The sequence below is a fragment of the Corynebacterium aurimucosum genome, assembly GCF_030408555.1.
Lineage (GTDB): Bacteria > Actinomycetota > Actinomycetes > Mycobacteriales > Mycobacteriaceae > Corynebacterium > Corynebacterium aurimucosum.
This window is the reverse complement of record NZ_CP047048.1, coordinates 566,355-624,025: the sequence shown is the minus strand read 5'-3', so window position 1 is coordinate 624,025 and position 57,671 is coordinate 566,355. Positions and strand designations below refer to the sequence as shown.

The window sequence follows — 57,671 nt, the reverse complement described above, 5'->3', positions numbered from 1 at the left end:
GTGACCAAGCGTGGCCTAGACCCGCTGGCGAAGATTGTGTCCTGGTCCATCGCGGGCGTGGACCCGACGCGCATGGGCATCGGTCCGGTGGCTGCAGTGCCGAAGGCGCTTGAGAAGGCCGGCCTGGAGTTGCAGGATATTGACCTCATCGAATCAAACGAGGCCTTCGCCGCCCAAGCCATCGCCGTGCAGGACCAGCTGGGCTTCGACCCGGCCAAGACGAATATCTATGGCGGTGCCGTCGCGCACGGCCACCCGGTTGGCGCGACGGGCATCATCCTGCTGACCAAGCTAGCTTATGCGCTGCGCCGCGAAAGCAAGCGCTATGGCCTGGTCACCATGTGCATCGGCGGCGGTCAGGGAATCGCCATGATTATTGAGAATGGAGCGAAGTAAATGAGCATCACCAAGGTAGCCGTCATCGGAGCAGGTTCTATGGGATCCGGCATTGCGGCACTGTGTGCGTCGGCCGGCATGGACGTCGTGCTGCTGGACCAGAACGCGGAGGGCGCCCAGCGAGGCGTCGAGATCCAGCTCAAGCGCAAGGGTTTCCACCTGCCGGAATTTGCCGAGCGCGTGCGCGCCAGCGATGACTACGCCCTGCTGGAGGACCGCGAGTGGATCATCGAGGCCATCTTCGAAGACCTCGGCGCCAAGCATTCGCTCTATCAGGCCATTGAGCCTCATTTGTCTGCGGATGCTCTGTTGAGCTCGAATACCTCTACCCTGCCACTGGCGTCGCTCCTGGAGGGCGTGCCGGAAGCCCGCCGCGACAAGTTCGCCATCACACACTTCTTCAACCCACCGAAGGTCATGCGCCTGGTAGAGCTCATCGCTTCCGGCTCCACGGAGGCTGCTCTGCGAACGACCATCGAGCAAACCCTGGGCAAGATTGCGCTTGAGTGCCGCGATACGCCGGGCTTCATTGCCAACCGCGTGGGCTGTTACTGGATGGCCGCCGGCGTGGCCCGCGCCCGCGAGTTCGACGTGAGCTACGAGCTTGCGGACGCTGCCTTCGGCCGCGCCTTCGGCATCCCCCGCACCGGTATTTTCGGGCTGCTCGACTACATCGGTCTCCAGCTGGTCAAGCCCATTTGGAAGTCTTTGGAGACGGCCTTGCCGGCAGGTGATCCGCTGCTTGACGTCCCCCTTGGTGATGACTCCTTCATCGAAGGTCTCGTTTCTCGGGGGCTGACCGGCCGCACTGGTGAGGGTGGCTTCTATCGCGGCCGTGACGAGGTCATCAACTCCTCTTACGAGTACGTGCCCCGTACTCAACCCTCCGATCCTGTCGTGGGCCTCAAGGATCCGCGCGAGGTCATGGACACTGACTCCCCCGGCGGCCGTTTTGCCCGCGCGGTCTTCCTCGACACGCTGGCCTACTGCTGCGAAGTAGCTCCCTCCATCGCGGACCACGTGGGCCTCATCGACGAGGGACTGACCTTAGGCTTCGGCTGGAAGAAGGGCATCTTCGCGCTTGCCGACGCCATCGGTATCGACCACGTCGCCTCCGCTTATGGTGCAGACGTTCCTGAATTGGTCTCCGCTGCTGCTCAGGCGGGTGGCTTTTATGGCGAGGGCTCAGTGCTGTCCTCGACGGGTTCTCGTCAGGAGCTCGCGCCGCGCGAGGGCGTCGTAACGCTGTCTTCTCTTGATACTGAGACCATCGTTTCTCTGGAGGCGGGCGCAGTCCACGCGGTATCTACCTCAGCTGGGCGCATCGGCATCATCGACCTGCACACGCCGATGAATTCCTTGCCTGCCCCTGCCCTTGAAGTTATCTGCGCCGCCCTCGACGCTGTGCCCTCTTCCAACCTTGTCGCTCTGGTCATTGCTAACGACAAGCCGGTCTTCTGCGCGGGGGCGGACCTCGCGTCCATTGCGGCTGCGGGTGAATCGGGTTCCGCGTCGCGCGTCGAATCTTTGATCGCGGATGGCTCCAAGACCCTGCGTGCGCTCAAGTTCGCCCCGGTTCCCGTGGTGGCGGCTGTGCGGGGTGTTGCCTTGGGCGGTGGCTTTGAAACTGCACTGGCCTGCGACCGCATTGTTGCTCATGCTGATACGCGCCTCGGTTTCCCGGAGCGCACGGTGGGTCTCTACCCAGGCTGGACGGGCACGATCTCTTCGCTGGAGCGGCTCAAGGCGGCCGGTGTCGAAGACTATCACCAGAAGGCCTTCGACTTCATCGCCTCGGCGCGCAACTTCTCTTCTGCTTTCGAGGCACAGAAGGCTGGTTTCTTGGCTTCGGATGACGTCGTGCTCATGTCCTTCGACCACGTCCTCGCTCACGCTTTGCTCGAGGCCGCGGACCTGGCTGCCTCCTACACCCCGCCTGCAGACGCTTCTATCGAGATGTACTCCGGCTCCCCCGCCTTGGACCATGACTGGCCCATCGAGGGCACCACCGAGAACGACCACGTTATCGTGGCCAAGCTCGCCGAGATGTATACCGCCCCTACTTCCTCCAACTCCGCCTCGGCTTCGCTGAGCTTCACCGAGTTCTGTGAGCGCGAAGTGGAATTCGACGTACCGCTGGTCCTCCTCCCAGCCAACGTGGAGCGCGCCAAACACATGGCCGCAACCCGCAAGCCCCTCAACAACTAGCCCCGGCCGCTTCTATTTCCCAACCCCGCTCCCTTTTTCGGAGTGGGGTTTCTCCTTGTTCGTTGCGACCTGGACCGGCAATTGACAGGCAGGTTTAAGCTGGTCACTTGCAAGTTTGAGCTGGTCATTCTGTGTACAGCTCAAACTTGCACATGGTTCCACTTAAAAGGCATTAGTCACATGGTTTACTTGCCCGTTACCTTGTGAGTGTCCCCGATAATGGGGATAGTCGCTGGTCCCGGTATGGCTTACCTGCCCTGTAGTTTCCATAATCCGGGGGGTGTTGCCGCCGGGTGCCAGGACTTTCGATGACAGCTGATAGGGACACGGCCAGTTTTAAACTAGGTCTCTTTGTAACGTGGGTGCTTGCAACGAAGGTCATGACACCAGCGACTGGAACAACGCCATACCCATCTCGTTTTCTAGGAGCTCATCATGTCTCCGGAGCATTCCATCGACATATTCCTTGGGTTAGACGTCGGCAAATCTGAACACCACGCCTGCGCCTTAGACCGTGATGGCAACAAGGTCTTCGACAAACCGTTGCCTCAACTCGAATCCGAACTAGCAGGCGTTTTTCACCAGCTTCAGAAGCTTGGCACCGTGCTCGTGATCGTCGACCAACCCAACACCATCGGCGCACTACCGATTGCTGTAGCCCGGGACTGCGGTTGCGAAGTCGGATACCTGCCAGGTCTTGCGATGCGCAAAGCTGCAGATCTCTATCCGGGACGTGCAAAACAGACAAACGCGACGCATTCATCATCGCCGACACCGCCCGCACAATGCCCCACACGCTACGTGCCGTCGACCGCAATGATGAGGTACTCTCCGCCCTAAAGATGCTGTCCGGCTTCGATGATGACATCGCCCGCGATTGCACTCGCACTGTCAATCGGCTTCGCAGTGTCCTCACCCAGATCTACCCCAGCCTGGAACGAGTTTTTGCTGGTAGCACCCTGACTCGCACGCCGATCCTGGAATTATTGATCCATTACAAGGGACCGCAGGGGCTAAAAAGAGCCGGATACCAACGAGTGTTGAACTGGATGATCAAGCGCACACGTAAAGACCCCACCCCGCTGGTAGACGACATTTTTACAGCGCTGAAAGCTCAAACAGTCACCGTGCCTGGAAGCGATGCCGCCGAGTTAGTAATTCCTCAACTGGCTGCAAACATCCAGGCCCTCAAAGAGCAACGAAACACCATTGCTGAGCAGGTTGAAGAGATGCTCGCTGATTTCCCTCTTTGTGAGGTCTTGATGAGTATGCCCGGAGTCGGCATCAAGACCGCAGCGCAGATCCTTCTTGCGATCTGAGGTTACCCTCGTTTAGTGGACACCCTATTTGTACGGATCTTGTGTCCGTAAGAGAGGATGTTCATTGTGAGTCAACAGCGCAAGAAGTACACGCCGGAGTACCGGCGTGAGGCCGCGAACCTGGTAATCGAGTCAGAGCGCCCAATTGCCCATGTGGCTAAGGAAATCGGTGTTTCCGCCGGGCTTTTAGGCCGGTGGGTCAAACTCGAGCGTGAACGCCGAGGAGCCTCGGATGGGATGAGTGAGGCTGATCTTCGTGCTGAGAATGCTCGTCTGCGCCGTGAGTTGGCGGAAGCCAAGATGGATAACGAGTTTTTGTCAAAAGCGACAGCCTTCTTCGCTTTGAGGCAACGCGAGCAGAAAAGTTCGAACTAATGCAGCAGGAGAAGGCGAACTACAGCATCAAGCGCATGGCACGACTATTAAAAGTATCTCGGTCTGGATACTACAAATGGGCCCATGTGCAGCAGAAACGACTATCCGGAAAGGATGATCGGGCAGCATTTTACGATGATGTTGACCGTAAGATTCATCAGATTTGGAAAGACTCCGATGAGGTTTATGGTGCTCCGCGGATCACCGCAGAGCTTGCCGAGCGCTACCACATTTCGCTTAACCGTAAGACTGTGGCGAAGCGGATGCGCATGATGGGCATTGAAGGGATTTCACCGCGTGCCTTTGTCCCGGTGACTACAATCCAAGCCAAGCGTAAGTCGAGTCTTCCTGACCTGGTCAAGCGCATGTTTGATACTGGTGAGCTCAACCGAGTGTGGATGTCAGATATTACCTACCTTCGCACCGGTGAGGGCTGGTTGTACTTGTGCGCGGTCCGCGATGGTCATTCCCGCAGAGTGCTGGGCTGGGCTATGGATAGCGTGCAAGACACACACCTGGTCGAACGGGCCCTGCGGATGGCGCATACACTGCGCGGTGATGTTCCTGATGGGCTGGTGTTTCACGCTGACCGCGGAACGCAATTTACCAGTGAGAAGCTCTGGGAGGTCTGCAGCAGACTGGGCATTGCTCAGTCTGTGGGGCGTACTGGTGTGTGCTTCGATAACGCGATGGCTGAGTCGTTCTGGTCGACGCTAAAGACTGAATTCTACGACCGTAAGCGATGGCCTACCCGTGATGCTGCACGCAAGGCCGTTGCCTACTGGATTGAAGTCGTCTACAACCGTCGGCGCCGGCACTCTGCACTCGGAATGGTCAGCCCCGTCGACTTCGAGAACCACACCGGCGCAATCAACAGCAGAAAAGAAATAGCTGCCTAACCACTAGGTAGCTCCACTACGTGTCCACGATTTGCGGGCAACCCCAGATCGGTGATGGCTCCGACTTCGCTAGTGCTGGCCACTTAGCTGCTTATGCTGGAATAGCACCCGTGACTAGACGATCCGGTTCGTCGATCAGAGGTGAATTCCCGGCACGGTCAGGCAATAAACGACTGAAAAACGCCTTGTTCTACTCCGCATTCGCAGTTATCCGCAGCCACGAACCGTCACGGCGGTATTACGAACGCAAACGCGCTGAAGGAAAACGCCACAACGCAGCAGTCATCTGCCTGGCACGACGCCGATGCAATGTCATCTACGCGATGCTGAAAAACAAGGAGTTCTTCCGCGAAATCCCGCCACGCCCCGTCGCCGCATAAAGCCCCAAAGACGAAGCCGACCAGCACACGCTGGCCGGCTCCTAGGCACGCCTAAGAAACTACTCCCAAGACTGTGCTCGTCAACATCGGTCTGGCACTTGACAAAAACATAGGGACACCCCCCAACACCACCCCACCCCAAAGTTCAATACATTGAATTTGGTGATTCATTGAACTGAACACTATTCTTGGCTGCCATGAGTATTAGCGTCCAGAACTTGAGCGTGAGCTACGGCGCGAACACCGCGATTCGGAACATCAGCTTCACCCTCGACTCCCCCGGCATGCACGGCATCATCGGCCCCAACGGCTCAGGCAAATCCACCCTCATGAAGGCGATGCTCCAGATCCTGGACAAACACAACGTCCACGGCACAGGCCCCACCGGCGCCCCTGCCGGCTACCCCGTCACCCTCGACGGCAAGGCCCCCGCCGAGCAGCGCCGCGCAATCGCTTATATCGAGCAGCGCTCTGACCTCGACCGCAACTTCCCCACCAGCGTCTTCGACACCGTCCTGATGGGCACTTACCCGCGCCTGGGTCTTTTCCACCGCCCCGGCAAGGCCGAACGCGAAGCAGCCACCCAGGCTCTCAAGGACGTCGACATGTGGGACTTTCGCCACCGCCACATCAGCGAACTCTCGGGCGGACAGTTCCAGCGCGTCCTCTTTGCCCGCGCCATCGTCCAGGACGCGGAGTACATCTTCCTGGACGAGCCCTTCGTCGGCATCGACGTCCCCAGCGAGAAGACGATCGTGACCCTGCTGCGGCAGATGGCGGACGCGGGCAAGCACGTCGTCGTCGTGCACCACGACATGAACACGGTGCGCGGCTACTACAACGACCTCATCGTCCTCAACGGCGAGCTCGTCGCGGCGGGTCCCACCGAGGAGGTCTTCGTCCCCGACGTGCTGCAGAAGGCCTTCGGCGCGCTCGTCATCCGCGAGCCGTCAGCACCAGCCCACCCCACGCCACGGCAGGCAGCCCTCCAGGAGGAGACAGCATGATCGCGGAGTTCCTCGACTCACTACTCAGCCACGGCTACCTGCAAAAAGCGCTGATCACCTCGGTGATCGTGGGCGTGGCCTGCGGCATCGTCGGCAGCTTCATCGTGCTGCGCGGCATGGCCCTGATCGGCGACGCCATCTCGCACGCCGTACTACCGGGGGTCGCGGCCTCCTACCTGCTCGGCACGAACCTCTTCCTCGGGGCGGTGGTCGCGGGTCTACTCGCCACACTGGCGATCGGGCTGATCAGCGAACGCTCCACTGTGAAGAACGATTCGGCGATCGGCATCGTCTTTTCCACCTTCTTCGCGATCGGCGTGCTGCTCATGGCGAAAGCGCAGACGGCGACGGATCTGACGGAGATCCTCTTCGGCAACGTCCTGACCGTTCAGGACGCCGACCGCAACCTCTCGATCGGTATTGCCGCTGCCGTGCTGATTCTCACGCTGGTCTTTTACAAGGAGCTCAAGCTCAGCACCTTCGACCCCGTCATGGCGCAGTCGGCTGGCGTGCCCGTGCGGGCAATCCACTACGGGCTGATGGTGGTGCTCACGCTGGTGACGGTCATTTCCCTGCAGACGGTGGGCGTGATCCTGGTGGTCTCCCTGCTGATTACTCCGGCGTCGGCGGCGTACCTGCTGACGAACCGGCTGGGAGTGATGATCGGGCTTTCAGTGGCGATCTCGGCGCTCAGCTCCGTAGTGGGGCTGTTCCTGAGCTATAGCTACAACGTGTCCTCCGGCGTGACGATCGTGCTGACCGCCAGCGCGCTGTTCCTGCTGGCTTTCCTCTTCGCGCCAGGCAAGGGACTGATTGCTCGCTCGCTGGGCAATAAGCCACTGGCCGCGCTGTTGGCCCTCCTGGTGGGCGGTGCCCTCGTGTTCGGGGCCGTGACCTTCTCGACGGAGGAGAAGGCAGACGGTGAGCAGCTGAACGTCGTCACCACCTTCACGCTGCTGGCGGACCTGGTGGAGGAGATCGGCGGCGAGGCGGTGGACGTCCATAACCTCGTGCCGACCGGCACGGACCCGCACGACTACGACCCCCTGCCCGCGGACCTGGATGCGACGAGCGACGCCGACCTGCTGTTCTACAACGGGCTGAACCTCGAGGGCGGTGAGCACGGCTGGCTCGCGAAACTGAAAAACACCGCGGGCCTGGACGATTCCCAGATGGTCGAGGCCACCAAGGGCGTGGAACCGAAGTACCTCAAGGACGAAAAGGGCAATCAGGAGATCAACCCGCACGCCTTCCTGGACCCGACCGTCGGCATCGCGATGGCCGAGAACGTGACCGCGGCGCTGGCCGAGGCCCTGCCCGAGCGTGCCGAGCACATCGAGGAGAAGGGGGCGGAGTACAAGGCCATGCTGGAGAGCATCGACGCCGACTACCGCGAGCAGATCGGTGCGCTGCCGAAGGAGGATCGTGTGCTCGTGGCCAGTGAACATGCCTTCCAATACATGGTCGACACCTACGGCATGGAGCAGCTGTATATCTGGCAGATCGACACGGATGAAAACGGCTCCCCCGCGCAGATCGGACACCTCGTGCGCCAGCTGAAGGACAAGCGCCCGAAGCACCTGTTCGTGGAGTCGAACGTGGATACGCGCCCCATGAAGACCGTCTCGAAGGAGGCCGGGATTCCGATCTTCGACGAGCCACTGCACTCCGATGAGCTCGGCAAGCCGGGCACGGTCGCGGGAACCTACGAGGATTTCCTGCGCAGCAACTTGAAGACCATGATCGCGGGGCTGAAGCGCTAAAACGCGAATGCTCGAGGCCCACATGCGTTGGGCTTCCCCGGTCGCATTCCCCCCCCCCAAGTAAACCATCTAGGCGTTTACAAACGGTTCGTTTTCCCCCAAACAAACCTTTTCACTAATGCCTTCTGAATGAAACCATCTGGCAGCGCCCTCGTGCTGACAAGGAGGCTCGCTAGGCTGAACGAGGTTGCACGGTGTTTAACGCACCGCGCACCTCGTTAAGAACCTGTTCTCGGTTCTGGAGAAGATCCCGTGGTGAATAGCGCAGCACGATGTATCCGAGATTCTGAAGGTATTTCTCTCTTTGCCGCTCAGCCCGTATCACCGCTTCGGTAGATTTTCCGTAGGTCGCTCCGTCGTACTTCACAGCGCCGTCTATTTCCATGATGACTTTGCCGTTGAGAAGCAAGTCCGGCCGATACCCACCCTGAAGCTCTGGCTGAACCACGAGATTCTTTCCCAGACCTTCCACAATTAACATGCCGCGCGCATAGGACTCATAGGGAGATTCGGCGAGGGCGGTAGCATGCATAACCACTTTCCTAGCCTGAGCAGCACCTTTTACACGGCCCATTGCCGTGATCATTGACCGTAAATCGTCAATGCTAACGAGTCGTTTGCGCAAAGCGGAGTCGACAGCCATCAGCCCTTCCTCAAACGTCGCAAGCCGTGCGACGTCGATGCAGGTGCGCGCAACCGACGTGCACCGAAGCCCGAAGCGCTCCATAATGTCTGAGGTTGGCAGCCACATTTTTCGGTACATCACCTTGCTATCCCATTGCCGTCGCGGCGGGACTGTTTTGGATTGCCGTGCTAGAACAACCTGTGCGTCCCGAGACGACAGCGTCCACAAGCCCAACAGTTTGGCCGCAGATCTTTCCACGAGAACTGACCGATGAGCGCTACGCCCGAAGGCAACGATGTCAAAGAGATGGCGTTGGTAGTAAGGAAGAGCTGAATAGTACTCGCTGTTTATCGCGTAACGCGAGGTGAGGCGAATAAGTTCACCTGAAGCAAGTTGTTTCCACACAGGGTGGTTGTTCGAAAGGGGTCGTAGGTAAATGAGGTGTGAATCGTCAATCATGCTTCCATCATCATGGCTTCCAGCCCTCAAAAGCTACGGTCGATTCCCCGTCTGTGGATAACTACAACTCATCCATCGAATTGGCTGATCCTTCAACAAAGTAATCCACAAGGTTCCACTCACAAGGCTTCACTCAGAAGTCTCTAGTCAAAAGGCCCGTTTGCACCCAAGTAAACCTTCTAACAGCACAAAGAAGGTTCGTTTGCCCCCAAACAAACCTTCTCACTAATGCCTTCTGAGCAGAACCATCTTCGACCGCTCACGACGGTTCCAACAGAGGCCTCCCCACCAGGACTCGAACCTAGAATGACCGCGATAGTGGGAAAAGATGGGCACGGTGGAATATGGGGCCACTTCGAAACGCTACTTGTAGGCCGAGAAACCGGTAATCTTCTTGCCCATAATCAGGGATTGCACGGTATCGGTTCCTTCGTAGGTGTGCATGGCCTCGATGTCGGCGAAGTGGCGCGCGATGTCGTTTTCTAGCAGGATGCCGACTCCGCCGAGCATGTCGCGGGCATCAGCGGCAATTCGACGAGCAGCGCGGGTGTTGTGGAGCTTCGCCGCCGAGGCCTGCTCCGGGGCCAAGGTCCCCGCGGTTTCGCGCAAAGAGACCTCACGGCAGGTCAGCATCATTTGGCTCAAGTCAAGCACCATATTGGCCAAGCGCTGCTGAATAATCTGCGCTTTCGCCAGCTCGCGACCAAACTGCACGCGCTCCAGCACATACGAGCGGGCAATCTCGTAGCAGGCCACCGCGGAGCCCAGCGCCATCCAGGACACACCAATGCGGGTAGCGGTGAGAACGCGAGACACATCCTTGAAGCTGCGGCAGCCCGGCAGTTGGTTGGCGGCGGGGATGCGGCAGTCGGTCAACGTAATGTGTGCCTGGTGGATAGCACGAAGAGACAGCTTGCCTTCGATAACGGAAGCCGAGTAGCCGGGTGCGTCCTGCGGGACGATGAAACCGCCAACATTGCCGTCCTCCATGCGCGCATAAATGATCGTGATTCCGCCGGAAGCGCCGTTGCCGATCCACTTCTTCTCGCCATTAAGCACCCATTCATCGCCGTCGCGCACCGCGGTGGTCTCCAAAGCAATTGAGTCCGAACCGTGAGCCGGTTCCGTCAGCCCGAAGGCACCAAGCAAAGAGCACGAAGCCATCTGCGGCAAATACAAGGCCTGCTGTTCCGGAGAACCCAACATCGAAATTGAGCGCATGGCCAGCCCAGCCTGCACCGCAATCACCGTGCCCATCGAGGCATCCGCGCGCGTGACCTCCATGAGTGCCAGGCCAGCACCAAGCGTGGACATCTGTTCATGGCCTTCCACCGCCAGGCCATCCGTCATCACGTCCAAGTCGCCCAAGCGCTGAACCAAGTCCAGTGGGTACTCCGCAGCCTGCCAGTGCTGGTTGATCACCGGGGCGGAGTACTCACGAAACTGCGCTGCACGCTTCCACCCCGCAGCATCGGACTCAGAGAGGCTGTCAAAAACACCCAAGAAATCAGTGGTGGACTCAAAGAGGTTGTGAGACATGGTGAGTTCTCCAATAAACAGGCAATACGAATGGCTATTAGCCCTAATTGTGACCTGACCCTCCATTGGCTGTCAAGTGCCTCACACATAACGTGACACGACCACACACAACGCGGCACGACCACGCACAACGCGGCACGACCACGCAAGGACAGTCACCAGACAAACCAGCCCCCAACCGTCCCCCACACCCCACATCGCAGGTACACTAACCACCATTAGCTCATTGAGGAGGACGCCCACCATGGCCAACCAGAGACGCCGCGACCAAATCGCCGCCGCCGCACTCGACCTCTTTGACCAGCGCGGCTACCACGCCACCGGCATGGAGGACATCGCCAAGGCCGTCGGCATGCGCGCCTCCAGCCTGTACAACCACTACTCCTCCAAACAGGAGCTCCTCGCTGAAGTCACCATCACCGCCATGGAGGATCTCCTCCGCGCCAACGCCGCCTGCCTCGCCGGGCTCAGCGATCCCCGCGACAAGCTCGTCGCCACCATGAAAGCCCATGTCATCTACCATGCCACCCATGCTCGGCGCGTCCGCGTGGTCAACAACGAGCTCACTAACCTCGAAGAGCCCCACAAGTCCGTCGTCCTGCAGCTGCGCCGCGACTATGTCGCGCGCTGGATGGCCGTGGTCAACGAGGGTGACTTCCATGCGGAGAACCTCAAAATCGCCTGCTGGGCGCTCATCGATATGGGCATCGGTGTGGCCCAATGGTTTAGCCCCGACGGTGATTACACCGCCGAGGCTTTAGGAGAGATGTACGGCCAGTTCGCCCTGCGCCAACTTACCTAGGGCGCGCAGCCAATCTGCTGCTCTTCCTCGCGCCCATCCGGGTACTGCACGCGCACGCGAGAGTAAACCTCGGCATGGTAGCCGCACGCCACGCGCTTGTCGACGACCACCTTGACGCGATCCTCATTGAATGTGCCTTCCGCGCAATTGGGGTCGCAGTCGTTCTCAATCGCCACGCCCTCTGCCTCTGCGGAGTCGGCCCCCCAGCGCTGCCAGTCTAATTCGTTGACCAGGTAATTATTGTCAGCGCACGCTAGCGAGATGCGGTCCGGGCCCTCCAGGCCTGTGACGGAGACGCAGTCCAAGATCGCGGTGGCATCGATGGTGGTTTCCACGTCCGGGCCTACGAGGCCGACCACGCGCACCAGTTGGCCGGTCGCAGGCAAGACGGAGAAGGAGACGCGGTCAGAATCGCGAATCACGGTGACCAGCTGGTCCTCGCCTTCGCCCTCAACAGTGCCGACCTCATTGCCTTCCGCATCCGCCAGCATGTCATAAGCAATCTTCTGCTGCTCGCTACTCAGGCCCGGCTGGAGCAGCAGCTCCAGCGCGCCTAGCGCGCGATTCGGGGCGGAATCCGCCAGCTTCTCCAACCCAGCGCGATCGGTCGCAACGACGAGGTCTTCTGGGTTGATGGAGGGCTGCGGATCAAAGCCCGGGACCTCTCCCTGCGAGGAGACCTCCACGGCACCGCCGGCATCCACCGCATATTCGGTGATCGCGGTGGCATCGCCGAGGGTATCGACGCGCTTCATGTATTCCTTCGCGGTCACGCCTTTATCCACGGCATCGGGCTGGGTGGCCGCAGCTTCGCCGGCCTGCGTCAGAATCTCTGCGGCCGAGGCCACGGGCTCCGAGTTATTGAGCAACGGGAAGGCGCCACCGATGAGCGCAAGCACCGCGACGGAAGCCGCCGCGATAGTCCACGTGGACCGACCCTTCGTAATCTGTGCGAGGGTGTCTTCGGAGCGGGCGAGGGATGCGTCGTCAAGCGCGGTGTCGGGAACAGGATTGGCGGCGCGGAGTTTGTCGAGAGAGTTAGGCATCGGTTTCTCCTGTGAGTTCGGATAGGTGGGTACGCGCGCGGTGCAGTCGAACGCGCACGTTATTGCGGGAAATGCCGAGGACCTCGGCGATATCGGGGTGGTCGAGGCCCTCCCACGCATGGAGGGTGAGGATTTCGCGCTCGGCATGCGGCAACTGCATCAACGCGCGAGTGATGTCGAGATTGGCATCGACTGCGTCATAACCGGCATAGGATTCCAGCTCATGGTCGTCGAGGTTCTCCGTCTCCCGCCGGGTGCGGTAGAACTCCCGCATCACATTGCGGGCGATGCCGTAGAGCCACGGCAGCGGCGTGCCGCGTAAAGAGTCGAAGCCAGCCCACGCTCGCTCAAACACATCAGCCGCCAGCTCTTCCGCGTGACTCGGTGGGACGCGGCGGCGCAAATAGGCCAGCACCGCCGGGTAATGCTCGCGAAACAGGCGGGAGAATTCCCGCTTACGCGAACCAGGCAAGGTAAGGACAGACACTAAATAACTCCATATTGTTCGTGGGCTCACTGAGTATGTTGCATCAGACAGCCGAGCGTTACAGAAAAGCGCTGAAATGGTTTACTAGTAGAGCTATGGAACCACTCGAGCTCTCCGCCCTGATGGGCACGCAGTCGCGCACCTACGGCACGCGCAAGATCACCAAGGACATGATCTCAGCACCCGTGCACGTGGCTATTGCGCTGTGGGATGAGCGCTGGGATTCCGCCGAGAACGGCACGATTGATGGCTGGGTCATCGCCGTTAACACCAAGAAAACGCGCTTCGTGCGCAAGGGCCAGATTCGGAAGGGCGATATCGTTGAGGTAGCCGTCCGCGAATTGGAGAAGGCCACGAAAAGTATTCGAGGGCGCAAATGGATCGTCACTGGGCGCCGGCAAGCGGCACTTCGCGCCGCCCTGGAGGAACGCGGCTATACCGTGACGGGGAGTTTTGCGGAGGAGAATAGGGCGTCGAAAAGCGCTAGCTCCGTGCGACGCAAGCAGGCCGGGATCACCGCGCGCCGCGCGAAGAAAGAAGGCGAGGCCCCACGCAAGAAGCAGGTCGTCAAGGTGGAAACGCCGGAGGCGCACTGGTGGCCGAACTTCTCGACAGCCTCCTCGTGGCCCATAGACGCCACCGTGCGCATCGCCACGGATGCCTCCTCGGACACGGTGTTTAAGGGCTCCATGTGCTTCGTGGCCAGCAATGGTGACTACCGGTTGCGCACGCGCAAGACGACGGCCAGCACCGATGAGCTTGAGCTCGAATCCCTCACCCTGGCGTTGAAATACCTGCTCAAAGTCGGGGCAACCAAGGCGATCATCGAGTCAGACTCCGTCGCTGCATTAGAAGCGGTGGAACAGATTCGGCAGAAGGGCTCGAAGGCGATGCGCTCGCGCGGGGTGTGGCGGGGGCTGTCTTCCGGCTCGCGCTCGCGCTTCCAGCAAGCGTGGAATGACGTGGAGGGAGTCTGCGCGGTGACCATCCGTCGGGTGATGGGGCATGCGGGTGACCCGTTGAACCGCGCAGCGGACCAAATTGCATACATGGGCCTGCGGGCGATTGCGCATCCGATGAAGCAATCACGGGCAACGCTGAAAGAAGGCATCCGGAAGACGCTGGCCAAGCTCTAATTCGGGGTTCGGTGTACTAGTGGCCTAGTGTGAATCGCATGAGCAATCCCTTTGACTCCAACCCTTTCGAGGAGCCGGCCAAGCCAATCAACGGCCGCGGGGCTAATCCCTTCGCGGAGCCCGCGCGCGAATCCTACGCGGCGCCTTCTGCGAATCCTTCTGCAGAGCGTTTCGCGGATCCGGCCGCGGAGCCTTCTGCTGAACCTTTCACTGAGCCTGAGCGCGCCTACGCACCGGCGCCGATGCAGGACTATTCCCTTGAACAGCACGCACCGGGCGGCACGATCCACAGCTTCTCCCTGTTCAAAGGGCTTTTGAGTCTGTTTTCGGTCCTCGTAGGCTTCACCGGAATTACTGATGGCGATGTAGCCATGGGCATCGGCTTCGCCTTGCCTGGAACGTGGTACTTCCTCAAGTCGCTGCAGCAGAAGGCCAACCCGACCACTCCGCAAAAGCGCCACTGGTTTGTCATTTGGATGATTGCCATCGTGCTCATGTTCTTCGGCGCCTAGCCACCACCCGCCGCCACACAATGCGCAGCAGCGAATGCGGCGTCGCCACCACCTCGCGCAGGTAGTTCCACCAGCGGTCTTTCCGCGGGGTCCGCACGCCGTGCATGTGAACGCGAATCCCTAGGTGCCCGGCCCACATGCGGGTGCGCAGCACGTGGAAGTCATTGGTCACAACGCGGAAATAGGTGTATTCCGGGCACAGCGCATGGGCGCGCTCGAGGTTCTCGTTGGTGCTGGTAGCGAGTGGTTCGAGGAGAATCCGCTCCGGATTAACGCCCCGCTCGATGAGGTAGCGCGCCATCGGCTCCGCCTCCCCGAAGCCGGTCACGATGATTGGCTCCTCCGGCAACAGGCGAGCCAACACCACCGCTCGGTCCAACCGGCTACGTAGCAGCGGACCAGGCTCGCCGCCCTCGACGCGCGCGCCCAACACCAGAAGCGGAAACTGCATGCCCGCTAGCTTAGCGTGCATACTGGTCAGCATGAGCATGTGCGTAGTCGGTTCCATCAACGCTGACCTCGTGGTCCACACCGCGCGACACCCCCAGCCCGGCGAAACCCTCTTGGGGCACGGCGGAACCATCACCGCGGGTGGCAAAGGAGCAAACCAGGCGGTCGCGGCTGCCCAGCTGGGTGCGCAGGTGAGCTTCGTCGGCGCGGTGGGCAGCGATGCTTATGCCGCGCCTGCGATGCACTACTTGCAGGCCAGCGGCGTGGACCTCACGCACGTCGAGGCCAGCGAAGAGGTAACAGGTTTAGCCGTCATCACCGTAGATAAGCAGGGTGAAAACACCATCATCGTGGTGCCGGGTGCTAATGCGCTTGTCAGCGATTCATTCGTCACCACGCACTCCTCCCCCATCACCGCATCGGAGCTCATTTTGCTCCAAGGTGAGATACCGCCAGCGGGCTTTGCCAAGGCAATCGAGCTGGCCAAAGGTCGGGTCGTGGTCAACCTCGCACCGGTCATCGAGGTGGAAAAGGAAGCGCTCCTGCGCGCCGACCCGCTGCTGGCCAATGAGCACGAGGCCGGGCTCATCCTCGAGCAGCTGGGGTTGAGCGGCCAGGGCGCGCCAGCGGAGCTAGCGCAGCGCTTAAGGGAGGCCGGCTTTGCCTCGGTGGTTCTCACGCTGGGCGCGCGCGGGGCGCTTGTGGCCGAGGGGGCCGAGCTTATCGACGTTCCCTCCCCACGCGTCACCGCCGTCGATACGACCGGCGCGGGCGATGCCTTCGCCGGCGCGCTGTGTGCCCGCTTGTTGGACGGCGATTCGCTGGTGGATGCCGCGCGCTTCGCCGCGCGGGTCGGGGCCTTTACCGTCACGGGCTCCGGCGCCCAGGCCTCCTACCCGGATCTGACAAGCGAGTTGCCCGGTTAAAGCCGCGTCTTATTCGCCGAGGAGCTGGGAACGCAGGTTCTCATCCTTCTTTTCTACTTCGGCGGCCATGTTCTCTTGGTAGGCTGCCATCTTCTCCACCAGTGCTGGGTCGCCCGCGGAGAGGATGCGCACGGCAAGCAGGCCCGCATTCTTCGCACCGCCGATGGATACGGTTGCCACCGGCACCCCACCCGGCATCTGCACGATGGACAGCAGTGAATCGAGACCATCGAGATCCTTCAACGCGCGCGGGATGCCGATGACCGGCAGCGGCGTGGCCGCGGCAACCATGCCTGGCAGGTGGGCCGCACCACCGGCACAGGCGATGATGGCCTTGAGCCCGCGCTCGTGGGCAGACTTGGCATAAGCCAGCATCTTTTCTGGGGTGCGGTGCGCACTGACGACGCCCACCTCAAAGGGCACGCCGAACTCGGCGAGCACTTCGGCTGCGGGCTTGACGGTGGGCCAATCGGAATCGGATCCCATGATCAGTCCGACGAGTGGTTCCATGAAAAATCTCCTTCTTTACTAGCGTTTAAGCTCGCTGCGGGCTTAAGAGTGCGCAGTGGTCTGAAGAGTGCGCTGTGGGCTTAAGAGTGCGCAGTGGGCTTACGCCCACTGCGCGTGGACGAGGAAGTGGGCGGCATCGTGGGCGATGCGGCGCGTTTCCTCCACGTCCTCACCAACGACGTTGACGTGGCCGATCTTGCGACCCGGCTGGTGGTCCTTACCGTAGAGGTGGATCTTCGCCTGCGGGTAGCGCTCCATGACTTCACGGACGCGCTGCGGCATGGGCATCTGCGGATCCTCCTCAGCCCCCAGCACATTGGCCATGACCGTTACGGGCGCCAATGGCGCGGTGGAGCCCAGCGGCAGGTCCAGCACGGCGCGCAGGTGCTGCTCGAACTGCGAGGTCACGCAGCCATCCTGCGTCCAGTGGCCGGTGTTGTGCGGGCGCATGGCCAGCTCGTTGACCGCAATATCTTCTTCCACAACCGCTCCCGGCGCGCCTGAAGCGGACGCGATGATGCAGCCGGCGTCTTGCTTCGTGGCAAAAGCGAAAAGCTCCACTGCCAGCACACCCGTAACGCCCAGCTCGGTGGCTACCTTGATGCCCACCTGCATGGCGCGCTCCGCGAGCGCTGCCGACAAGTTCGGGGCTGGGGCAAAAGCCCCGGCGCAGATGCCGTCTCGCTGCACCGACTCGGTGACCGGCCAGGCTTTGACCTCGCCGGAGGGGCGGCGGGCGACGAGCACGGACAGCTCGCGAGTAAGGGAAACTTTTTCCTCAGCCATAAGCGGAGTACCAGCGGCGAGAAGCTCTTCTACCAGCGGCTCCAGCTCCTCCGCTGACGGGAACCACACGCCATGACCGTCGTAGCCGCCGCGGCGGGCTTTGAGGCACACGTGACCGTCGACAAGCGCGGCGAAATCCCGCGCATCCTCCACCGATTCAATAGCGGCAAAGCGCGGCACTGGGGCGCCCAGCTCGGCCAGCTTCTCGCGCATGAACAGTTTGTCCTGCGCGTAGAGGAGAGCGGAAGGCTGGGGCTGGACGTTGAGGCCGTCGGCGATAAGACGCTCGACGTGCTCCGTCGGGACGTGCTCGTGCTCAAAGGTAATTGCATCCGCGCCTTCCGCGGCGGCGGTGAGCACGTCGAGATCGTGGTAGTCACCGAGCACCACATCCGGGATCACCTGTGCGGCGGACTTGTCTGGCGCGGAGGCCAGCACGCGCAAGCTGATGTCGAGCTCTGCGGCGGCCGGCTGCATCATGCGTGCAAGCTGGCCGTCTCCATAAACAGTAACGAGGGGTTTGTGTTGTTCACTCACCCTTTCAATACTAGCCTTGGGGCCATGATCGTCCGGCATACCATCTTTCAGAACTCCCTCATGACCGCGCTGTTGGATGGCATTTACGACGGCGAAATGACCATCGGCGAGCTCTTGGGCAAAGGCAATTTTGGCATCGGCACCTTCGATGCGCTGGATGGGGAGATGATTATCCTCGACGGCGTGTGCTACCAGCTACGCGGCGATGGCACCGCGACGGTAGCGGACTTGGACCAGGGAACCCCCTTCGCGGTGGCCACGAACTTCGTCCCCCGTATTAAGGTGGCCGCGCCCAAGGGATTGAAGCGCGAGGAGCTTTCGGCCTTCATCGATGAAGTCGAGCCTTCCGCCAACTACATGTACGCGGTGCGAATCACCGGACGCTTCAGCAACGTGGTTACCCGCACGGTGGTCAAGCAGAGCAAGCCTTATCCGCCGATGGCGCAGGCCGTGGGCGGCGATAAGGAACTGCGCTTTGAAAACGTCGAAGGCATCATCGGTGGTTTCCGCACACCGGTCTTTGAAAAAGGCATTTCGGTGCCGGGCTGCCACGTGCACTTTATTGACGCTGCGCGGACCTCCGGCGGACACGTGCTGGACTACACGGTGGATGAGGCCACCATTGAGCTCTGCCCTGGCACGGACCTAGATCTGCGCTTGCCGCTGACCCACGAGTTCCGCTCCGCCAACCTGGCCCCTGATGACTTGGACCAGCAGCTACACACGACGGAGATTAAGGACTAACCCCAGACCGGTTGCTCGTTGAGGATATCCTCGACGCGCTTGGCTTTGGGGATGGATGGGAAATACATCGGCTTCTCGTATCCGTGGAGTGCCAGCGAAATCCCGCCGCGACGGCGGCGCGCACCACGGATATCCGTGAGCGGGATCGAATCAACGCGTTTGCCTTCGCGAGCGATGACGCGCAGGTTGGTCACGATGAAGCGCTTACGGCGGGCTTTCACCAAGGGACCGATGAAGCGCCAGGCAGCAAGCAGGGCCCATAAAGCTACTAAGCCATTGCGAAGCGCCAGGTCCATGCCGTTATAGTCACACCAGCCGATGGCAATCCAGCACACCCCGGTAATCACGATGAGCTCTAAAAAAGGAAAGAGCAGCGTCCGAAAGGGGGCGGTCATATCCGCGCGCACAACCTCGCCGCGGCCCATCTGCATGAGGTTCATGGGGCTCATGGTACCTGCCTGCTCCCGCCGTCCAGGCAAGAGGACGTCACGTCCTAGGCCTTGCAGGCCCAGCCAAGGCTTCGCACATGGCATTTCCTAAAAGGCGTCAGTCAAAAGGCGTCTTTGCCCCTGAAAACGCCATGTGGAGGCGTCCAAAAGGTGTCTTTGCCCCCAAAGACGCCTTTTGACTGATGCCTTCTGACAGACGCCTTTTGAATAGCGCCATGTGTCGAGCACGGCGTCTTCTATGGGGCCTCGCCGGTCGACGCTTAGACGCCACGCAGCGCGGGCGACTAATTATCAGCCGGGCGCAGGTGGATGACATCACCCGCGGAGTAATACTCGCCGCCAACGTTGATGCGGCCATCATCGGCCACGCCCTCGACGGTGCCGATGACGTCGCCGGCCGGGGCTTCGAGGCGGACTTCCTGCCCGATGGAAGAACACACCTTACGGTAATCAGCCAAAAGCTGTGGGTCCTGCTGCTCCCACTGGGTAATGCGGCGACGCAGGTTCTTCAGCACGGTGATGGCCAGCTGCGTGCGGTCGGTCTCAAGGCCTTCGAGCGCGAGCGATGTCGCGGCCTCGATGGGCAGTTCCTCGCGGGTCAGGGTGACGTTGATGCCCATGCCCACGACCACGCGGGCTGAAGGCGGGTTCGCAGACTGGGTCTTGGGGGCGATTTCAGCTTTACTGACCTCGGCTTTGTTGATCTCTGCCTTATTGATCTCTGCCTTGTTGATCTCTGCCTTGTTGATCTCTGCCTTGTTGATCTCTGCCTTGTTGATTTCAGCCTTGGAAACTTCCGTCTTCGGAGCAGATTTGAAGGCCTCGCCCACTGGACCAGCCTCGGCGAGGATACCGCACAGCTTCTTACCATCGATGTGCACGTCATTCGGCCACTTGAGTACCGCACCCTCTACGGAATCAGTCACGGCCAAGCCGGCAGCTAGCGGCAAAGTACCGAGGTGATCCAACGAATCCGGAAGGATGAGAACGGAAAAGATGAGCTGCGAACCAGCCGGGCTCACCCACTGACGGCCCAATCGGCCCTTACCGGCAACCTGCTCATTAGCCAGCAAAACGGTGCCATCAGCCACCTTGCCGGCCTGCATGAGATCGGTATTGGTGGAGCCAGTGGACTCGGTGTAATCGATAACAGCGAAGTCTTCGCTCAGCGCCTCGCGGATTCGGTCCATATCAAGTGCAGTCATGCACCCTAGGTTACCCGCCGGATCACTGCCGCCTCGAAGTAACTAAAAGTAATCCGGATTGGCCAGAATTGTGCGGGCAGTAGCATCGTCAAGACAGGTAGTCAGCACCGCCTGCGGCAACGCATGGGTGACCTGCTCAGGCGTGACGGTGATCTGCCGCGTATCTGCCAGGAAAGAAACAGTATCCCCGATCAACTTGTCGTAATCAGCGCGGTCTTGTGCCCCAAGGCTGTCCGGCTTCCCTTCAGTCACCAGCACATAGCGAGTTGCTGGGGTAACCCATTCACAAACCCACTCGCCGTACTCTTGCAATTCCGAATCCGAGACATCCAGGCCCATCCCCTTCATGCTGGCACGCATGGTGGAGCGATTCACGTGGCCATTGTCCACCAACTGTGAGCGGACGTCAGATGCGTCGACAGTATCGGCAAAAATAGCGCGGAACACGGTATCGCGCTGCGTCTCTGCAGCCGAAGTCGTCGGCGATGTCGCGGACTCCTTCGAGGGCATCGTCGGGGAAGGCTCTTCCGAAGAAGATTTGGTAGTGGAGGTCAATGACTCCGTCGTAGTCTCCGAAGGCGCTGAAGACGCATCAGCAGTCCCAGTAGAAACGGTTGTCAGTGGCGCAAAGGACTCGGCGGATTCCGTACTGGAGCAACCGACCAAGAGCAGTGCGAGGAGTGGAGCGAACTTCTTCATAACAAATTCCAGCCTAATGCACGCACCGCCAGGTGCTAGTGTGAATCCATGGCAAAGGTCACTTTTGAGAACGTCGGCATCACCTATCCCCGTGCCGAGAACCCCACGGTCAAAGACCTCAATCTCGAGATTGCGGACGGCGAGTTTCTAGTCCTCGTCGGCCCGTCCGGCTGCGGTAAGTCCACCACCCTGCGCGCCCTCGCGGGGCTGGAGCCGGTCTCCAGCGGCCGCATCCTTATTGACGGCAAAGACGTCACGGGCCTTGAGCCAGGCGATCGCGATATCGCCATGGTCTTCCAGAACTACGCGCTCTACCCGCACCTCACCGTTGCCCAGAACATGGGCTTCGCCCTCAAGCTGGCCAAGATGCCCAAGGCTGAAATCAAAGCCAAAGTAGAAGAAGCAGCGAAGACCCTTGGGCTGACGGAGTACCTGCAGCGCAAGCCCAAAGACCTCTCCGGTGGTCAGCGTCAGCGCGTGGCCATGGGCCGCGCCATCGTGCGCGAGCCGAAGGCCTTCCTCATGGATGAGCCCCTGTCTAACCTCGACGCTAAGCTGCGCGTGCAAACCCGCGCGGAGCTGGCCAGCCTCCAACAGCGTCTCGGCACCACCACTGTCTACGTCACCCACGACCAGGTGGAGGCCATGACCATGGGTGACCGCGTGGCCGTGCTCAAGGACGGTGTTCTGCAGCAAGTCGCGCCACCGCGCGAGCTCTACGACGCTCCCGCTAACGAATTCGTCGCCGGTTTCATCGGTTCCCCCGCGATGAACATCTTCGACTACAACGGCGGACGCGTCGGCGTTCGCCCGGAAAAAATGTTCATCAATAAGGGGCCGATTGGCTTCCAAGGCACGGTGGAGTTCGTGGAAGAGCTGGGCTCTGAGTCCTTCGTCTACGTCATGGTGGGCGAGCAGCGCTTCGTCGCCCGCGCGAGCGACAACGTTCCGCAGCGTGGTGAGAACGTCGTGCTGACCTTTAACCCCCGCGAGGCTCACCGCTTCGATCCGGAGACCGGCCAGCGTATTGAGGCTTAAGAAACACCACGGACAGGGGTGATTTCACCCCCGTTTGAAGTGAATTAAAAGCCAAAACCACGTGCAGTGTGGGGATGATCCCCTATTTTGTAGTCATCAGAAGTTTTCCGAAAGGTGAATATTCAATGAAGAAGCCCTTCCTCCCCAGCTCGCTGCGTTCTGTCCGCCGCGGCGTTGTCGTCACCACCGCTGCACTCGCACTGACCTTGGCGGGTTGCTCCTCGAGCGACGAGGGATCGTCGTCAAGCACTGGCTCCGATGCCTCCTCGACTGATGGTGACGGCCGCGGCCCCATCACCTTCGCCATGGGCAAAAACGATACCGACAAGATCACGCCCATCATCGAGGCATGGAACGCCGAGCACCCAGATGAGAAGGTCGAGCTCAAGGAGCTCGCCGGCGAGGCCGACGCTCAGCGCGAGACCCTCGTGCAGTCCCTGCAGGCGGGCAACTCCGACTACGACGTCATGGCGCTGGACGTGGTCTGGACCGCGGACTTCGCCGCTAACCAGTGGCTGGCACCGCTAACCGGTAACCTTGAGGTGGACACCTCCGGACTGCTGGAGCCCACCGTGGAGTCCGCCACCTACAACGACACCCTCTACGCGCTGCCGCAGAACACCAACGGCCAGCTGCTCTTCCGCAACACTGAGTTGGCGGACAAGGCTCCGGAGAAGTTCGCAGACATCGCTTCTGCCTGCGAGGCTCTCAAGGATGATGCTTCCTGCCTGACCACGCAGCTCAAGCAGTACGAGGGCCTCACCGTCAACACCGCCGGCTTCATCGAGGGCTGGGGCGGCTCCATCTTGGATGATGAGGGCAACGTCGCTGTTGACTCCGACGAGGCCAAGGAAGGCCTGCAGGCGCTTGTCGACGCCTACGAAGACGGCACCATCTCCAAGGACTCCACCGCCACAACGGAGGAGGAGACCAACCTCGCGTTCACTGAGGGCAAGACCGCTTTTGCCATCAACTGGCCGTACATGTACACCAATGCCGAAGAGGCTGGCGTGAAGTTTGAAGTCCAGCCGCTGGTGGGCAAGGACGGAGTCGGTGTCTCCACCCTCGGTGGCTACAACAACGGCATCAACATCAACTCCGAGCACAAGGCTACGGCCCTGGACTTCATGAAGTTCATCATCAACGAGGAGAACCAGAAGTCCTTCGCTGAGGCTTCCTTCCCGCCGGTACTGGCCTCCATCTACGACGATGAGTCCCTCGTCGAGGAGTTCCCGTACCTTCCGGCTCTCAAGGAGTCCTTGGAGAACGCCGCGCCGCGTCCGGTCTCCCCGTTCTACACCGCCATCTCCAAGGCCGTGCAGGATAACGCCTACGCGGCTCTGACCGCTGACAAGTCCGTCGATGACGCTACGAAGGACATGAAGGCCGCCATCGAGGCAGCCTCCCAGGGTTAATCTTCCCAGCGTGAAATGGGGGCGCGAGTAAGTCCACGTGACTTGCCCGCGCCTCCTTCTTTGATCTGGATTTAAACCAATGGGCATCAAGGTGCTCGCGCGCAGAGGATGTCCAGAGGATGTCTACGCCACCCGCTATGATTTTCCCCAACCCCCGATAACCCCCTCCCCTATAAATCAGAAAGGCAGGCACCGCATGGCTGGAGCACCGCCTACCGCGCAGCCCCGCAGACAGTATCTGCGCGTTGCTGCGCTCATCGCGCCGGCGCTGATAGCGCTGGCCGTGGTCATCGGCTATCCCATCGTGCGCGCTGTGATGTTGTCCTTCCAGGGCAACAAGCGGCTTAACCCGACCACGGGTGTATTCGAGGAAGGCGCATTCGCAGGCCTCGAGAACTACCTGTACTGGATCACTAATCGCTGCATGTCTGCCACCGGCCAGGCCAGCACGTGCCCGGATGGCGTCATCGCTACTGATTTCTGGCCGGCACTTAAGATCACGCTCTTTTTCACCGTGGTCACGGTGACCCTGGAAACGATTTTGGGCATGTTCATGGCGCTGGTGATGAACGGCGAATACCGCGGTCGCGGCCTCGTGCGCGCGGCGGTGCTGGTTCCCTGGGCCATTCCCACCGCAGTCACCGCGAAGCTATGGCAGTTCATGTTTGCACCGGATGGCATCGTTAACGCGCTCATCGGCTCGCGCATCGCATGGACCACGGACCCGTTCTATGCCCGCCTCGCGGTGATTATCGCTGATGTGTGGAAGACCGCCCCGTTCATGGCACTGCTCATCCTGGCAGGCCTGCAGATGATTCCGCGCGATGTCTATGACGCAGCACGCGTGGACGGCGCCTCGCGTATCCAAACCTTCTTCACCATCACCCTGCCACTGGTGCGGCCAGCACTCATGGTGGCCATCCTCTTCCGCACGCTGGATGCGCTGCGTATGTACGACCTGCCGGTCATCATGATCTCCGCTTCCTCCAACGCGCCGACGGCCACCATTTCCCAGCTGGTGGTGGAAGACATGCGCCAGGGCCACTTCAACTCAGCCTCCGCGCTGTCCACACTCATCTTCCTGCTTATCTTCACCGTCGCGTTCATCCTCGTCCGCTTCCTCGGCGCTGATATCTCCGGTACTGCTCGCCAGAAGAAGGAGAAGAAGTCATGAAAAAGCTTGGCCACTACCTCGGCATCCTCTTCATCATGTTCTGGGGGCTCGCGCCCTTCTACTGGATGGTTGTCACCGCCTTGCGGCACAAGTCCCATACCTTCGACACCACCCCGTGGCCCACGCACGTGACCTTGGACAACTTCCGGGATGCACTGGCAACAGACAAGGGCAATGACTTCCTCAACGCACTGGGGAACTCTTTGCTTATCTCCCTAGCCACGACCGCTGTCGCAGTCCTCATCGGCGTGTTCACCGCCTATGCGCTAGCTCGCTACGACTTCCCTGGAAAAGGTATCGTCACCGGCATCATCCTGGCCGCCTCGATGTTCCCGGCCATCGCGTTGGTGACCCCGCTCTTCCAGCTCTTTGGCAACCTCGAGTGGATTGGCACCTACCGCGCGATGATCATTCCGAATATCTCCTTCGCGCTGCCCCTGACTGTCTACACGCTGCTGAGCTTCTTCCGTCAGCTGCCCTGGGAGCTGGAGGAAGCTGCCCGCGTGGACGGCGCTTCCCGCGGTCAAGCTTTCCGCCTCGTGCTCCTGCCCCTGGCCGCGCCCGCGCTGTTTACCACCGCCATCATCGCTTTCATCACAACGTGGAACGAGTTCATGCTGGCCAAGCAGCTATCCACCACTGCTACTGAGCCGGTGACCGTGGCTATCGCGCGTTTCTCGGGCCCCTCGGCCTTCGAGTACCCCTATGCCGCCACCATGGCCGCGGGCGCGCTGGTAACGGTTCCGCTCATCATCATGGTGCTCATCTTCCAGCACCGCATCGTCGCCGGCCTCACCGCCGGAGGTGTCAAGGCTTAATGCGCCGTGAACTGCTATGGGACACCGCGCTGGGATTCGTTGGCTTCTTTGCCTTCCTAGCGCTGGTGCAAGCAGTCCTCAATCTTTTTCACCCCTCCCCCGCCATCTGGCCGGGGCTCCTGGCGGGCGCGCTGTGCCTGGCGGAGTTTCTGCTGTGGCGGGCCAAACGGAAGGATCTCCGATGACCTGGCACGATAACGCCATTTTCTACCAGGCCCTCGTGGGCTCGTACAAGGACACCCACGGCGAAGGCGTTGGCACGCTACGTGGAGTTATTGAGAAGCTGGATTACCTCAAGTGGCTCGGAGTGGACTGCCTGTGGCTCTCCCCCTTCTATCCCTCCCCGCTGCGCGATGACGGCTATGACATCGCCGACTACTACTCCATTCACCCTGACTACGGCACGATGGAAGACTTTGACGAGCTCGTCACCGAACTTCACGCTCGTGGCATGCGCCTCATGACGGATTTGGCTTTCAACCACACCTCTACCGTTCATCCGTGGTTCCAGGCCTCCCGCACCGATCCGGAAGGCCCTTACGGCGACTATTACGTGTGGGGCGATGATCCCCTGCGCTACCCCGAGATCCGCATTATCTTCACCGATACGGAAACCTCGAATTGGGCATGGGACCCGGAGCGCAAGCAGTACTACTTCCACCGCTTCTACTCACACCAGCCGGACCTAAACTACGACAACCCGAAGGTCCACGAGGAAGTATTCAAGATTCTTTCCTTCTGGCTAGATAAGGGCGTGGACGGCTTCCGCCTCGATGCCATCGCCTACCTGTACGAGCGTGATGGGGTGGGCGGCGAGTCTCTGCCGGAGACGGTCGAGTTTGTGGAGAAGGTCCGCGCCTTCATCGACGAGAATTACCCCGAGGCCATCATGATCGCGGAGGCTAACCAGCCGCCCGAAGAAACCATGGAGTTTTATGGCACGGGCAATCGCTTCCACATGGTGTTCAACTTCCCAGTGATGCCGCGGCTTTACCAAGCCCTCGCGCTGGGGGACGCCACACCGGTCTACGACATCATGGCGGAGCTTCCGGAGCTTCCCCAGGGTTGTCAGTGGGGCACCTTCCTGCGCAACCACGACGAGCTGACCCTAGAAATGGTCGACGAGGACCAGCGCGCCATCATGTACGAGCACTACCTGCCGGATGAGCAGATGCGCGCCCACGTGGGCATCGCGCGGCGCCTCGCGCCGCTGTTGGGCAATGATTACCGCAAGATTGAGCTTTTTTATTCACTTCTCATGACTCTGCCGGGTGCGCCCTTCCTGTATTACGGCGATGAGATTGGTATGAACGATGCCCCCGAATTGCCCGACCGCGATGCCGTGCGCACGCCCATGCAATGGGAGCCCGGTGAGGGCGCAGGTTTCACTACATCCGCTCACCCGCGCCGTCCCATCGTCGGCGGCGTAGGGGTCTCAGTGAAAGAGCAGCTTGCCGACGACTCCTCGCTCCTCCACAGCCTCCGCGGTCTAATCCAGCAGCGTAAGGCACATCCGGAACTCGGCACCGCACCTTTCGAAGCCGTGGAAACCGGTCAGACGGGCGTTCTGGGATTCCAGCGCGGTGAGTTGTTGTGCCTGCACAACTTCACGGATCAGACCGTCGACCTAGGCCCTGTGGAGCTCGGGCCCTATGGCTACGCCTGGCTGCCCATTGAGGCTTAAAAGGCGCTCGTTTCTCACCTCATATTTCGCGCTAGGTTAACTGAAAGTTAACTCGCCGTGAACGAAAGCTAGCTTTTAGAGAACTTTACCTATATAGTTGGTTTAACCCCATGATGCGGACGGCCGCATCATTACGACAAGAAATAGAGAGGTGAGCCAAATGAATACCCTGACCGGATTCCTTTCCGCCATCACTAACGAATTCAAGAGTGCCACCGGAATCAACCTTGACACGGTGCACCCGGCGCCGCTGGTATCGCAGATCGCCGAAGATCTGCACAAGCACGGCCTCGTCCCAGCCACCCGCACCGACATCGAAGAGTCCTACGCGGCGCTGACCAACTCCTTTCCCAGCGAAGAGGATCTCACAGAGGTTGAACTCTTCCTTTACAACCTCGGCTGGCTAGCCAACGCTCCAGATAAAGCCGCTTAATCCACGTCACAGCTAGCCCCTCTTGTGCCCTGCCACAAGAGGGGCTATAGTGTCACATATCGGCTATCAGGCCTGTTACTCGCAAGAGGCAAGAACCTGAAGCGGAATCCCCTTTAACGAAAGGGACTTCAGCTTCATTGCTCTCGCGAGTCTTTTTCGTTTTGGGACTTTTCGAAAGCCTAAGAACGAAAGTGAGGACATCATGACCGCCTCGGTGCGTGATTATCCAAAGCTTGCCCACGACATCATCACTTTGGTCGGCGGGCCATCTAACATCACAGGAATTGCTCGGTGCGCCACTCGCCTGCGCCTTGTCCTGAAGAGCACTCCCGAAGACGCCCACACCAAGATTGAGAATCTGCCCGGCGTCATCACAACCGTCGAGAAGGGAGGGCAGTTCCAAATCGTCATCGGCAACCGCGTGGGAGAGGTCTACGAAGCTGCCATTGATCAGCTAGGAATCGATCCTAATGAACAGCAGATTGATGACGAGGACAATAAACCCACCCTCATGAACCGCATCATCGCTATGATGTCGGCGGTCTTTGCCCCCTTCATTTACGTACTCGCCGCAGCGGGCCTTATCCAAGGTGCGCTCATCCTCATCACTGCCGCCTGGCCGGAGTTTGGTGAGACAGGTACATACGAGATTTTCTCGCTCATGAGCTGGGCGCCTTTTACTTTCCTCCCCATCCTCATCGCGATCACCGCCTCGCAATTCTTCAAGACCAACACATTCATCTCTGTCGCCGCCGTTGGCGCTCTCGTCGCCCCAGAAATGGCCGACATTGCCTCACGTGTGGCCGAGGGCGAACACATTTCGCTTTTCGGTTTTGGATTGAGCGAGACCACATACACCTCAACTGTGCTTCCACCCCTTTTCGTCGTGTAGGGATTGTCTTACCTCGAAAGGTTTTTCCGGAAGCACCTACCTGAGGTCATCACGCAGCTGTTTACCCCGCTGTTCTGCCTCATCATCGCCGTGCCACTCACTGTTCTGATTATTGGCCCTCTATCCAACCAGGGCGCAATTCTCATTGCAGACGGTTTCAACTGGTTGGTCGATGTTGCTCCCCCTGTCGCCGCAGCCATGGTAGGTGGTTTCTGGCAGGTAATCGTCATTTTTGGTGTGCACTGGGGCGTTACCCCAATGGTCCTCGCAAACTTTGAACAGTATGGCTCAGACCCCTTCCAGGCCTTCCAGACCGCTGCGGTGATTGCTCAGGTTGGAGCGGCCTTCGGAGTCTTCCTCAAGTCTCGCAGCCCCGAAATGAAGAAGGTCGCCGCATCCGCTTCCCTGACCGGCGTCTTCGGCATCACTGAACCCGCTATTTATGGCGTTACACTCCGCCTAAAGAAGCCATTCATTGTGGGCTGTGTCGCGGGTGCGGCAGGCGCCATTGTGGTGTCCCTCTTCGGTTCCCTGCAATACGTCTATGCAGGACTACCTGGCGTGCTCACCATCATGAATGCCTACGAACCTGGAACGAACTCGCTCATGGGAGAGATTATTGGCTGCGCTGTAGCATTCTTCGGAGCCGTCATCGGCGTCTACTTTGTTGGTTTCACGGATGTGCTCGCCGAGGCCCCTGCCGAAGCAACCGACAGCTCCCCCGACTCCGATGCCGCATCCGCTGAATACCACAACCAGCTCTCCCAAAAAGAGACCGTCTTCCACATCTCAAGCCCTGTGACTGGCACAGTTCTCGCTCTTAACGAGGTGGACGATCCGGTCTTTGCACAGGGCACCATGGGCGAGGGCGTGGCCGTAGAACCGACCGACAACAAGGTTTACGCGCCCTTCGATGGCACTGTTGCGACAGTCCTTCCATCCAAACACGCTGTAGGGATCATTTCAGATGACGGCGTTGAAGTTCTGGTCCACATCGGCCTAGACACGGTCGCGCTCAAGGGAAAGCCATTCACCAGTCACGTTACAAAGGGACAGCGCGTCGAAGAAGGAGACTTATTGGTTGAATTTGATGCTCAATTGATTACCCAAGCGGGCTATTCCCTCACTACGCCAGTGATCATCACGAATACGAAAAAGTTCGCTGATGTCATCATCCATCCATCAACCCGTACCACTCATGGAAACGAGCTCATGGCCGTTGAAGCCAAGTCCTCGAACCAGACTCACGCAGAAGGAGCCAAGTAAATGACCACGACACTCAATCCGGATTTCCTCTGGGGCGGCGCTGTTGCTGCACACCAATTCGAAGGCGGCTGGAACAAGGGCGGTAAAGGCCCCTCCGTCGTCGACGTCCTCACCGCTGGTGCCCACGGAGTTCCCCGCCGCGTCACCGAAACCATCGAAGCCAACGAGTTCTACCCCAACCACGAAGCAATCGATTTCTACGGTCGCTTCCGCGAAGACATCAAACTTTTCGCAGAAATGGGACTCAAATGCTTCCGCACGTCAATTGCCTGGTCCAGGATTTTCCCGCAAGGCGATGAGCTTGAGCCCAATGAAGAAGGACTCAAGTTCTATGACGAGGTCTTCGACGAGCTTCTTAAGTACGGTATCGAGCCCGTCATCACATTAAGCCACTTCGAGATTCCCCTTCACCTCGCTCGTGAATACGGCGGTTTCCGTAACCGCAAGCTCGTGGAATTCTTTGAGCGCTTCGCACGAGTATGCTTCGAGCGCTACCACAAGAAGGTCAAGTACTGGATGACCTTCAACGAGATCAACAACCAAATGAATGTGGATAACCCGCTTTTCCTTTGGACCAACTCGGGCGTGACCATCGCCGAAGGTGAAAACCCCCAGCAGGTGCTGTACCAAACCGCGCACAACTGCCTGCTCGCCTCCGCACGTGCCGTAGCAGTAGGGCACGAGATCAATCCCGACCTACAGATTGGCGCCATGGTTGCCATGGTCCCGGTGTACCCGTACAGCTGCAATCCCTCAGACATCATGGCCGCCGAAATTGCTAGCCGCGATCGATACTTCTTCCCCGATGTACAAATCCGCGGCTCTTACCCGGCCTATGCTCTGAAGAAATTTGAGCGAGAGGGAATTAACCCAGGATTCCAAGAAGGCGACGACGAGATTCTCCGCAACGGCACCGTCGACTACCTCGGGTTCTCCTACTACATGTCCAACACCGTTAAACACGATGCAGTGGCCGACGCTGGTTCCTCGGTCAACGGCGGATTGCCCAATTCAGTAGACAATCCGTATATCAAGTCCTCTGATTGGGGCTGGCCAATCGATCCACAAGGGCTGCGCTACTCCCTCAATTCCCTTTACAACCGCTACCAAAAGCCACTTTTCATTGTGGAAAACGGCTTCGGTGCGGTCGATAACGTGGAAGCCGATGGTTCCATCCACGATGAGGCCCGAATCGACTATCTGCGCAATCACATCGCGGCAGTAAAGGAGGCCGTCCTCGAAGACGGCGTCGATCTCCTGGGCTACACCCCGTGGGGAATCATCGACCTAGTTTCCTTCACCACCGGTGAAATGAAGAAGCGCTACGGAATGATCCACGTCGATCGCGATAATGAGGGCAATGGCACTCTGGCCCGCTCAAAGAAGGATTCTTTCGAGTGGTACCGAAATGTCATAGCTTCCAACGGAGCTGAGCTCTAACAATCTCACCTCCTAAGACAGGGCACGGTCACGTACGACTGCACCTTTCAAGTCTGCGTTACCGTGCCCTGTACCCTAAATCTATGGATGTCATCCGCGCACTTAACAACAACGCTGTGCTCTGTACCGACGCACAAGGTACTCAAGCTATCTGCTTGGGCAAGGGGATTGGTTTCGGTCGAAAGCTTGGCGATGAAATCCAGGATGATGCTGTGGAGCAAGTATTCCGCCCAAGCTCCGCTCACCCCATCGCAAACCTCACCGCACTACTCTCTGATCTCCCGCTAGACATAGTCAATCTTGTTGTAAATTTCGTAAACACGCACTCTCAGGTCAGCGAAACACAGCTTTTAGTTTTAGGCCTAGCAGATCATATTTCTTTCGCAATCGAACGCGAAGAAAGCGGAATCGAATTCAGCTACCCATTGATGTGGGAAGTATCCACTTTGTACCCAGAGGAATTTGAGCTGGGATTAAAGCTCCTCGACCAAGTAGAGAAAGCCACTAGCGTCCGTCTAGCCCGCGATGAAGCCGCCGCCGTAGCGATGCATTTCATCAACGCCCAGTTTGTGGATGGGGATATGACCAAGGCAGAAAACACCACGAAGGAAATCTCTGCTCTTCTCGACTTGGTCTCTTCCGAGCTTCAGTGCCACCTTCGCCCCAGCTCCCCCACGGTCACACGATTCGTTACGCACCTGCGGTATCTCTTCGCACGTTTACATTCCCCGAGCCGGGAAGCTGACGCACCATTGCACTCCATGCTTGCGGCTATCGAACACGATGATGCTGCAGCAGTGCGCATTGCTCGTCTCGTCCGTTCCAAATTGGAAGGTCAAGGTCATGCCATTAATGACAATGAGCTCGCCTACATTGCCCTACACGTTGCTCGCCTGCACAGCGCCCTTGGAACTGAGCAAGGTGGCAAGGACGGTTAGCATGCACCCAACACGCCGTATGCGAGAAAACCCTCACTTTTCCCACCCCATCTACCTGCACAAACGTCAATTGTGAGAGAAATCACCCGATCGCCGCTATACATTCCTGTGCAAAACTTCTCTACACTGTCGAAACATGACTATTTCCTCACATTTGTCGGAGCTTGACTCCCTGAGCGCCGACACCACCGCAGGCAAGATCGCTGAACTGAAGAGGCGTCGCGAAGCAGCGGCGCAGCCCATGGGTGCAAAAGCCCACGACAAGGTCCACGCCCAGGGCCGCCTCACAGCCCGGGAGCGCTTGGACTACCTCCTCGATGAAGGCTCCTTCGTGGAGACCGACATGCTCGCCGTGCACCGCACCACGGACTTCGGGATGGGCAAGAAGCGCCCGCTCACCGATGGCATCGTCACCGGCTGGGGCACCATCGATGGCCGCGAGGTCTGCATCTTCTCCCAGGACGGAACCGTCTTCGGCGGTGCCCTCGGCGAAGTCTACGGCGAGAAGATGATCAAGATCATGGAGCTGTCCATCACCACCGGCCGCCCGCTCATCGGACTGTACGAGGGCGCCGGCGCCCGCATCCAGGATGGCGCCGTGTCCCTGGACTGGATTGCCAAGACCTTCTACCAGAACGTCAAGGCCTCCGGCGTCGTCCCACAAATCTCCGTCATCATGGGTGCTTGCGCCGGCGGCAACGCCTACTCCCCCGCACTGACCGACTTCGTGGTGATGGTGGATGAGAAGTCCAAGATGTTCGTTACCGGACCAGATGTCATCAAGACCGTCACCGGCGAAGAAGTCAGCCAGGAAGAACTCGGCGGCGCCGGCGTCCACATGCATAAGTCCGGCACCTCGCACTACACCGCTTCTAGCGACGAGGAAGCGCTCGATTGGGTACACGACCTACTGACCTACCTGCCCTCCAATAACCGCCAGCTGACCCCGGTTGAGCCCTACGAGGAGCTGGGCGAAGAAACCGTCGACGACCTCGTGCTGGATAGCATCATCCCGGATTCCCCGAACCAGCCCTATGACGTCAAGGAGATCATCGAGGCTCTCACCGATGACGGCGATTTCCTGGAGATCCAAGCCGACCGCGCCGATAACGTGGTCACCGCCTTCGGCCGCATCGAAGGGCGCACCGTGGGGTTCGTGGCCAACCAGCCCCAGGTCTTCGCCGGCTGCCTCGACATCAATTCTTCGGAGAAGGCCGCGCGCTTCGTGCGCACCTGCGATGCCTTTAATATCCCGATCATCATGTTGGTCGACGTCCCCGGCTTCCTCCCCGGCGCCGACCAGGAACACGATGGCATCCTGCGCCGCGGCGCCAAGCTGCTCTACGCCTACGCCGAAGCCACCGTTCCGAAGATCACCGTCACCCTGCGCAAGGCCTACGGCGGCGCTTACTGTGTGATGGGCTCCAAGGGACTGGGAGCGGACGTCAACCTGGCTTGGCCCACCGCCCAGATCGCGGTCATGGGCGCTGCCGGCGCCGTCGGTTTTATCTACCGCAAGGAGATCAAGGCTGCCCACGAGAAGGGCCTCGACGTAGCTGAACTGACCAAGTCCTTCGAGCGCGAATACGAAGACCACATGCTCAACCCGTATAAGGCAGCGGAGCGCGGGCTTATCGACGCCGTCATTCTCCCCTCTGAAACCCGCAGTGCAATCGCCAAAAATCTGCGCTTCTTCACGGACAAGAATGTGGCCCGCCCGGCACGCAAGCACGGCAACATCCCGCTTTAGCGCGCACTCGGATCGGCACAGATTAGTACAGAAGACGCACTGTATTACACTAGTGTCCCATGACTGACTTGAAGACGACCGCTGGCAAGATCGAGGACCTGAGCGCCAAGCTCACCGAGTCCCGAGCGCCGCAGGGAGAGGTTCCTGCGGCCCGCAGCGCCATCGAGGCGCTCTTTGACGCCGGATCCTTCGTGGAGACCGACGCGCTCGCTCGCCACCGCTCCACCGAGTTCGGCCGCGAGCACATCCGTCCTTACACCGATGGCGTCGTCACCGGCTTCGGCACTGTCGATGGCCGCAAGGTCTGCGCCTATGCGCAGGACGCCTCGCTTTTCGACGGCACCATGGGCGAGGTCTATGGCGAAAAGGTCACCAAGCTTTATGACCTGGCCATTAAGACCGGCGTGCCCATCGTCGCACTCGTCGCCAGCGATAAGCCCCGCGCCCAGGAGGGCATTGTCTCCTCCGCCATGCAGGCCCGCATCCTGGCCCGCGCCACCACCGCTTCCGGCCTCATCCCGCAGGTCACGGCAGTCTACGCGGACTCCAAGGAGGCCTCGCTCGTAGCCGCGCTGTCGGATGTCGTCATTGCTCCGGACGGTGACCTGCAGGCGGATGGGGAGCACGAGGTGAACGTCGCCAAGCGCGTGCTCTCCTACCTGCCTTCCAATAACCGTGCCGCCGCTCCCCGCACCGAGGCCACCATCGTTGCGGGCTCTGTGGAGGAGAACATTACCGACGCCGACCACGCCCTCGATACCCTCGTGGGAGATGACGGCGCCGTCGATCTCGCCGACGTGGTCACCGCCACCTGCGAGGATGTTTTCGAGCTCGGCGCCCAGGTGCGCGGTGTCTTCACCGGCTTCGGTCGCGTGGAGGGCCGCACCGTGGGCATCATCGCCAACCGCGACTCCTTCGATGCGGAAGCTGCCGCTAAGGCCGCGCGTTTCATCCGCCTCTGCGATGCCTTCAATACCCCCATTATCGAGTTCGTCGACTCCCCGGCGCTGGATGTGGAGAAGGCAGCGCTGGCCAAGCTGGTGCACGCCTACTCCGCGGCGAGCGTAGGCAAGATCAGTGTCATCGTCCGCCGCGCGCACGGCACCGGCTACATCGCTTTCGGCTCCAAGGAACTCGGTGCGGACCTGTCCTATGCGTGGCCGACGGCCGAGATCTCAGTGGCCGATGCCCCTGCACTGGCCGCAGAGCTAGAGCTGAGCGAGGAGGAGGCCGCCGCCTACCTGACCCCGTACCAGGCCGCTGAGCGTGGTCTCGTCGATTCCGTCATTACCCCGGCAGCCACCCGCGGCTCCCTCATCGAGGGCCTGCGCCTACTGGATCGCAAGATTATTCCAACCCTGCCGAAGAAACACGGCAATATCGTTTTGTAGAGGTTTCCCTATGACCGCTTCCCTGTTTACCGTTCTGCGCGGCAACCCCACCGACGCTGAGGTGGCGGCCCTGTCCACGGTGCTCAGCCAGCTCGACTCTGAGGCGCGCGCCAAGGCCGCCGATATCCGCTCCGAGCGCGACCTGTGGGGCCAGCCGGGTGACGTATTCAACCCGTCCGCCTTCCGCAACGTCCGCTACTACTAAGCGCATGCGCCTGGTTCTAGCTTCCCAGTCCCCCTCCCGCCTGTCCATCCTGCGGGGTGCGGGCGTGGAACCCGTCATCGCCCCGGCCCACGTGGATGAGCGGGCCATCGAGGAGCGCCTGGCGGGTGCTGAGCCCGCCGAGATCGTCTGTGCGCTGGCTACTGCTAAGGCAGAGGCTATTGCTCCTGACTATCCCGAGGACGTCGTGGTGGGCGGGGATTCCATGCTGCTTCTCGACGGCTCCCTCCAAGGCAAACCCCATACCCCCGAGGCCACCGTGGAGCGCTGGCACGCGCAGGCCGGGCGCGCCGCGGAGCTCATCACCGGCCATTGCGTGCTGCGGGGCGATAAGCGCTTCGTAGAAGCCTCGCGCACGACGGTGCACTTTGCCCAGGCTTCGAACGCCGATATCGAGGCCTACGCCCGCACCGGCGAGCCACTCGAATGCGCCGGCGCCTTTACCTTGGAAGCCCTCGGCGGCTGGTTCATCGACCGCATTGAGGGCGATCCCTCCTCCGTTATCGGCCTTTCGCTACCAGTGCTGCGCCGCGCGCTGTATTTCTTTGGGCTCAACGTTTCCGATTTCTGGGCTCAGCACTAATTCTGGGCGAGCCCTTCTAGTTCCGGGCGAACCTTCCAGGTTCGCCCCTTTCAAGGTTCGCCCCCTCTGGTGGCCGTGGCGCCACATGGCTAGAGTGGGGCGGCATGGAAATGAAAGATATGCTCGCTCCCCCGCCCATCAAGCTGCCCGCCGATCCGGGTGCTGACAGTACCTCCGATCTCACCGCAGGAATTGTCACCCACCCGGATTCCCCGCTGCTCTGGGCTCTGCTGGCGGAACAGGAACTAGACAAGAACAAGGGTGCTGAGCCCACCGCTTTCATCACCGCCTACGCCTATGCGCGTACCGGCTACCACCGCAGCCTCGACCGCCTGCGCGGCAATGGTTGGAAGGGCTGGGGCCCTGTCCCCTTCTCCCACGAGCCCAACCAGGGTGTGCTGCGCGCGATTGCCGCTCTGGGCCATGCTGCAAAGGCCATCGGTGAGGACGCGGAGTATGACCGCATCCGCCAGATGCTTTCCGACGCCGACCCCGAGTCCGTCGCCGCGCTGCTGGACTAAGCAGCTCGGCCAGCCCGACTGGCTAGGAACAACGCCACTCTGCTCGCCGCGTAAACCGCGGCGGCCCCTGCATAGAAAAATCCCGCGGACCTCGAATACTGAGGCCGCGGGATTTGTTTGTCTGCCCTACAGCAGCGCGGAGAGTGACTTTTAAGCCTTATCGCCATCCGCCTTGGCAACCAGATCGCCGGTGTTCTGCGCGGTGCGGATGTTTGCCACGAAGAACTCCAAGATCAATCGGAACTGGATGACGTAAAAAAGGAAGGTGATTCCGCCGAAGATCACAGCACCGAGGAACGCAAGGATTCCCAAAAGAACGCTATCAGCGAAAAACGCGAAGGAGAAGAGGATCGTTCCTACCCAGAAGACTGCTGACAAAATGACGAGCAGCATATAAATGAAGGACGAGAACTTCAGGGTGATAAAGTTGCTGAAAGAGAAGTCAAACAGCGCCTTGAAGAATCCCGTGCCCTTGGAAGAACCGCCATTCGGCGCAGCCTGCTGCGGGTACTGATTCTGCGGGGAGGCCGCAAAGGGCGAGTTCTGCTGGCCAAAGCCCTGCTGCTCCTGGGTGCCGAAACCTTGCTGTCCTTGGGAGCCGAAACCTTGCTGCTCCTGTGCACCGAAGCCCTGGTTCTGCTGGGAGTAGCTACCAAAACCGGACGTGGAGTTGGAGTGAGAGGCCTGGCTACCGAAACCATTGCTTGACTGCTGCCCAAAGCCATGGCCCTGGTTGGATTCCGTCTGCGCACCACCGCCAAAGCAGTCGTTGCCATAGCCGTTAGTGCCGTAGCCGTTGTCGCTGTGGCTCTGGTTCGAGTTCGTCGACTCAGCGGCATGCTCGGCGCCAGCACCACTATCGGTGTTGTAGGAAGCATAGGAGGCGCCAAAGGAGTCCTGGGTGGAGTGGGTGTCCTGGTCCTTAGCGGACTCGGATGCGGGCTCAGCAGAAGCAAAGCCTTCGCTAAACGTGCTGTCCTTAGCTTCGCGGTCAGTGTCCGGCTGCGAATCCTGGGAAGAGGCGCTACCAAACGAGGAAGTCTCAGCGGAGTTCTCGGAGTAATCGCCGTATCCTGCCTGGCCACCCCAGCCAAAGCCGGAGTTCGAATCCTGGGCATTCCAGCCAGACGCCGAGCTATCCTTGTTGGACTGGGGGCTGCCGTAGCCGCCAAAGCTACCGAAGTTATCGTTCCCAGAGTTCTCGCCGTGGGAACCGTTAAAGCTGTTATCGCCCACGTTGCTATCGCTGTTGTCGGCGTTCTCACCAAACTGGTTGGGGTTCGTCATTATTCCTTAGACCTTTCGGAGAATCATCGAATTTCGCAGCACGCTACAGCACTACACTGGCGCAATTTTTACCCCTTCGAACGTACCTGAGATCTCGCTCACCGGCAGCCCGGCTCGGGGAATAAGCCCCAAGAAAATGCAAATTTCCCCGGCCGCGGCAGGGGAAACTCGATAAGGCTAGCGCGAAAATAAACGCTTATGCGTGCTTGGCCTCCACGCGCTTGATGGCTTCAGCCGCCACCTTTTCCTGGATGCCCATGTCCAGCTCAGAGGTGAAGCCCACGCAGGAGCAGTTGATCTCACCAAGGACATAGGTGTCTTCGCCGTTCTCACCGTCCGCCAGCATGAAGTCTGCGGTCCAGATCAGTGGGATGTTGTCACCACCGAGCTTCTCTGCAATGACCGGGCGGACCTCAGCGAACATGTCGACGAGTTCCTGCCACTCCTCCGGCTTCTGGTAGGTGTACTTAGCACCGGAGAACAGGGTCGCGGAGAAAGCGTCGCCGCCCTCAGCCGGCTTCTTGTGCACCACGAAGACCGGATCCGGGCCCACGAGAAGAATACGAATCTCGCCTTCAACGATGCGCGGCATGAAGCGCATGTCCACGAGCATGCCGTTGTCACCCACGATGTACTGGTCGCAGAAATCCATAAACTCGCCGAGCTCGCGCTCCTCGGTGTGGTTGTCCACAGCCTCGGTGCACTTGATCTTGGTGTCGAGAGGCAGTGCGGTGCCCGGTTCGACGGACTCGGCCAGCTTCTCGTCGGCAAGGCGCACGCGCCAGATGCCGGAACCAGTGGAACCGCGGTTCTGCTTGAGCACGCGCTCGCCGTAGGACAGGGAGGCCGGGAAGGTCTTGTGGAAGGACTCGACGTCGTAGTAGGCGGCGGTGTCAGCCGGAACCAGGTCCGTGTCATTGAGCTTAACCAGGGCATCCTTGGCGCCGTAAGCCATCATCTCGTACGGGGTGGACATGCCGACCAGGCCGGCGTCGGACAGCTTGGTGAGCAAGTCGAAGTAGCCCTTCTCACCGCCCGGGATGTTGCCCGGGTTCACGCGGGAAATGTAGGCATCGAAGTTCTCAGATACATACTCAAAGAGCTTCTCAGACCACTCGGGACGGTAGAACACGACCTCTGCGTGCCAGCCTGCATCCTTGATGCAGTCGACGATCGGCATGGTGTCCTTACGGTGTCCATTGATCTGCTTGTCGGATCCGCCCTCGACCTCGAAGACGACGATTGCCTTGTGCACAGTGCTTCCCTTTCGCTAGGGGGTTAATGAGTGTCACTTCTTAAAATAACCCAGGTGAGGCCTGTTCGCTCACCTGAAGAAGCGACGCCAAAATGCGATAAAAGTCGAGCTTAACGCAGTTTTTAGCCCCTGACCTGCACACTTGTTATAACCAGTGCACGCGAGCTGGCGCCCTACGGCATAAAAATGTATCCAACACCACAAAGAGCCCTCCCCCGTGACCACTTTTCGGCCGAGCGCGCTAGAGTTGAAGCGAACGTTTCCCCTTAACGAGAAAGGCAGGTGGACCGTGGCCGAATTCGACCCGAATCCCCCTTTCCAGGAGTACGCGCACCCTGAGCGCCTCGTGTCCGCACCGTGGCTATCCGCGCGACTGGGCATCAACGGCCTCCACGTCATCGAGGTCGATGAGGATTCACTCCTCTACGATATCGGCCACATCCCCACCGCTATCCGTATCAACGTCCAGACGGAGTTGCTCGATAACACAACGAGGGACATCATCAGCGCGGAAGATTTCACAGCCCTCCTTCGCTCGAAGGGCATCGAGCGCGATGACACCGTCATCCTGTACGGAGACAAGTCCAACTGGTGGGCTGCATTCGCCCTGTGGATCTTTGAGCTGTACGGCCACGAAGACGTGCGGCTTCTCGATGGTGGCCGGGATGCCTGGATGTCCGAGGAACGCGATACCTCGTTTATGGTCCCTGACCCGACCCCTTCCTCCTACCCTGAGGTTTCCCGCGAAGAATCATCCCGCATCTTCGTCGACGAGCTGCGCGGCTCCACCGCCACGGTGGTCGACACCCGCAGCCCAGACGAGTTCTGCGGCGAAGCTGCCCTCAAGAACGGAACTGGTGAGTCTGCCTACGGCACCACCTTGACCCACGGTCACATCCCAGGCGCCATCAACCTCGAGTGGGATCGAGCGGTCTACCCCAACGGCTGCTTCCGCGCGCTCAGCGAGCTCAAGGTCAACTATGGCGAGCTAGAGCCCGCAACGGAAACCGTCCTCTACTCGCATGTCGGCGCTCAGGCCGCACACACCTGGTTTGTACTCAAGTACCTGCTCGGCTTCGACAACCCGCGCGTCTACGATGGCTCGTGGGCAGAGTGGGGCAACATGGTTCGAATGCCCGTTGAGCGTTAAGAACACACCGAATTAACCCCGCATCCACGCTGGTGCGGGTTTATTTTTTGACACGAAACCAAGATGTGAAGGTATCCTCATGTTTTGGTGTGCAAGAATAGTACGCAGTCCTATCAGAAAAAATGGAGGAGGGTTCCTGCCGTGGCAGTTGAAACCAAGAACATCACCAAGGTCCTCGTGGCCAACCGCGGTGAGATCGCGGTCCGCGTTATCCGCGCGGCTCGCGACGTCGGCATCGCATCCGTAGCGGTCTACGCTGAGCCAGATGCTGACGCCCCATTCGTCACGCTTGCCGACGAAGCCTTTGCACTCGGCGGTCAAACTTCCGCAGAGTCATACCTCGACTTCAACAAGATTCTCGACGCCGCCTCCAAATCCGGCGCCGACGCCATCCACCCCGGCTACGGCTTCCTCTCCGAGAACGCCGATTTTGCCCAGGCCGTCATCGACGCGGGCCTGACCTGGATCGGCCCCTCCCCGAAGTCCATCGCCGACCTGGGTGACAAGGTCACCGCCCGTCACATTGCCGAGCGTGCTGACGCTCCCATGGCACCGGGCACCAAGGATCCCGTCGCCAGCGCAGAGGAGGTCGAGGCCTTCGCCGACGAGCACGGTCTACCGGTTGCCATCAAGGCCGCTTTCGGTGGCGGTGGCCGCGGCATGAAGGTCGCCCACACCCGCGAGGAGATCAAGGACCTCTACGAGTCCGCCACGCGCGAGGCCGTCACTGCTTTCGGCCGTGGTGAGTGCTTTGTCGAGCGCTACCTGGATAAGGCCCGCCACGTCGAGGCTCAGGTCTTGGCTGACCAGCACGGCAATGTCGTCGTCATGGGCACCCGCGACTGCTCCCTGCAGCGCCGCTTCCAGAAACTCGTTGAAGAAGCTCCTGCCCCCTTCCTCACCGATGAGCAGCGCGCCTCCATCCACGAATCTGCCAAGCGCATTTGCCGCGAGGCCGGATACTACGGTGCCGGCACCGTGGAGTACCTTGTGGGCGCCGATGGCCTCATCTCCTTCCTTGAGGTCAACACGCGCCTCCAGGTGGAGCACCCCGTTACCGAGGAAACCACTGGCTTCGACCTCGTTCGCGAGCAATTCCGCATCGCCGAGGGCCGCGAGCTTTCCATCTCCGAGGCCCCGGCTCCGCACGGCCACGCCATCGAGTTCCGCATCAATGGCGAGGACGCCGCCGCGGGCTTCATGCCAGCCCCCGGAACCGTCGCCACGTACTCCGAGCCTTCCGGCCCGGGCGTGCGCATGGACTCCGGCGTGCGCGAAGGTTCCGTCATTGGTGGCCAGTTCGACTCCATGCTGGCCAAGCTCATCGTCTGGGGCCCAGACCGCGCGACTGCCATTGCGCGTGCACGCCGCGCCCTGGCCGAGTACCGCATCGAAGGCCTCCCCACGGTTATCCCCTTCCATCAGGCCATTCTCACCGATCCTGCCTTCACCGCCGAAGACGGCAACTTCACGGTCTACACCAAGTGGATCGAGGAAGAGTGGGTAAACGAACTGCCCGAATACACCGACACCACCGAGGCCCCCGAGGACGAGGAGCAAGAGGCCGCCCAGAAGTTCGTCGTCGAGGTGGGCGGCCGCCGTATCGAAGTGGCCCTGCCGGGCAACCTCCTCTTGGGCGGTGGCAATAAGCGCAAGAAGTCGAAGAAGCGTCGTGGCAAGGGGGCGTCGGCAAACGTGTCCGGCGACACCGTGACCGCGCCGATGCAGGGCAGCGTCATCAAGGTCGCCGTCGAGGAGGGCCAGGAAGTGGAAGAGGGCGAGGTCGTTGTCGTCCTCGAGGCCATGAAGATGGAGAACCCCGTCAAGGCCCACAAATCCGGCACCGTGACCGACCTCAAGGTGTCCACCGGCACGCAGATCAACAAGGGCGAGCCGATTCTGGAGATCAAGTAGTTCGCTAATGCGTCTCTGCCGGCAGAGAACAGCGCAAAACTGCGACAAACCTTGCCTCGATTAGCACTGTTAAGTACTCTTTGACGTGATACCCCGGTGGAGCTCTGCTCCGGGTTACTTACCCGCTGAGTACTACTTACCGGGGTGCTGTTTTGTCGCTCCGGGGGGATGCAGCAATGGCGCATCAGGATTGCGCCACCAACTCCCCTCGAGTCACTCAGTTAGTGACTAAATTCAGAGATCAAGTAGCCTCGGAAGGCATGAGCGTTAACGATTCCGAGTTCGGCGTACGGTTGGCCAAGGAGCACGACCGTACCTACCTCTCCCGCCTTCTTTTCCTCGCCGATGTCCTCGGTGACGAGGACGCCCATATCGGGGACTTCCACACGCCTGACGTGGGGCTGTACGTCGATGAATGGTCTCCCCATGTCGACGGCGGCGTCATCGCTGTCTCCAGCCACCGCGTGCCCGTTGGTGGCGCGTGGCTGCGCTACTACACCACTGAAGCGAAGGGTGCTGCTTACACCGGCAATCCAGAGGCCGATCCTTTTGATGAGTCCCAGTGGGCCACAGACCTCGATCCAGAGGAGATCCCCGAGCTCTTCATTGCTGTGGAATCCCGCTACAGGGGCTTAGGCGCTGGGCGACGCCTCCTGCGCAACGCCTGCGACCTCGCCGAGGCGCAGGAAGCCCCAGCCATTTCGCTGTGGATTGAGCCGGAGAACACCGGCGCCCGCAAGCTTTATGAATCCGAGGGCTTCGTCGACATCGACGTCCCGGGCCGCCCGGATGCCCACGTGATGCTCAAGCGTTTCTAGCACCGGGGCCTGACCCCCGGAAAGTAGACACGTCGGGGGTTAGCTATGCTGCTTGGGTCAGTGTAGCTGATGTGAGTGCTTCGAAGTCATCGGGGGCTAGAAGGTTGCACCAGGAGTGCCGTCTGCGCGTGTTGTAGCGCATGCACCATCGGAAGACTTCTTGGCGGCAGATGATGGGATTGTCAAAAACTTTCCTATCTCGCAGAACTTCACGCTTTAAAGTGGCGTTAAACGATTCTGCCAGGGCATTATCGGCACTCGTTCCCACTGCTCCCATGGATTGGCGAACACCAAGTTGGGTGCAGTGGTCTTGAAAAGCCTGTGAGGTGTACACACTGCCATGATCAGAATGGAAAATTACCCCTTTAAGGCTTCCGCGAACCTTGCTGGCATGGGACAAAGCTTCGATAACCAGCGATACCCGCATGTGATCGGCGAGCGCATGACCGACAAGTTTGCGCGAGTAGACGTCGATGACTGTGGCAAGGTACATGTTCTTGCCTCCCTTACACGGCAGGTAGGTGATATCGCCTACATACACCTGGTTCGGCTTATCAGCGGTGAATTTGCGGCCTACTAAATCTGGCATGACTCGATGACCAGGCTTGCGCCTGGTAGTGACACATCGACGTTGTTTAGTAAAGCCTTTTAGCCCCATGGATTTCATAATGCGTGCGACCTTCTTGTGATTGATCGGAGGAAAGTCCGTATCGGCTTTAAGGCTTGCAGCGATGCGTTTAGCACCATAAAGCCCGTGCTCATCATCGAAGATGCTCTTGATTCGTGCACCAATAAGAGCATCCGAACACATCTCTAACCTGCGTTTTTCGCGGGTGTTGACCCATTTGTAGAACGAGGAGCGATTGAGCTTTAACACGTGGCACATCCGCTTGACCGAGTACTCGGTTCGATGGTCATAGACAAACTGGAAGCGGATTACCAGCGTGTCTCTTCGGCAAAATATTTCGCGGCCTTACGCAGGATATCGCGTTCTTCACGAAGCTTAGAGACTTCTTTTGTCTCACTGGCGGATCCGCTCAGAATCAGTCGTCGCCTGTGCCTTGTCGCGCATGCTTTTTGTGCGGACACGCTTGCCGGTGCCGTACTGCTTAAGCCAGGAATAAAGTGAGGAACGATTGATTCCTAGCTCTGCTGAAGCCGCGTGAAGTGAGAGGTCCTCATTGTTTTCGTAGAGGGCCACAGCATCACGTTTGAACTGTTCGGAGTACCTAGGCATGGTGGTAGATTACCTTTCTTCCCAACCCAACAGGGCTGGATATCAGGTGTCTACCTAACAGGGGTCAGGTCCCCGCAAGCCGACAAAAGATGTCGACTATACTCGACACTTCCTCGGTTTCTTCTAAAAGTGTCGACTATACTCGACACCTTTCGCGGCGCGCCTACGGCAGCGCGAAGAGCGACGTTGCTCACCCACCGCGGATCCAAGTCGGGCCACAACGACGGTTTCCGTATAACGCTGCACGTATCTTCGCGAAAACGCGACTAGCTTCTTCGCTCCCCTCGCAACGCGCAACGTCTACGTGCCTCCATCGACATGCGGGAGGCGTCTGATAAAAGGCATCAGTCAAAAGGCGTTTTCACGGCTGAAAACGCCTTTTACTCAGTGCAGATGGCGTTTTTGGACCCAAAGATGCCTTCTGCCAGATGCCTTTTGCGAGGCGCCCTCCTGGCTTAGGTCAATGTAGTGAGGAAGAATCCCATCCCACCGCCAAAACCACCAGGGAGCAGCGCCAAGAATGACGCTGCTCACCCATCCATGACCTAAGTCGGTCTTTAGTTGATGACCGCGATGAGGTCGCCGCCCTCAACCTTGGTGGCGGCGCCGATGGCGACGCGCTCGATGGTGCCATCCTTGGTGGCGGAGATGGAGGCTTCCATCTTCATGGCCTCGATGACGGCGATCTGGTCGCCGGCCTTGACCTCGTCACCCGGCTTGGCGGTCGGGTTCACCACGCCGGCAAACGGTGCGGCCACGTGGCCCTCGTTGGACGGGTCAGCCTTCTCCACGGTGGCGACAGTGGACTCAACGTTGTTGTCGCGAACCTTGAGCGGGCGGATCTGGCCGTTGACGTTGAGTACGACGTTGCGGATGCCCTTCTCGTCCGGCTCACCCATAGCATCAAGACGCAAGGTGATGGGCTTGAGGTCTGCGCGGTCGTTGGAGCCCTCCGGGAAGTGGTGGACAATGTAGTCCTTACCTTCTTCCAGTCCGTAGAAGAAGACGGTATCCGTCAGCGCCTCGGTATTGCCGTAGGTGCGGCGGAACTCGTTGAACTCCTCGAACTGCTTCGGGAAGAGCAAGCGGTTGAGGGAGGCACGGCGCTCGGTGGAATCATCCGAACTCAGGTGCTTCTTCTCCTCTTCGGGGACGGGCTTGACGGCGACGTCGCCAGGCGCGCGGCCCTCCAGGACCTTGTCGCGCAGCGGCGGCCAGCCACCCGGAGGCGTACCGAGCTCACCGCGTAGGAAGGCGATGACGGAATCCGGGATGTCGTACTTGGTGGGGTTGGCCTCGAAGTCAGCCGGGTCCACGCCAGCACCCACGAGGTGCAGAGCGAGGTCACCGACCACCTTGGAGGACGGAGTCACCTTGGTCGGGCGGCCAAGCATCTCGTTCACCGCAGCGTAGGTGTCCTCGATAACCTCGAAGCGGTCCTCCAAGCCCAGCGCAGTAGCCTGCGCGCGCAGGTTGGACAGCTGGCCGCCCGGAATCTCGTGGCGGTAGACGCGGCCGGTCGGTCCAGGAATGCCCTTCTCGAACGGCTGGTAGAGCTGGCGTACTGCCTCCCAGTAGGGCTCCAGGTCAGAGACTGCCTTGAGGGAAATACCGGTGTCACGCGAGGAGTTGGAGAATGCCGCGATGATGGCGGACAGCGATGGCTGAGAGGTGGTTCCCGCTAGCGGTGCGGAGGCACCGTCGACGATGTCCGCGCCAGAGAGGGCCGCCGCGTAGTAGGTAGCCAGCTGGCCACCCGCGGTATCGTGCGTGTGCACGTGAACCGGCAGATCAAACTCCTTGCGCAGAGCCATGACCAGCTTGGATGCGGACTCCGGACGCAGCAGGCCTGCCATGTCCTTAATGGCCAAGACGTGGGCGCCGGTGTTGACGATCTCTTCGGCCAGCTTGAGGTAGTAATCCAGCGTGTAGAGCTTCTCATCCGGGGAGCACATGTCGCCGGAGTAGGCCATGGCAACCTCGGCCACGGTGGTGTTGGTCTCTAGGACGGCGTCGATAGCCGGGCGCATCTGGGTGACGTCGTTTAGCGCATCGAAGATACGGAAGATATCCACGCCGGACTTAGCAGCCTCCTGCACGAAGCCGGTGCACACATCGTTGGAGTACGGCGAGTAGCCCACGGTGTTGCGGCCACGCAGCAGCATCTGGATGTTTTGGTTCGGCATGGCCTCACGCAGCAGATCCAGGCGCACCCACGGGTCCTCCTTGAGGAAGCGCATGGCGACATCGTAAGTAGCACCACCCCACGCCTCCACGGAGTAGAGTTCCGGGGTCATGCGGGCGACGGCTTCAGCAGCCGTGACCAGAGCGGTACCGCGCACGCGGGTAGCCAGCAGGGACTGGTGAGCATCGCGGAAGGTGGTATCGGTGACCGCCAGAGCATCCTGCTTACGGATCTTTTCTGCCCACTTCTTCGGGCCCAGCTCCAGCAAGTCGTCACGGGAACCGCGCGGCAGCTCGGAGTTAAAGTCCAGATCCGGCAGCTTATCGAAGGGGCGCAGGGTGGTCGGACGCTCACCGTTCGGCTTGTTGACGGTCACGTCAGCGATGTAGTCGATGATGCGGCCAGATTCGTCCACAGCCGGCGGGGCCTTCAGCAGGTCCGGGTGCTCCGGAATGAAGCTGGTGTCCACGCGAGTGTTGACGAAGTCCGGCTCGCGCAACAGAGCGCGCAGGAAGCCGATATTGGTGGCCACGCCGGCCACGGTGAACTCGTTGAGCGCGCGCTGCGCACGGGCCACGGCTTGCTCGAAAGTGACACCGCGGCAGGTCATCTTCACCAGCAGCGAGTCAAAGTTCGGGGAGATCTCCGCGCCGACGGCCGTTGCACCGTCGAGACGCACGCCCGCGCCGCCCGGCGAGCGGTACTGGGTCAGCGTGCCGGTATCTGGGCGGAAGCCGTTAGAGGGGTCCTCAGTGGTGATACGGCACTGCAGTGCCGCGCCGGTGATGTGGATATCCTCCTGCTTGAGGCCCAGCTCCTCCAGGGAGAGGCCCGCGGCAATCTGCATCTGAGACTTCACGATGTCCACGCCCGTGACCTCCTCGGTCACGGTGTGCTCGACCTGCACGCGCGGGTTCATCTCGATGAAGACGTGGTTGCCCTTCTCATCAACAAGGAACTCGACGGTACCAGCGCCCTCGTAATTGATGTGCTCGCAGAACTTCACGGCGTCCGCGCAGATGCGGTATCGCAGTTCCGGGTCCAGCGTCGGCGCCGGGGCAATCTCCACAACCTTCTGGTGGCGACGCTGCACGGAGCAGTCGCGCTCGTACAGGTGCATGACGTTGCCCTGGGAGTCAGCCAGAATCTGCACCTCAATGTGCTGCGGGCGAATGACCGCGGTCTCGAGGTAAACATTGCCATCGCCGAAGGCGGCCTCCGCCTCGCGGGAGGCCTCAGCGCACTTGGTCTTCAGTTCTGCTTCGTTCTCGATGAAGCGCATACCGCGGCCGCCACCGCCGGCCACTGCCTTCACGAAGACGGGGAACTCAAAGTCCTTGGCGTACTCCGCCAGCTTGTCGACGTCCGTCGAGGGCTTCGAGTCCTTCAACGTAGGCAGCCCTGCTTCCTCAGCTGCAGCCACAGCGGCGGCCTTATCGCCGGTCAGGTCGAGGGTCTCAGCCGTGGGGCCGATGAACTTGATGCCGTTGTCACGGCAGGCGCGAGCCAAATCTGCACGCTCTGAAAGGAAGCCATACCCCGGGTAAATGGCATCCGCACCGGACTTCTTGGCGGCGCGAATAACCTCATCGATATCGAGATAAGCCTTGACCGGCTGACCCTCGGTACCGATACGCACGGCTTCATCCGCGAAGGCGCGGTGGAAGGAGTTGCGGTCTTCTTTGGGATAAATTGCAACGGTCTTGGAACCGACCTCAAAGGCGGCGCGGAAGGCACGCACGGCAATCTCACCGCGGTTGGCCACCAAGATCTTGGAGAAGGACTTGTGGGCGGTATCAGACACTAGGAGTGATCCTTTCAGATAGGAACAATACGAAGACAAGGATAGTGTCCGAGGCGACAACGCGGGCGAGAATCGGCTTATATGTCAACAGGAATCCACACGCTGCACATAGTCGGACAAAGAAGAAAACCAGCCCACGAGAAGAAAGTTTCGTGCGCTGGTTTTACGCTGACTAGGTCCGCTTCTCTTAGATCTGCTTCGGAGGAACGGAGCGCTGCTCCTTGCCGTTGTAAGCAGACAGCGGGCGAATGAGGGAGTTGTTCTCGTTCTGCTCCACGATGTGTGCGGTCCAGCCAGTGATGCGGGCCATCACGAAGATCGGGGTGAAGAACTCGATGTCGAAGCCCAAGATGTGGTACGCGGGGCCAGCCGGGAAGTCCAGGTTCGGCTGGATCTTGATGGAGGTGTTCTCGTACATGGTCTTAGCCATCTTCTCGTACATCTCCACCCACTGCTCCTGGCCGTGATCCTTGGCCAGCTCGCGGAAGGCAGCCTCCATGGTCGGAACACGGGAGTCACCGTTCTTGTACACGCGGTGACCGAAACCCATGACGAGCTCCTTGTTCTTGAGCTTGTTGAGCGTCCACTCCTCTGCCTTGGCCGGGTCACCGACCTCCAGGAAGTTCTTCATCACGGCCTCGTTAGCACCACCGTGTAGCGGGCCCTTCAGGGCGCCGATGGCGGCGGTAACAGCGGAGTAGGTATCGGACATCGTGGAGGTCACCACGCGGGCAGCGAAGGTGGACGCGTTGAAGGAGTGCTCCGCGTAGAGGATGAGGGACTTATCAAAGGCCTCAATATCGGAGCGCGACAGGGCTGGGGAGCCTTCCTCCTCACCGAAGACCATCCACAGGAAGTTCTCCGCAAAGCCCTTCTTGCGGGAAGGCTCGAGGTATCCCTCGCCACGGCGGCGACGGATGTCGAGTGCGACGATGGTCGGCAACTTCGCCATAAGCTCCAGCGCGGTGCGGCGGATGTGCTCGGAGTCCTTGGTGTACTCCTCCGGATCCTGGGAGCCGATGAAGGAGACTGCGGTACGCAGCACGTCCATCGGGTGGCAGGACTTCGGCATGGAGGTGATCAGGTCGATGAGGTGGCGGTCCAGGTGACGCAGTGCCTTCTCACGGGCGGAGAAGCGGACCAGCTCATCCTGGGTCGGCAGCTCGCCATTCCACAGCAGGTAGGCAACCTCCTCGAAGGAGCAGTAGCGGGCCAGCTCCTGCACCGGGTAGCCACGGTAGGTCAGGGAGTTGGTCTCCGGGACAACCTTGGACACGGCGGTCTCGTCGACGACAACGCCGTACAGGCCCTTGCGGATCTCTGGGGTTTCAGACATGGTGTTTCTCCTTAAGTGGGGGGCCTAGCGTGTGGGCTAGGCCGGGGGGATTAGTCAAAGGTGGGCTTGTAGCTGTCCTTGGAGTACGTGAACACGCTCTGGTCGAAGGCGTTGTACTCGTCGTAGCGCACCAGCTCGTAGAGGCGGGAGCGGTGCTGCATGCGCTCGAGCCACTCCTCGGATTGCAGTCCGGTCTCCTGCATGTCGCGGAGGAATTCTTCGGTAGCACCCATGGCCACGCGCAGGGTGGATACCGGCCAGATGACGGCGTTGTAGCCCAAGTCCTCAATGCGCTTAGCCGACAGCAGCTCGGTCTTGCCGAACTCCGTCATGTTGGCCAGCAGCGGGGTGTCCACGGCGGCGCGGAACTTTTCAAAGTCCTTCGGCGAGTACAAGGCCTCGGTGAAAATGAGGTCCGCGCCGGCATCGGCATAAGCCTTGGCGCGCTCGATGGCCTCATCGATGCCGTGGATGCCGGCGGCATCGGTGCGGGCACAGATGATGAAGTTCTCATCGCGGCGCTCATTGACGGCGGCGGTAATGCGGCGAACCATGAGATCCGTCGGCACGACTTCCTTACCATCGAGGTGACCGCAGCGCTTCGGGTTGACCTGGTCCTCCAGGTGGCAGCCGGCCAGGCCAGCGTCCTCCAGCGCGGCAACCGTGCGGGCGGCGGACATGGGTTCGCCGAAGCCGGTATCGGCGTCGACAAGCACCGGCAAGTCCGTGGCACGGGCAATGTGCCCGGCGCGCTGCGCTACCTCGGTGAGCGTGGTCAGGCCGATGTCCGGCAGGCCCAGGTCATTGGCCAGCACCGCGCCGGAGACGTAGACGCCGCCGAAGCCACCGAGATCCTGGATAAGGCGCGCGGTCAGCGGGTTGAAGGCGCCCGGCAGCGTGGTGATTTCCGGTGCATTCAGCGCCTCGCGAAAGCTCTTGCGCTTGTCTGCGTTGCTGATAGTGGAGCCAAATAGGCCAGCCATTTAGAACAGTCCCTTCGGGGTCTCGGGTGCGGTGGCGATAGCCTCGTCGGTGAGGCGAACGTTGAGTTCGTTCAGGTCGGTGAGGTTCTCCAGGTTCTGCGCGGCAGCGAGGAAACGCTCCTGCTCCTCCTCCGAGACCTTGCCGGCAGCGAGCTTCTTGAACTTGTTGATGTACTCCTCGCGGCCGAAGGGGCGGGCGCCGAGCGGGTGGGCGTCGGCCACCGCGCGCTCATCCTCAATGACGGTGCCGTCCTTGAAGGTGATGACGGCCTTGCCGCCGAAAGCCTTCTCATCCAGGTCGTTGGAGTGGTAGCGGCGGGTCCACTCCGGGTCCTCGACGGTGGAAATCTTGTGCCACAGGTCGATGGTGTCCTGACGGTGCTTGCGCCCGTCAGAGTAGGAGGTCTCGTAGTCCCACTCGCCGTCCTGCAGGGCCACGGCGAAAATGTACATGATGGAGTGATCCAGGGTCTCGCGGGAGGCGTTCGGATCCATCTTCTGCGGGTCGTTAGCGCCGGTGCCGATGACGTAGTGGGTGTGGTGCGAGGTGTGCAGGACGATGGACTCGATGTCCTCCGTCTTCAGGCCCTTCTCCGCGAGGGTCTTCTTGAGGGCAAAGGCCATGTCGATCGGGGCCTGTGCCTGGTACTCCGCGGAGTGCTCCTTGGTGTAGGTGTCCAGGATGGCGCGCTTTTCTTCACCCTCCGCCGGAAGGGGGACGGTGTAGGTGCGCTCCGGGGAGTGCAGCATCCAGGCGATGAAGCCGTCCTCACCTTCCCAAATCGGGGCCGGGGCACCCTCGCCGCGCATGGAGCGGTCCACTGCCTCGATGGCCATCTTGCCCGCGAAGGCTGGGGCGTAGGCCTTCCAGGAGGAAATCAGGCCCTTGCGGGACTGGCGGGTGGCGGTGGTGGTGTGCAGTGCCTGGCCGATGGCCTGGTAGATGGTGTCCACATCGAGGTTCAACATGGTGCCGATACCCGCGGCGACGGACGGACCAAGGTGTGCCACGTGGTCAATCTTCCACTCGTGGAGGCAGATGCCCTTGACCAGGTTAACCTGGATTTCGTAGCCAGTAGCCAGGCCACGGATGAGGTCCTTGCCGGTCAGCCCCTTGTGCTGTGCCACGGCCAGAATCGGCGGGATGTTATCGCCTGGGTGGGAGTAGTCGGCAGCAAGGAAGGTGTCGTGGTAGTCCAGCTCGCGCACGGCGGTGCCGTTGGCCAGCGCAGCCCATTCGGCGGAGTAGTTACCGTCCACGCCGAAGATGGTGGCGCCGCCTTCCTGCACCGGGTGGGCCTGTGCAATGACGCGGGCGGAGGTAACCGGGCGGCGCGTTGCGGAAGCGACGGCCACGGAGGCGTTATCGATGATGCGGTTGATGATCATCTCGGTGGTCTCGGCCGGAACCTCGACGGGATCGGCAGCTACCTTGGCAACCTTGTAGGCCAAGTGCTCTTCAATAGGAAAGTCCTCGGCGGACTTGTGGGTACGTACTTCGTGGTTAATCAACGGGATTCCCTCCTAGACCAGAACAACGATTGCGATAGGCATCACACTAACCTCGCTCCGTGTGACCTGCCACATGTGTAAACTGTGACTATCTGTTGCAAGACTTTGCGTTGTTTGCAAAACTTGTGGAATTTCCAGGTGGGATGGCTTTTTAGGAGGACGCAGACGGTGACTAAGCACTACGCGGGGGCGAGAATCCACGCACTACGCAAGGAACGCAAACTCACACAAGCCGCCATGGCGAAGCAGCTGGGGCTATCCACCAGCTACCTCAACCAGCTGGAAAATGACCAGCGCCCCCTCACCGTCACCGTCCTCCTGCAGCTGACCCAACGCTTCGGCGTTGACGCCACGTACTTTGCAGGGGACCGCGATCTGCGCGCTCTCGCCGAGCTGCGCCAGCTCTTCCCCGAAGCCACCGAAGCCACCCTTACTGACTTAAGCGGGCGCTTCCCCGAACTTTTACCCCGGCTTGTCGACGCCGCCGCACACACCCCCGCCGAACCCGGCCCTTTCGAAGCGGTCCGTGACTTCTTCTACGACGCCCACAACTACGTCCATAGCCTCGACACAGCCGCCGAGGAGCTCTCCGATTCGCTCGGAGACCGAGTCCTGCGCCGCGGGCGCTTAGCTTCCGTCTTGCAGGATGAATTCGGTGTCACGACGCGCTTTTCCTCCTCGTCCCCGCGCCGCCGCACCTTCCACGACCGCGAGTTGCACCTGCGCGCGGGCCTTACGGAATCCCAACTCGTCTTTGAAATGGCGCTCCAGTACTGCCTGCTGGCCTACCCGGAGCATTGCGCGGAACTCGTCGCCGAATTGCCGGGCGAGGAAGCACAGACTATTGGCACGCTGGGCCTCGCGCAGTATTTTGCCGCCGCCGTGACCATGCCTTATACCCAGTTCCTCGCCACTGCGGAGGAAACGCGCTATGACATCGACGTCATCGCGACGGCCTTTGGCACTGGTTTCGAGACCACCGCGCAGCGCTTGTCGACGTTACAGCGACCCGGCCACCAAGGCGTTCCCTTCTCCTTCATCCGCACCGACCGCGCAGGAAATATTTCCAAGCGCCAGTCCTCCACCGCTTTCCACTTCACCCGCAGCGGCGGCTCCTGCCCGTTGTGGGTCGTGCACCGCGCTTTTGAAACGCCCAACCGCATCACGAGGCAGGTGGCCTCGATGCCCGATGACCACACCTACTTGTGGATTGCGCGCTTCGTCCAAGGCCAGGCCCAGGCCTGGGGCACGCCGCGCAAAGAATTCGTCGTGGGCTTAGGCTGCGATATCGCACAGGCGGATCGCGTGGTCTACGCGGATGCGCTCAACCTCTCCCCTTCTGAGGCGACCCCCATCGGCCCTGGCTGCGCCGCCTGCCCACGTCCAGCGTGCCCGCAGCGTGCCTTCCCACAGGTGGGGCGGCCCGTCAGCCTCGACCTCAATGCCACGCCGGTTTCGGCTTATGCCACCTCATAGTTCTTTCATTTTCGCCTAGGCTTTCGAATTTCCTACTGCGATGTCCGGTGGGCTTGCCAGGATAGGACGTGTTCGGCACCACGCCGAGTTCTCTTCCCTCACCTACGCAGGAGGTTCTCTCTCATGTCCACCCCTTATGCAGCTCACCAGCGAATACGGCGAGCAGTTCACCATGGAAGAAGCCCAGCATGCGGTGAGCACACTGGGCTTATAAGAGCGGGCCGTAGATAAATCAGACCCGGGTCTGATTTACGCGAGGTCTTTACTCAAGGTCATCGTGAGCAACGAGGCGGCGGGCCGCCTCCGTGATGGTGCCGGACAGGGACGGGTAGACCGCCAGGGAATCCGCTAGCTGGTTCACGGTGAGCTGGTTGGTCACGGCGACCGCGATGGGCAGAATAAGCTCGGAGGCGGTCGGAGCAACAATCACGCCACCGATGACGCGGCCGGAGGTCGCACGGCAGAAGAGCTTGACAAAGCCGTGCTGCAGTGAGCGCATCTTGGCGCGCGGGTTGGTATTCAACGGCATCGTGATGGTGCGGGCGGCAACCTCACCGGCCTCAATCTCCGCCTGGGTAAAGCCCACGGCTGCGATCTCCGGGCGGGTAAACACGGCGGTTGCTACGGTCTTCAGGCGCAGCGGGGACACGCCCTCACCCAGGGAGTGGTACATAGCGATACGGCCCTGCATCGCGGCAACGGAAGCCAGCGGGAACAGGTCGGAGCAGTCGCCGGCGGCATAGATGCCAGCGACATTGGTGCGGGAAACGCGGTCAACCTCGATGTGGCCGGACTTCGTGGTAGCCACACCAACGTGCTCCAAGCCGAGGTTCTTGGTATTCGGGATGGAACCGATGGACATGATGACGTGGGAGCCGTGGATCTCGCGACCATCCTGGGTCTTGACCACCACGTTGCCGTCCTCAGTACGGGAGACGGTCTCCACGCGGCAGTTCTTCTCCAGCTCCACGCCGCGCTCGGCCAGGACGGTCTCGAGGACGTCGGCAGCGTCGGCGTCGTCGTGCGGCAGAATGCGGTCGCGGGAAGCCACCATGGTCACGCGCACGCCCATCTCGGCGAAGGCGGAAACGAACTCAGCACCGGTCACGCCGGAGCCGACCACGATGAGGTGTTCCGGCTCCTCCTTGAGGTCATAGACCTGCTGCCAGGTGAGGATGCGCTCGCCGTCCGGCTGCGCGCCCGGCAGAATGCGCGGGGTGGCACCGGTAGCAACGAGGACGAGGTCCGCGTCGAGGGTCTCAGTGGTGCCATCCTTATGGGTGACATCAACCTTGTGCGCTGCACCCTTCACCCCATGCTGATCCTCGGAGAACGCCGCGCGGCCATCGATGACCTTGACGCCAATCTTCTCCAGGCCCGCACGGACGTCACGGGACTGGTTAGCAGCCAGCGCCTGAACACGGCCGTTGAGGGCCTCCAGGCTCAGCTGCAAGGAGCTGAGCTGGTGGTTCAGGCCCATGTCATCGGCGCGGCGGAAGTCGGTGCGAATGTTGGCGCCAGCGATGAAGGACTTCGAGGGCACGCAGTCCAAGAGAACGGAGGAGCCACCGGGGCCCTGTTCCTCAATCAACGTAATGTGCGCGCCGTACTTGGCGCCGGCGGTCGCAGCCTCGTAGCCTGCGGGGCCACCGCCGATGATTACGATGCGGGGGGCTTCCTGTGACACTGTCGCTCCTTTTTTAAAATTCTGCCTATAAGAACTCTGGGAAATCCTTGTCACAGTGTAGTGCTTAGGCGCTTAATCCTCCACGTTGGCAAACTGCTCCGCTACGGAGCCAAAGAGTTTGACGCCCACGCCGATGGCTCTCTCATCGGGGGCCAAATCACCCATATGCAGATCATGCTGCTCGCCTTCACCGGACCAGCAGCCAAGGCGAGCCATGGAGCCGGGCACCTTTTCTAGGTACCACGAGAAATCCTCGCCGCCCGAGGATTGCGGGGCCTGAACCACAGCCTGCGGGTCAATGGCCTGGGCAGCGCTGGCAAGGAGGGCGGTAGAGACGTCGTCGTTAAGCACGGGCGGAACCCCACGGTGGTAGACCAGCTCATGCTCCACACCCAGGGGCGCTAGCACCTGTTCCACCAACTCGGAGAAGAGCGTTTGCATATCCCGCCAGATTCCGATGTCTGCCGTGCGCATAGTGCCAGACACAGAGCCGGTCTCAGGGATCGCGTTCGGGGCATAGCCGGAATTCACCTGGCCGAAGACCAAGACGGTGCCGGTGCGCGGATCGACGCGGCGTGAGAGCAAACCTGGCAGGTCCGTCAGCAGCTTGCCCAGCGCATAGACGACGTCCGCCGACAAGTGCGGGCGCGAGGTATGCCCGCCGGGGCCGGAGACGTTGATTTCCACAACATCGGTCGCGGAGGTGATCGCCCCAGCGCGAACGCCGATACGCCCGACGCGCAGCTTTGGTTCGACGTGCACGGCAAAGATGGAGTTCACGCCTTCGAGCGCACCCCACTCGATGACATCGGTGGCGCCGCCTACCCAGACTTCTTCGGCGGGCTGGAAAATGACACGAACACCGAAATCTAGCGGATGCTCGCGATTAAGGTCCGCCAGGGCGCAGGCCGTGGCCAGCGCAATGGTGGTATGTATGTCATGCCCACACGCGTGCATGACGCCGGGGACCTCGGAGGTGTATTCGAGTCCGGTGACTTCGGTGACGGGCAGCGCGTCAATATCGGCGCGGAAGGCCAAGCGCCCAAGTTCCGTATCGGGGCCAATATCCACCATGAGGCCGGTCTCGGGGAAAAGATGCGGCTCCAAGCCGTACTCACGCAGGGTGCGGGACAGGAAGCGGGTGGTTTCCACCTCGTTATTGGAAGTCTCCGGGTGGCGGTGAATATGGCGGCGCCACGCGATGACCTCCGCGCGGTGGTTGCTGAACCACTCACTGACGTAGTCCGAGATCAATGCTTCCTCCTCCGTGGTTTCCTCCTGGGAAGAGTCTACAACTAGACCATGCGGTTCAGTTAGCCGGGCAGGTCACACGCTAGATATACTGAGCGGTCTGCCCTGACCGACGGTTTCGCTACAGGTCGATATTGCGGGGGCCATAGAGGCGATCGCCGGCGTCACCCAGCCCCGGCACGATATAAGCGTCCTCGTTGAGGGCCGGATCAATCACTGCAGTGACCAAGCGAACTGGCAAGCCCGAGTTAGCCAGCGCATCAACGCCCGGCTGGGCGGAGACCATGCAGATCGCCGTGATGTCGGTAGCGCCACGGTCCGCAAGGAGCTTCAGGGAGTGCAGGAGGGAACCACCCGTGGCGAGCATCGGGTCAACCACGAAGACGCTGCGGCCGCTGAGATCCTCCGGTAGGGCCTCCAGATAAGGCACCGGCTCGTGGGTTTCCTCATCTCGCGCCATACCGATGAAGCCGACCTGGGCATCCGGAATCATGGACAGGGCCGGGTCAATCATGCCCAGACCAGCACGGATGATGGGCACGATAATCGGCGGGTTTTGCAGGCGGGTGCCCTCCGCCGTGGCGACGGGAGTGACGCAATCAAAATGCTCGACGGGCAAATCACGGGCTGCTTCATACACCAGCATGGTGCCCAGGTCTCGCAGGGCGGCACGGAAAGCGGTGTTATCGCTGCGGGCATCACGCATCAGCGTGAGCCGGGAGGCGGCGAGGGGGTGGTCTACTACGTGGATATCCATGCCCTTCACTGTATAAGAATCCGCCGGGAACCGATCAGCGGGCGGCGCAGTCTAAAAAGGCATGACTAGCTTTGACACATTCACTATTGACACCGAATACACCCGCCGGCTGGCACACGAACTGGCCACCGTCTCCCAAGCCTCCGCCACTCCCCCTCCTGCGTTACCTATAGATTCCGTTCTGGGTGGCTTCA

The 57,671-nt window shown here is 60.5% G+C and carries 51 protein-coding genes and 3 pseudogenes (2 of these 54 cut by a window edge); 34 read left to right on the top strand and 20 right to left on the bottom strand.

What is annotated here, in order from left to right:
• The 7 genes and pseudogenes from CAURIM_RS02995 to CAURIM_RS02965 all read left to right on the top strand — a co-directional run.
• Nucleotides 1-396: the final stretch of an acetyl-CoA C-acyltransferase gene (locus tag CAURIM_RS02995; protein WP_201828641.1), read on the top strand. 765 nt of this gene lie to the left of the window's left edge; 396 of the gene's 1,161 nt are visible here — the last part of the coding sequence; its start codon lies off the left edge, out of view; it ends in the stop codon at nucleotides 394-396.
• The gene (locus CAURIM_RS02990; RefSeq protein ID WP_201828642.1) at nucleotides 397-2,604 is read left to right on the top strand and encodes a 3-hydroxyacyl-CoA dehydrogenase/enoyl-CoA hydratase family protein; all 2,208 of its coding nucleotides are present in this window, start codon (nucleotides 397-399) and stop codon (nucleotides 2,602-2,604) included.
• Nucleotides 2,605-3,039: 435 nt separating this feature from the next.
• A pseudogene (locus CAURIM_RS02985) lies at nucleotides 3,040-3,920 on the top strand (IS110 family transposase); the annotation flags it as partial.
• Between the two features lie 60 nt (nucleotides 3,921-3,980).
• Nucleotides 3,981-5,197 (top strand): IS3 family transposase gene (locus CAURIM_RS02980; protein WP_201827686.1). Its coding sequence is split into 2 segments (ribosomal slippage): nucleotides 3,981-4,242 and nucleotides 4,242-5,197, totalling 1,218 coding nucleotides; the frame shifts between segments, so codons are not numbered across the junction.
• A 44-nt stretch (nucleotides 5,198-5,241) separates the two neighbouring features.
• Nucleotides 5,242-5,577 (top strand): annotated as a pseudogene (locus tag CAURIM_RS02975) (transposase); the annotation flags it as partial.
• A gap of 197 nt (nucleotides 5,578-5,774) precedes the next feature.
• A complete protein-coding gene (locus tag CAURIM_RS02970) occupies nucleotides 5,775-6,584 on the top strand; it encodes a metal ABC transporter ATP-binding protein (protein ID WP_035006260.1) in 810 nt (269 codons plus the stop codon).
• The gene (locus CAURIM_RS02965; protein ID WP_222865187.1) at nucleotides 6,581-8,347 is read left to right on the top strand and encodes a metal ABC transporter solute-binding protein, Zn/Mn family; all 1,767 of its coding nucleotides are present in this window, start codon (nucleotides 6,581-6,583) and stop codon (nucleotides 8,345-8,347) included. Before CAURIM_RS02970 ends, CAURIM_RS02965 begins: the two co-directional genes overlap by 4 nt.
• A gap of 172 nt (nucleotides 8,348-8,519) precedes the next feature.
• Here the strand turns inward: CAURIM_RS02965 and CAURIM_RS02960 are convergent, their stop codons facing one another.
• Nucleotides 8,520-9,431, bottom strand: a complete 912-nt coding sequence (locus CAURIM_RS02960; protein WP_083312710.1) for a DUF559 domain-containing protein — start codon at nucleotides 9,429-9,431, stop codon at nucleotides 8,520-8,522.
• Nucleotides 9,432-9,794: 363 nt separating this feature from the next.
• On the bottom strand, nucleotides 9,795-10,970 hold the full coding sequence (locus CAURIM_RS02955) for an acyl-CoA dehydrogenase family protein (protein WP_070644334.1): 1,176 nt from the start codon (nucleotides 10,968-10,970) through the stop codon (nucleotides 9,795-9,797).
• A 244-nt stretch (nucleotides 10,971-11,214) separates the two neighbouring features.
• Between CAURIM_RS02955 and CAURIM_RS02950 the strand changes: the two genes are divergently transcribed.
• Nucleotides 11,215-11,772 carry a TetR/AcrR family transcriptional regulator gene (locus tag CAURIM_RS02950; RefSeq protein WP_070644336.1) on the top strand — a complete coding sequence of 186 codons (558 nt, stop codon included), beginning with the start codon at nucleotides 11,215-11,217 and terminating at the stop codon, nucleotides 11,770-11,772.
• Here CAURIM_RS02950 and CAURIM_RS02945 read toward each other — a convergent pair.
• Nucleotides 11,769-12,818, bottom strand: coding sequence for a hypothetical protein (locus tag CAURIM_RS02945; RefSeq protein WP_201828643.1), 1,050 nt, complete (start codon nucleotides 12,816-12,818; stop codon nucleotides 11,769-11,771). The genes CAURIM_RS02950 and CAURIM_RS02945 overlap by 4 nt on opposite strands.
• The gene (locus CAURIM_RS02940) at nucleotides 12,811-13,305 is read right to left on the bottom strand and encodes an RNA polymerase sigma factor (RefSeq protein ID WP_010189329.1); all 495 of its coding nucleotides are present in this window, start codon (nucleotides 13,303-13,305) and stop codon (nucleotides 12,811-12,813) included. The genes CAURIM_RS02945 and CAURIM_RS02940 overlap by 8 nt, the downstream gene beginning before the upstream one ends.
• A 95-nt stretch (nucleotides 13,306-13,400) precedes the next feature.
• Between CAURIM_RS02940 and CAURIM_RS02935 the strand changes: the two genes are divergently transcribed.
• Nucleotides 13,401-14,441, top strand: a complete 1,041-nt coding sequence (locus CAURIM_RS02935) for an RNase H family protein (protein ID WP_201828644.1) — start codon at nucleotides 13,401-13,403, stop codon at nucleotides 14,439-14,441.
• 38 nt (nucleotides 14,442-14,479) lie between these two features.
• Complete coding sequence (locus CAURIM_RS02930) at nucleotides 14,480-14,953, top strand: hypothetical protein (protein WP_167595869.1); 474 nt, start codon at nucleotides 14,480-14,482, stop codon at nucleotides 14,951-14,953.
• Here the strand turns inward: CAURIM_RS02930 and CAURIM_RS02925 are convergent.
• Nucleotides 14,934-15,404, bottom strand: a complete 471-nt coding sequence (locus tag CAURIM_RS02925; RefSeq protein ID WP_070446595.1) for a YdcF family protein — start codon at nucleotides 15,402-15,404, stop codon at nucleotides 14,934-14,936. The two genes, CAURIM_RS02930 and CAURIM_RS02925, sit on opposite strands and share 20 nt — an antisense overlap.
• Before the next feature lie 31 nt (nucleotides 15,405-15,435).
• On the opposite strand from CAURIM_RS02925, the gene CAURIM_RS02920 reads away from it, so the two are divergent.
• A complete protein-coding gene (locus CAURIM_RS02920; RefSeq protein ID WP_070730554.1) occupies nucleotides 15,436-16,329 on the top strand; it encodes a ribokinase in 894 nt (297 codons plus the stop codon).
• Nucleotides 16,330-16,338: 9 nt separating this feature from the next.
• Here the strand turns inward: CAURIM_RS02920 and purE are convergent, their stop codons facing one another.
• Complete coding sequence (gene purE, locus CAURIM_RS02915) at nucleotides 16,339-16,839, bottom strand: 5-(carboxyamino)imidazole ribonucleotide mutase (RefSeq protein WP_046647007.1); 501 nt, start codon at nucleotides 16,837-16,839, stop codon at nucleotides 16,339-16,341.
• 99 nt (nucleotides 16,840-16,938) lie between these two features.
• On the bottom strand, nucleotides 16,939-18,201 hold the full coding sequence (locus CAURIM_RS02910; RefSeq protein WP_201828645.1) for a 5-(carboxyamino)imidazole ribonucleotide synthase: 1,263 nt from the start codon (nucleotides 18,199-18,201) through the stop codon (nucleotides 16,939-16,941).
• Between CAURIM_RS02910 and budA the strand changes: the two genes are divergently transcribed.
• Nucleotides 18,187-18,906 carry an acetolactate decarboxylase gene (gene budA / locus CAURIM_RS02905; RefSeq protein WP_070446344.1) on the top strand — a complete coding sequence of 240 codons (720 nt, stop codon included), beginning with the start codon at nucleotides 18,187-18,189 and terminating at the stop codon, nucleotides 18,904-18,906. The two genes, CAURIM_RS02910 and budA, sit on opposite strands and share 15 nt — an antisense overlap.
• On the opposite strand, the gene CAURIM_RS02900 is transcribed toward budA, so the two are convergent.
• The 3 genes from CAURIM_RS02900 to CAURIM_RS02890 all read right to left on the bottom strand — a co-directional run bounded on the left by CAURIM_RS02900 (nucleotide 18,903) and on the right by CAURIM_RS02890 (nucleotide 21,259).
• A complete protein-coding gene (locus tag CAURIM_RS02900; RefSeq protein WP_070710890.1) occupies nucleotides 18,903-19,346 on the bottom strand; it encodes a hypothetical protein in 444 nt (147 codons plus the stop codon). The genes budA and CAURIM_RS02900 overlap by 4 nt on opposite strands.
• Nucleotides 19,347-19,639: 293 nt before the next feature.
• Nucleotides 19,640-20,560 carry a biotin--[acetyl-CoA-carboxylase] ligase gene (locus CAURIM_RS02895; RefSeq protein WP_144657654.1) on the bottom strand — a complete coding sequence of 307 codons (921 nt, stop codon included), beginning with the start codon at nucleotides 20,558-20,560 and terminating at the stop codon, nucleotides 19,640-19,642.
• A gap of 42 nt (nucleotides 20,561-20,602) precedes the next feature.
• Nucleotides 20,603-21,259 carry a hypothetical protein gene (locus tag CAURIM_RS02890; RefSeq protein ID WP_236659321.1) on the bottom strand — a complete coding sequence of 219 codons (657 nt, stop codon included), beginning with the start codon at nucleotides 21,257-21,259 and terminating at the stop codon, nucleotides 20,603-20,605.
• Between the two features lie 48 nt (nucleotides 21,260-21,307).
• On the opposite strand from CAURIM_RS02890, the gene CAURIM_RS02885 reads away from it, so the two are divergent.
• The 16 genes from CAURIM_RS02885 (at nucleotide 21,308) to CAURIM_RS02810 (ending at nucleotide 36,825) form a co-directional block, all read left to right on the top strand.
• On the top strand, nucleotides 21,308-22,297 hold the full coding sequence (locus CAURIM_RS02885; protein WP_070644350.1) for an ABC transporter ATP-binding protein: 990 nt from the start codon (nucleotides 21,308-21,310) through the stop codon (nucleotides 22,295-22,297).
• 125 nt (nucleotides 22,298-22,422) lie between these two features.
• A complete protein-coding gene (locus tag CAURIM_RS02880) occupies nucleotides 22,423-23,712 on the top strand; it encodes an ABC transporter substrate-binding protein (protein ID WP_201828646.1) in 1,290 nt (429 codons plus the stop codon).
• 196 nt (nucleotides 23,713-23,908) lie between these two features.
• Complete coding sequence (locus CAURIM_RS02875) at nucleotides 23,909-24,886, top strand: carbohydrate ABC transporter permease (RefSeq protein WP_070710888.1); 978 nt, start codon at nucleotides 23,909-23,911, stop codon at nucleotides 24,884-24,886.
• The gene (locus CAURIM_RS02870; RefSeq protein ID WP_070446356.1) at nucleotides 24,883-25,704 is read left to right on the top strand and encodes a carbohydrate ABC transporter permease; all 822 of its coding nucleotides are present in this window, start codon (nucleotides 24,883-24,885) and stop codon (nucleotides 25,702-25,704) included. The genes CAURIM_RS02875 and CAURIM_RS02870 overlap by 4 nt, the downstream gene beginning before the upstream one ends.
• Entirely contained in the window at nucleotides 25,704-25,889 is a 186-nt protein-coding gene (locus CAURIM_RS02865; RefSeq protein WP_070446358.1) for a hypothetical protein, read from the top strand. Before CAURIM_RS02870 ends, CAURIM_RS02865 begins: the two co-directional genes overlap by 1 nt.
• Complete coding sequence (treS, locus tag CAURIM_RS02860; RefSeq protein WP_201828647.1) at nucleotides 25,886-27,388, top strand: maltose alpha-D-glucosyltransferase; 1,503 nt, start codon at nucleotides 25,886-25,888, stop codon at nucleotides 27,386-27,388. Before CAURIM_RS02865 ends, treS begins: the two co-directional genes overlap by 4 nt.
• 160 nt (nucleotides 27,389-27,548) lie before the next feature.
• Nucleotides 27,549-27,821 carry a hypothetical protein gene (locus CAURIM_RS02855; protein WP_201828648.1) on the top strand — a complete coding sequence of 91 codons (273 nt, stop codon included), beginning with the start codon at nucleotides 27,549-27,551 and terminating at the stop codon, nucleotides 27,819-27,821.
• Between the two features lie 202 nt (nucleotides 27,822-28,023).
• Nucleotides 28,024-28,713, top strand: a complete 690-nt coding sequence (locus CAURIM_RS02850; RefSeq protein ID WP_201828649.1) for a PTS transporter subunit EIIB — start codon at nucleotides 28,024-28,026, stop codon at nucleotides 28,711-28,713.
• 3 nt (nucleotides 28,714-28,716) lie between these two features.
• Nucleotides 28,717-29,979, top strand: a complete 1,263-nt coding sequence (locus CAURIM_RS02845) for a glucose PTS transporter subunit IIA (protein ID WP_201828650.1) — start codon at nucleotides 28,717-28,719, stop codon at nucleotides 29,977-29,979.
• Nucleotides 29,980-31,419, top strand: coding sequence for a 6-phospho-beta-glucosidase (locus CAURIM_RS02840; protein ID WP_070718424.1), 1,440 nt, complete (start codon nucleotides 29,980-29,982; stop codon nucleotides 31,417-31,419).
• 83 nt (nucleotides 31,420-31,502) lie between these two features.
• The gene (locus CAURIM_RS02835; RefSeq protein WP_070710885.1) at nucleotides 31,503-32,357 is read left to right on the top strand and encodes a PRD domain-containing protein; all 855 of its coding nucleotides are present in this window, start codon (nucleotides 31,503-31,505) and stop codon (nucleotides 32,355-32,357) included.
• Between the two features lie 136 nt (nucleotides 32,358-32,493).
• Nucleotides 32,494-34,107, top strand: a complete 1,614-nt coding sequence (locus CAURIM_RS02830) for an acyl-CoA carboxylase subunit beta (protein ID WP_070521352.1) — start codon at nucleotides 32,494-32,496, stop codon at nucleotides 34,105-34,107.
• Nucleotides 34,108-34,166: 59 nt separating this feature from the next.
• A complete protein-coding gene (locus CAURIM_RS02825) occupies nucleotides 34,167-35,498 on the top strand; it encodes a carboxyl transferase domain-containing protein (RefSeq protein ID WP_070710884.1) in 1,332 nt (443 codons plus the stop codon).
• Between the two features lie 10 nt (nucleotides 35,499-35,508).
• Nucleotides 35,509-35,703 (top strand): acyl-CoA carboxylase subunit epsilon, encoded by a 195-nt coding sequence (locus CAURIM_RS02820; protein ID WP_070644361.1) that lies wholly within the window; start codon nucleotides 35,509-35,511, stop codon nucleotides 35,701-35,703.
• Nucleotides 35,704-35,707: 4 nt separating this feature from the next.
• Nucleotides 35,708-36,304, top strand: coding sequence for a Maf family protein (locus CAURIM_RS02815; protein WP_070446377.1), 597 nt, complete (start codon nucleotides 35,708-35,710; stop codon nucleotides 36,302-36,304).
• 104 nt (nucleotides 36,305-36,408) lie between these two features.
• Complete coding sequence (locus tag CAURIM_RS02810) at nucleotides 36,409-36,825, top strand: DUF3151 domain-containing protein (protein ID WP_201828651.1); 417 nt, start codon at nucleotides 36,409-36,411, stop codon at nucleotides 36,823-36,825.
• Between the two features lie 150 nt (nucleotides 36,826-36,975).
• Here the strand turns inward: CAURIM_RS02810 and CAURIM_RS02805 are convergent, their stop codons facing one another.
• Nucleotides 36,976-38,112, bottom strand: a complete 1,137-nt coding sequence (locus CAURIM_RS02805; protein WP_201828652.1) for a DUF4282 domain-containing protein — start codon at nucleotides 38,110-38,112, stop codon at nucleotides 36,976-36,978.
• 196 nt (nucleotides 38,113-38,308) lie between these two features.
• Nucleotides 38,309-39,367: a Cj0069 family protein gene (locus tag CAURIM_RS02800; RefSeq protein WP_010189357.1), complete on the bottom strand. Its 1,059-nt coding sequence runs from the start codon at nucleotides 39,365-39,367 to the stop codon at nucleotides 38,309-38,311.
• A gap of 289 nt (nucleotides 39,368-39,656) precedes the next feature.
• Here CAURIM_RS02800 and CAURIM_RS02795 point away from each other — a divergent pair, with 289 nt between their 5' ends.
• From CAURIM_RS02795 to CAURIM_RS02785, 3 genes are all read left to right on the top strand, one after another.
• On the top strand, nucleotides 39,657-40,517 hold the full coding sequence (locus tag CAURIM_RS02795) for a sulfurtransferase (protein ID WP_070446383.1): 861 nt from the start codon (nucleotides 39,657-39,659) through the stop codon (nucleotides 40,515-40,517).
• Nucleotides 40,518-40,658: 141 nt separating this feature from the next.
• Nucleotides 40,659-42,431: an ATP-binding protein gene (locus tag CAURIM_RS02790; protein WP_201828653.1), complete on the top strand. Its 1,773-nt coding sequence runs from the start codon at nucleotides 40,659-40,661 to the stop codon at nucleotides 42,429-42,431.
• 260 nt (nucleotides 42,432-42,691) lie between these two features.
• Entirely contained in the window at nucleotides 42,692-43,249 is a 558-nt protein-coding gene (locus CAURIM_RS02785; protein ID WP_201828654.1) for a GNAT family N-acetyltransferase, read from the top strand.
• A 43-nt stretch (nucleotides 43,250-43,292) separates the two neighbouring features.
• Here CAURIM_RS02785 and CAURIM_RS02780 read toward each other — a convergent pair.
• From CAURIM_RS02780 to prpD, 5 genes and pseudogenes are all read right to left on the bottom strand, one after another.
• A pseudogene (locus CAURIM_RS02780) lies at nucleotides 43,293-44,486 on the bottom strand (IS3 family transposase).
• Between the two features lie 557 nt (nucleotides 44,487-45,043).
• A complete protein-coding gene (locus CAURIM_RS02775) occupies nucleotides 45,044-48,475 on the bottom strand; it encodes a pyruvate carboxylase (protein WP_070446389.1) in 3,432 nt (1,143 codons plus the stop codon).
• Nucleotides 48,476-48,662: 187 nt separating this feature from the next.
• Nucleotides 48,663-49,811, bottom strand: a complete 1,149-nt coding sequence (locus tag CAURIM_RS02770; RefSeq protein WP_070446391.1) for a bifunctional 2-methylcitrate synthase/citrate synthase — start codon at nucleotides 49,809-49,811, stop codon at nucleotides 48,663-48,665.
• A 50-nt stretch (nucleotides 49,812-49,861) separates the two neighbouring features.
• Nucleotides 49,862-50,794 carry a methylisocitrate lyase gene (gene prpB / locus CAURIM_RS02765; protein WP_070446393.1) on the bottom strand — a complete coding sequence of 311 codons (933 nt, stop codon included), beginning with the start codon at nucleotides 50,792-50,794 and terminating at the stop codon, nucleotides 49,862-49,864.
• Nucleotides 50,795-52,306, bottom strand: coding sequence for a 2-methylcitrate dehydratase PrpD (gene prpD / locus CAURIM_RS02760; RefSeq protein WP_070446395.1), 1,512 nt, complete (start codon nucleotides 52,304-52,306; stop codon nucleotides 50,795-50,797).
• Between the two features lie 168 nt (nucleotides 52,307-52,474).
• Here prpD and CAURIM_RS02755 point away from each other — a divergent pair, with 168 nt between their 5' ends.
• Entirely contained in the window at nucleotides 52,475-53,782 is a 1,308-nt protein-coding gene (locus tag CAURIM_RS02755) for a short-chain fatty acyl-CoA regulator family protein (protein WP_201828655.1), read from the top strand.
• 40 nt (nucleotides 53,783-53,822) lie between these two features.
• Nucleotides 53,823-53,996, top strand: coding sequence for an Ltp family lipoprotein (locus CAURIM_RS12895; RefSeq protein ID WP_353959309.1), 174 nt, complete (start codon nucleotides 53,823-53,825; stop codon nucleotides 53,994-53,996).
• Between the two features lie 48 nt (nucleotides 53,997-54,044).
• Here the strand turns inward: CAURIM_RS12895 and CAURIM_RS02745 are convergent, their stop codons facing one another.
• The 3 genes from CAURIM_RS02745 to upp all read right to left on the bottom strand — a co-directional run bounded on the left by CAURIM_RS02745 (nucleotide 54,045) and on the right by upp (nucleotide 57,477).
• A complete protein-coding gene (locus CAURIM_RS02745; protein ID WP_070446399.1) occupies nucleotides 54,045-55,469 on the bottom strand; it encodes an NAD(P)H-quinone dehydrogenase in 1,425 nt (474 codons plus the stop codon).
• Nucleotides 55,470-55,541: 72 nt separating this feature from the next.
• Nucleotides 55,542-56,723 carry a M20 family metallopeptidase gene (locus tag CAURIM_RS02740; RefSeq protein ID WP_070446401.1) on the bottom strand — a complete coding sequence of 394 codons (1,182 nt, stop codon included), beginning with the start codon at nucleotides 56,721-56,723 and terminating at the stop codon, nucleotides 55,542-55,544.
• A 118-nt stretch (nucleotides 56,724-56,841) separates the two neighbouring features.
• Complete coding sequence (gene upp / locus CAURIM_RS02735) at nucleotides 56,842-57,477, bottom strand: uracil phosphoribosyltransferase (RefSeq protein ID WP_201828656.1); 636 nt, start codon at nucleotides 57,475-57,477, stop codon at nucleotides 56,842-56,844.
• Nucleotides 57,478-57,538: 61 nt separating this feature from the next.
• Here upp and CAURIM_RS02730 point away from each other — a divergent pair, with 61 nt between their 5' ends.
• Nucleotides 57,539-57,671, top strand: the beginning of a protein-coding gene (locus CAURIM_RS02730) for a hypothetical protein (RefSeq protein WP_070521391.1). 152 nt of this gene lie beyond the right edge of the window; the window shows 133 of its 285 coding nt (coding positions 1-133); it begins with the start codon at nucleotides 57,539-57,541; its stop codon lies off the right edge, out of view.

Coding starts and splice junctions, on each gene's coding strand:
- CAURIM_RS02965 (WP_222865187.1), top strand. CDS start 6,581: ATGATCGCGGAGTTCCTCGACTCACTACTCAGCCACGGCTACCTGCAA.
- CAURIM_RS02870 (WP_070446356.1), top strand. CDS start 24,883: ATGAAAAAGCTTGGCCACTACCTCGGCATCCTCTTCATCATGTTCTGG.
- CAURIM_RS02805 (WP_201828652.1), bottom strand. CDS start 38,112: ATGACGAACCCCAACCAGTTTGGTGAGAACGCCGACAACAGCGATAGC.
- CAURIM_RS02785 (WP_201828654.1), top strand. CDS start 42,692: ATGAGCGTTAACGATTCCGAGTTCGGCGTACGGTTGGCCAAGGAGCAC.
- CAURIM_RS02885 (WP_070644350.1), top strand. CDS start 21,308: ATGGCAAAGGTCACTTTTGAGAACGTCGGCATCACCTATCCCCGTGCC.
- CAURIM_RS02970 (WP_035006260.1), top strand. CDS start 5,775: ATGAGTATTAGCGTCCAGAACTTGAGCGTGAGCTACGGCGCGAACACC.
- CAURIM_RS02865 (WP_070446358.1), top strand. CDS start 25,704: ATGCGCCGTGAACTGCTATGGGACACCGCGCTGGGATTCGTTGGCTTC.
- CAURIM_RS12895 (WP_353959309.1), top strand. CDS start 53,823: ATGTCCGGTGGGCTTGCCAGGATAGGACGTGTTCGGCACCACGCCGAG.
- CAURIM_RS02820 (WP_070644361.1), top strand. CDS start 35,509: ATGACCGCTTCCCTGTTTACCGTTCTGCGCGGCAACCCCACCGACGCT.
- treS (WP_201828647.1), top strand. CDS start 25,886: ATGACCTGGCACGATAACGCCATTTTCTACCAGGCCCTCGTGGGCTCG.
- CAURIM_RS02950 (WP_070644336.1), top strand. CDS start 11,215: ATGGCCAACCAGAGACGCCGCGACCAAATCGCCGCCGCCGCACTCGAC.
- CAURIM_RS02920 (WP_070730554.1), top strand. CDS start 15,436: ATGAGCATGTGCGTAGTCGGTTCCATCAACGCTGACCTCGTGGTCCAC.
- CAURIM_RS02935 (WP_201828644.1), top strand. CDS start 13,401: ATGGAACCACTCGAGCTCTCCGCCCTGATGGGCACGCAGTCGCGCACC.
- CAURIM_RS02945 (WP_201828643.1), bottom strand. CDS start 12,818: ATGCCTAACTCTCTCGACAAACTCCGCGCCGCCAATCCTGTTCCCGAC.
- CAURIM_RS02880 (WP_201828646.1), top strand. CDS start 22,423: ATGAAGAAGCCCTTCCTCCCCAGCTCGCTGCGTTCTGTCCGCCGCGGC.
- CAURIM_RS02955 (WP_070644334.1), bottom strand. CDS start 10,970: ATGTCTCACAACCTCTTTGAGTCCACCACTGATTTCTTGGGTGTTTTT.
- upp (WP_201828656.1), bottom strand. CDS start 57,477: ATGGATATCCACGTAGTAGACCACCCCCTCGCCGCCTCCCGGCTCACG.
- CAURIM_RS02815 (WP_070446377.1), top strand. CDS start 35,708: ATGCGCCTGGTTCTAGCTTCCCAGTCCCCCTCCCGCCTGTCCATCCTG.
- CAURIM_RS02770 (WP_070446391.1), bottom strand. CDS start 49,811: ATGTCTGAAACCCCAGAGATCCGCAAGGGCCTGTACGGCGTTGTCGTC.
- CAURIM_RS02890 (WP_236659321.1), bottom strand. CDS start 21,259: ATGAAGAAGTTCGCTCCACTCCTCGCACTGCTCTTGGTCGGTTGCTCC.
- CAURIM_RS02990 (WP_201828642.1), top strand. CDS start 397: ATGAGCATCACCAAGGTAGCCGTCATCGGAGCAGGTTCTATGGGATCC.
- CAURIM_RS02830 (WP_070521352.1), top strand. CDS start 32,494: ATGACTATTTCCTCACATTTGTCGGAGCTTGACTCCCTGAGCGCCGAC.
- CAURIM_RS02895 (WP_144657654.1), bottom strand. CDS start 20,560: ATGACTGCACTTGATATGGACCGAATCCGCGAGGCGCTGAGCGAAGAC.
- CAURIM_RS02900 (WP_070710890.1), bottom strand. CDS start 19,346: ATGAACCTCATGCAGATGGGCCGCGGCGAGGTTGTGCGCGCGGATATG.
- CAURIM_RS02855 (WP_201828648.1), top strand. CDS start 27,549: ATGAATACCCTGACCGGATTCCTTTCCGCCATCACTAACGAATTCAAG.
- budA (WP_070446344.1), top strand. CDS start 18,187: ATGATCGTCCGGCATACCATCTTTCAGAACTCCCTCATGACCGCGCTG.
- CAURIM_RS02925 (WP_070446595.1), bottom strand. CDS start 15,404: ATGCAGTTTCCGCTTCTGGTGTTGGGCGCGCGCGTCGAGGGCGGCGAG.
- prpB (WP_070446393.1), bottom strand. CDS start 50,794: ATGGCTGGCCTATTTGGCTCCACTATCAGCAACGCAGACAAGCGCAAG.
- CAURIM_RS02810 (WP_201828651.1), top strand. CDS start 36,409: ATGGAAATGAAAGATATGCTCGCTCCCCCGCCCATCAAGCTGCCCGCC.
- CAURIM_RS02930 (WP_167595869.1), top strand. CDS start 14,480: ATGAGCAATCCCTTTGACTCCAACCCTTTCGAGGAGCCGGCCAAGCCA.
- purE (WP_046647007.1), bottom strand. CDS start 16,839: ATGGAACCACTCGTCGGACTGATCATGGGATCCGATTCCGATTGGCCC.
- CAURIM_RS02850 (WP_201828649.1), top strand. CDS start 28,024: ATGACCGCCTCGGTGCGTGATTATCCAAAGCTTGCCCACGACATCATC.
- CAURIM_RS02875 (WP_070710888.1), top strand. CDS start 23,909: ATGGCTGGAGCACCGCCTACCGCGCAGCCCCGCAGACAGTATCTGCGC.
- CAURIM_RS02960 (WP_083312710.1), bottom strand. CDS start 9,431: ATGATTGACGATTCACACCTCATTTACCTACGACCCCTTTCGAACAAC.
- CAURIM_RS02840 (WP_070718424.1), top strand. CDS start 29,980: ATGACCACGACACTCAATCCGGATTTCCTCTGGGGCGGCGCTGTTGCT.
- CAURIM_RS02910 (WP_201828645.1), bottom strand. CDS start 18,201: ATGCCGGACGATCATGGCCCCAAGGCTAGTATTGAAAGGGTGAGTGAA.
- CAURIM_RS02835 (WP_070710885.1), top strand. CDS start 31,503: ATGGATGTCATCCGCGCACTTAACAACAACGCTGTGCTCTGTACCGAC.
- CAURIM_RS02825 (WP_070710884.1), top strand. CDS start 34,167: ATGACTGACTTGAAGACGACCGCTGGCAAGATCGAGGACCTGAGCGCC.